Source organism: Henriciella mobilis (assembly GCF_003576315.1).
GTDB classification, from domain to species: Bacteria; Pseudomonadota; Alphaproteobacteria; order Caulobacterales; family Hyphomonadaceae; genus Henriciella; species Henriciella mobilis.
In genome coordinates this window covers 1-53,892 of record NZ_QWFZ01000017.1, presented here as the reverse complement: position 1 = coordinate 53,892, position 53,892 = coordinate 1, and the positions used below count along the sequence as shown (strand labels likewise).

Sequence of the window (53,892 nt, the reverse complement as noted above, 5' to 3'; positions counted from 1 at the left end):
CGACCTCGATGCCACCATCCGCAACACCGCCAAGCAGGGCTATCTCGACATCGAGATGCGCCCGGAAAAGCGCAACACGGTCTCGGTGCTGCTGCTGATGGATGTCGGCGGCTCGATGGACCCGCACGTCAAGGTCATGGAAGAGCTGTTCTCGGCCGCGCGTTCGGAGATCAAGAACCTCGAATATTTCTACTTCCACAACTGCCCGTATGAAGGCCTCTGGAAGGACAATCGCCGCCGCATGAACGAGCGCATCCCGACCTGGGACGTGCTGCACAAATACCCCTCGGACTACAAGGTCATCATTGTCGGCGACGCCACGATGAGCCCGTATGAGATCACCTATGCGGGCGGCTCGGTCGAGCACTGGAACGAGGAAGCCGGCGGTGTCTGGATCCAGCGCATCGTGCAGCAATTCCCGAACCTTGTCTGGCTGAACCCGGTCAAGTCCGGCGCCTGGGAGTACACCGGCTCGATCAAGCTCATCAACGAGCTGATCGGACCGGGACGCATGTTCGAGCTGACCATCAAGGGCCTCGAAGAGGCGATGAAAGAGCTGAGCCGGTAATAGGTAGATGACCCAAAAGCAAGCTCTGGAAACGCGCACAGAAAAAGCGCTGAAACAAAGCGCCAGTGATTTTTATAGAGCACGCCAAAGCTGGTCACTGTTCATTTCAAGCAATGGGCCTTTCGATAGCCCCAAAAGATCACTCCATGAAATCGTGAACAAAGCGAACCTTGGTTTCTCGTTCAACGCTATTCAAAATCTGTCAATTAGTGATTGCATTCTTTCTATATGTAGATTGACAGACAGTGTATCTGACGACCGGCTGAACATTTGCCTGTTGCGCCGGGACATGGAAAAGCATCGCAACCTTTTTCTGGAGAATGCCGAGGCATTCTTCGCTGATCCAGGCAATTTGATTCATGGTCGCTCGTGTCAAGTCGAGTTGCTGCGATATTGTGGCCAATTTATCTATACTTTGACACTTATTGATGAATTTATCGCATCACGTAGCCTGAAAACGATCAGAAGTCACCGAAACAAGGTGCTCGCTCATTCCCTCAAATCGAAAGCAGACGTACCGAAGGTCTCAGATGTTGAAGATGCTTTGACCGCAGCCGGCAAAGTAATCGCTGCATTGTATTTGGTGCTGCAACATTCCACGTTGGTCGTGGATGAGTTGGAGAGCCAATATCTACGGAAATTCGATAAATTCTGGGACGCCGTCGAATTGGGCGCTCAAGAGCAACCAAAGCGGCAGGCGCAGAAGTTTCAGGAAATGCTACAGAGAGCGCAAAAAACGTAATCCAATTCCGCGAACTGATCACATACATCGCTCGGCAAGTGAGCGAGTGTGGATCCGCCTAATCCAGAAATACGACTAACAAGGTCTCCGTCCGAACATAGCCTCACACTTGGAGCGCTTGAGCTTTGTGCTGACACGCCTAGTCTGTTGCACAAACAGGGAGAGACATATGCCGCGCATCGAAGCCAACGGAATCGAGATCGAATACGAGGAATACGGCAAGCCGGACGACCCGATGCTGCTGCTGGTTTCCGGCTTTTCCGGGCAGATGATCACCTGGCCGGACGCCTTCAAGCAAGGCCTTGCGGAGGCCGGGCGCCGCGTGGTGATCTTCGACAATCGCGACATCGGCCTGTCGACCGAGTTCACCAATGAGGTGCCGCCAGCCCCGCGCGACATCGTCAAGGGCGTCATGGCCGGCGAGCCAATGCATGAGAAGGTGCCCTACATCCTCAACGACATGGCCGCCGACGCGGCCGGACTGGTCCAGGCGCTCGGCGCCAACAAGGCAGATGTCATGGGCTTTTCCATGGGCGGCATGATTGTCCAGCTGATGGCGCTCAACCATCCAGAGCGCGTGCGCACCCTCATCCCCGTCATGACGACGTCAGGCGATCCGGCCCTTCCGCCAGCCACGCCCGAAGCACAGCAGGCGCTGACAGCCGTTCCGGAGGTGCGCAACGCCGACGCCATCGGCGATCTTGCCGCTCAGTCGCGCCGGGTCATCGGCTCGCATGAAACCGTCCGCAATTCCGATGAGGCCGTGAAAGCCATGGCCATCCGGGCGTTCGAGCGCTCCGACCGGCCGATGGGCGTTGCCCGGCAATATGCCGCCATCCTCGCCCAGCCGCGCTGGCACGAACGGCTGGCCGGCGTCTCGCACCCCACCCTCGTCCTGCACGGCGCGCAAGACCCCCTGATTCGTCCCGCCGCCGGCCAGGACATTGCCGAGCGCATCCCCGGCGCCGAGATCGAGATCATCGAGAAATGGGGCCATGACCTGCCGGAGAAGATGGTGCCTGTCCTGCTCAACCGGATCGTCCCCTTCCTCGGCAAGCATGTGCCGGAAGAGGCCCGCGCGGATGTGAACTGAGATGGCCGATACCGTCCTGACTGCGCGCGATGGCGACATCTTCACCGTTACCATAAACCGGCCGGCGGCCCGCAATGCGGTCGACCGCGACACGGCGCAGGCGCTCTATGACGCCTTCAACGCTTTCAATGACGACGGGGTGCTTTCGGTCGCCATCCTGACCGGCGCGGCGGGAAATTTCTGCGCCGGGGCGGACCTGAAAGCCGTCTCCGAGGGCAATGGCAACGTCACCACCGCGCGCGGCGATATGGGGCCGATGGGGCCGACGCGGTTAAGCCTCGGCAAGCCTGTCATTGCGGCGGTTGAGGGCTACGCCGTGGCAGGCGGACTGGAGCTGGCGCTCTGGTGCGACCTGCGGGTCATCTCCGAGACGGCGCGTTTCGGCGTCTTCTGCCGGCGCTTCGGTGTACCGCTGATCGATGGCGGAACCGTCCGCCTGCCGCGCCTCATCGGCCACTCGCATGCGATGGACATGATCCTGACCGGCCGGGAGGTCGCCCCCGACGAGGCGATGGCGATGGGCCTCGCCAACCGGCGGGCCGAGGCGGGCGGTGCGCTCAAGGCCGCAAAGGCACTGGCAAGCCAGATCGCCGGCTTCCCGCAGCTCTGCATGCGGGCCGACCGTCGTTCGGCGCTCGACCAGTGGAGCCTCGACGAGAAGACCGCCCTGATGGCCGAGATTTCCGGCGGCATGGACGTCATCCGCTCCGGCGAGACGGCCAAGGGCGCAACGGCCTTCTCATCCGGCAAGGGTCGGCACGGGGAATTCTGAGCGGCCCCACCCCGACCCTCCCCTGAGGGGAGGGGGCGCAAGCCTCGCCGTTCCAGAGCCCGCATGGTGAGCGAAGTCGAACCACGCGGGCGTATGCGCGAACGTCTCAAGGAGAACCATTCGGCTGCCCTGCCGCAGAGGCGCGTTTTTACCAGCCGCCCCCGCCGCCGCCGCCACCGCCGCCGCCGGAGAAGCCGCCACCGCCCGAGCCGGACGAGCTGGAGCTTTGCGGCATGGAGCTGGTGACCGCCGAACTCATCGTCGAGACCATCGACTTGTTCATGCTGGCAAAGGAACCGTGCCGGCCCATATGGCTCCAGCCCGGATTATAGGCCGCTGCCTCTTCCGGCAGGAGCTTTTCGAAATGCTTCGTCCATGGCTCTTCGACGCCGAGCGCGATCGCATAGGGCAGGAACTTCTCGTAGCGCTCCACCGTCATTGGCGGCTCCTGGCCTGAGCCGACCTCGAAGGCGTTGAGCTGCAGTTTCTCGGCCTTTTCCAGGTAGAGCTTGAAGCCCTCAATCTCCGTGCGGACATCCTGGCCCTTCGGGGTCGGCGCCGGCATCAGGTACATGAAAACACCGTTCAGGATGACCAGCGCCCCAACCAGCAGCGTCATCGCCAGCGTCCAGCCCGGCGCCTGGATGATCGCCCAGGCAATCGCCGCGCCCGACAGCAACACGGCGAAGATCGTGTAGCCGACATTCCATTTGAAATAGGCCGAGCCGAATCGGTCCGAAACACGCTTGCGGAACGCCATATAGGCGGTGGTGAACGTCTTGTTGTACTTGTCGCCAAGCGTCATCGTCCCGTGCGAGAGCAGCTTGCGGTCGAGCAGCCGCTCCTCGATGGGCAAGGTTTCGCCGTCGGCAGTCTTCGGCGTCAGCACCGTCTTCTTCTTGTCTTCGGCATCGATCTCGACAAAGCCCTTGATGCCGAGATTGACCAGCGTCGCGATCAGCGCGTCATGCTGGTGAAAGCCGCGATGATAGATGTGGTGCACGGCGGCCGGGGAATAGCCCATCGGCGGCTCGTAGCGGGCAAAGACCGGCCCCTTGGGCGGGTCGACACCAACCGTCTGCCAGGAGCGGTAGAGGAAGTAGAACACCCCGCACAGCGAGGTCAGCAGGATGACGACCGCGCCATAGCGTTGCCACCAGAGGGCGGTCTTGTCGGCCGCGCTCGGCGGGTCGATCACGCCCTTGTCCATCGTCAGGGAGATGGTCAGCCCCTCCCGGACCCGCAGCGGCTCGGTCGTCTCGAACATATAGGCGCGCCCGTCACGGCTGAACCGGTAGGCGCTGCCCGTGTCGCCCTGCCCGCCCGTATAACCATTCTGCTCGATCATCCGGGCGCCCTCGGGCAAGATGACCCGCGCGCTCGCGACAAGGATCGGGAAGTTCCAGTACGTGCCGGTGACGTTCCAGTAGATCTCGTCGAAGTCCTCGAAATAGCGGATCTGGTTCTTCACCCGGTAGCGGATGACGTAGACATGTTCGCCCCGGCTCAGGAAATGGTCCTCATCACCGATCCGGATGCGCCAGGCATTGCCCTCCGTGCTGGTTTCATAGGGCTCACGCTGGCCGTTGCGCTGAATGGACAGGACCTTGTAATCATAGCGCAGCCGGTCGCCGTCACTCTCGAAATAGCGCGGCAGATCGCGGAAGATGCCGCGGCGGATCTGGTTGCCCTCGGCCGTCACGGTGATCGTCTCGGTCAGGATGATGTCGCCATCGGTCTCGACCTCGATCCCGACATCGAACCGGTTGATGACCTCCTCGGCCAGGACCGGGAAAGCAACACACAGGCTGGCGAGGAGGACGAAGAGCAGCCGCGCCATCAGGCCTCGCCCCCGAAGTCGACGCCCGGCAGCGCCCGGTCAGAGGTTTCGATCTCGAAGAAGTCGGCCTGTCTGAAGCCGAAGGGCCCGGCCACGAGATTGGACGGGAAGCTCTCGATCAGCGTGTTCATCTCGCGTACTGCGCCATTATAGAAGCGCCGCGCCATCTCGATCTTGGTTTCGGTCTCTGACAGCTCATCCTGCAGCTGGCGGAAATTATCGCTCGCCTTGAGGTCGGGATAGGCTTCGGCGACCGCCATCAGCTTGCTGACAGGCTGCGACAGCGCGCTTTCGGCGGCGCCGCGCTCGCGCGTGTCATCACCGGCCTGCTGCGCCTTTGCGCGCTTCTCGGTGATCTCCTCGAAGAGCTGGCGCTCATGCTTGGCATAGCCTTTGACGGTCTCGACCAGGCTCGGAATGAGGTTGGCGCGGCGCTTCAGCTGCACGTCGATATCAGCCCAGCCATTACGCACCATCTGCCGCTTTCCGACCAGAAGGTTGTAAACGACGATCAGGCCGATCAGCGCGGCCACGGCAATCACGCCGATGATAAGAACACCCGTCATGGCTTTTCCCCTTATCCTGCAGACGCCACGGCGCGACTATCGGGCAAGTCGGCGGGCCTGTTAAGGGTTGAATCGACACGAGCTTGCCGCCTGGCCGCAATTGACTTGCCATGAGCAGCGCACACCCGCTCTGGCCACCCGCCGCAATCTGGGGCATCGCAGCGGGTGATGCCGACCACGCTTCGCCTCTTCCTTGTCACCGCGCTCGCCATGACGGCGTTCGCGGCGAATTCCGTCCTGGCGCGGCTTGCCATGGCGACCGGCGAGGCGGGACCGTGGACCTTCACGCTCATCCGCATTGTGTCCGGCGCCGTGGTGCTGGGCCTGATCGCATCGCCGGTGCGCGCGATCCGGTCTGGCAGCTGGGCGTCGGGAGCGGCGCTCTTTGTCTATGCCGCCGCCTTTTCGATCGCCTATCTGACACTCGCCACAGGGACGGGCGCGCTGATCCTGTTCGCGCTGGTCCAGATCACTATGATCGGCTGGGCGCTTGTCTCTGGCGAGCGGCTGTCGGCAGCGCGCTGGGCCGGGTTCATGCTGGCCATTACCGGCCTTGTCTGGCTGCTGCTGCCGGGCCTGGAAGCACCGCCGCTCGAAGGCGCAGCTCTGATGGCCGCTGCCGGCGTCGCCTGGGGCATCTACTCCCTGCGCGGGCGCGGCCAGGGCCAGCCAACCGCACAGACCGCCGGCAACTTCCTGCGGGCCGGTGTCATCGTGCTTGCGCTCAGCCTGCCTGCCTTCATGCTTGCCGGCGAGGCGACGCCAAGCTGGGCCGGCATTGGCTATGCGCTTGCCTCCGGTGCGATCACATCCGGTCTCGGCTATGCCATCTGGTACGCCGCCCTGCGCGAGCTGACCGCGAGCCTTGCCGGCATTGCCCAGCTCTCGGTTCCCGCCATTGCGGCCGCCGGAGGCATGGTCTTCCTCGCCGAGCCGCTGACGATCCGGTTTGCCATCGCCACCGCGCTCATCCTGGGCGGCGTCGGCATCGCCAGCCTGTCACGCCGCAAAGCGGCCTGAGGGCTCGTCTGCCTGTCGCGTCTCGATGCCGTGAAGGACTAAGTCCAGCACCTCGCGCCCAATCACCGATTGACGCGCCAACCGATCCCGGCCATGTCGCTTGCCCATGACCGAGGCACCCGCCATTCGAAAACATGGGAAGAATGCTTTCCTGTTCGTCATCGTCTGCGTGGCGATGGACATGATCGGGTTCGGCATCATCATTCCCGTCATGCCCTCCCTGCTCGAGGAGCTGACGGGCAATCCGGCCGAGGAAACCATCGTCATCGGCGGGTATCTGATGGCGACTTATGGCCTCCTGAATTTTGCGGCCATGCCGACCATCGGCAACCTGTCCGACCGGTTCGGGCGGCGTCCTGTCCTGCTTGTCTCGATTGCGACGCTGGGCATGGATTTCATCATCATGGGGCTGGCCGACAGTGTCTGGCTGCTCTTTGTCGGGCGTGCCCTGACGGGTATTTCATCTGCCACCTTCTCAACCGCCAATGCCTACATCGCCGACGTCACCGAACCGGAAGAGCGCGGCAAGGCATTCGGGATGATCGGGGCGGCGTTTGGCATCGGCTTCATCGTCGGCCCGGCGCTTGGTGGCTTTCTCGGCTCGATCGACACGCGCCTGCCCTTCTTCGGGGCGGCTGCGCTGTCGCTGATCAACTTCCTGTACGGCTATTTCGTCCTGCCGGAATCGCTTGCGCGTGAGGATCGACGGCCATTCCGGATCGCGCGCGCCAACCCCTTCGGCGCGGTGAAACACTTCTCGAAAATCCCGAAAGTCGCCTGGTTCATCGTGACCTTCGGCATCTTCCAGTTCGCCCATAGCGTCTTTCCGTCGACCTGGAACTTCTATGCCGACATCCGCTATGACTGGTCGGAAGCCCAGATCGGCCTGTCGCTGGCCGCGGTCGGGATCGGGTCTGCGGTGACGCAGGTCGTGCTGATTGGCCCGGCGATCAACACTTTCGGCCCCCTGAGGACCGCGCTCGGCGGCATACTGATCACGATTTTCGCGCTCGCCCTCTTCGCCTTCGCGGTGAATGGCTGGATGATCTATGCCATCATTCCGCTGAGCGCGCTCGGGGGCGTGTTCGGCCCGTCGTTGAACCAGATCATGTCCGGCCTCACGCCGCGCAATGCGCAGGGCGAGTTGCAGGGGGCCACGGCCAGCCTCAACGCGTTCTCGATCATCCTCGCGCCGCTGCTGATGACGCAGACGCTGCACGCCTTCTCGGCCCCCGGCGCGCCGGTCTATTTCCCGGGCGCCGCCTTCCTGCTGGCGTCGATCCTGACGGCCGTGGCGCTGGTCCCCTTCATGCTGGGCGTGCGCGCCAACCGGGACAAGGTCGCAGACCTCGCCCCGGCCGAGTAGACGCCCTGGCGCAGCTTCAGGATTTCGACTTCATCACCATGCCGGCGACCACGCCAAGGATGCCGCCGCCGACACCGCCTTCCAGCAGGTCCTGGATATGGCTCATGATGCCGCTGCCGAGCAGGTTTCCGATGCCGGCCGCATCGGCGCCGTAATGCGCGCCGATCCCGCCGATCACGCCGCCCAGCAGGCCGCCCGTGCCGGTTCCGCCGAGCAGTTTTGCGACGATCGGCCCGAGGGCCCCGCCGCCAACCGCACTCAGGATCAGGGGTATGAATTGTTCCATTTTGACTCCTCCCTTGCAGGGGACCGGTTATCTGGTCTGGTCTCCCTGAGTGTGCAGAAAACCCCAAATTGGCGGGTGACACCAGTGAAACTTTGGCATCTGGCCGGGCCCGCCGGAACCGTTTATGGACGTTGACCGATGACCAATCGACGCCCTGCCCTCTTCCTCGACCGCGACGGCGTGCTGAACGTCGACCGCGGCTATGTCAGCCGGATCGAGGATTTCGAGTGGATCGACGGCGCCATCGATTGCGTGAAGAATTTCAAGGCGCGCGGCTGGTTCGTTTTCGTTGTCACCAACCAGTCCGGCATCGCCCGCGGCCTCTATACCGAAGCCGATATGCGCACACTGCATGCCTTCATGGAAAAGGAACTCGCGGCACACGGCACCGCCATCGACCGGATCTATCATGCCCCCTGGCATGAGGAAGGCGAAGTTGCGCAGTACCGGCGCGCCAGCATCGACCGCAAGCCCGGCCCCGGCATGCTGCTACACGCCATGGCGGAATTCCCGGTCAATCGCGAGGCAAGCTTCCTGATCGGTGACAAGCAGACCGACATGGAGGCGGCCAAGGCGGCCGGTGTCGGCGCCTTCCTGTTTACCGGCGGGAACCTCGCCACGTTTGCAGAATGGGCGCTGGCGAGCTTCGAAGACGGGGTGCGCGGCTAGCGGCCGCTTCTCAGAGCGGCTTCAGCATCTTCCCGTCCAGCCCGCCCATGCGACAGACTTCCATCCATTCGTCTTCCTTCACCGGCTGGACCGAGAGGCGGAAGGATGTGACCAGCGCCATGTCGGCGAGCTTCTCGTTTGCCTTCACATCCTTCAGCGTCACCGGTTTGGGCATGTCGCAGACGGCGCGCAGGTCGACACAGTCCCAGCGCTCATCATCAGTCGTCTTGTCCTGCGCACTCTCGGCAGAAACCTCGACGATCCCGACAACTTCGAGACCCTTGTTGGAGTGGTAGAAGAAGCCCTTGTCGCCAACTTTCATGTCGCGCATGAAATTGCGCGCCTGGTAGTTGCGCACGCCAGTCCACTGGGTGCCCTTCTTGCCCGCCTTCTTCTGATCGTCCCAGCCCCATTTGAACGGTTCGGACTTGAACAGCCAGTATGCCATGAAACCTCCGTCGAATCGTCAGCCAAGCGTTTCACATAGCGTGGATCGCCCTGATTGCGACAGGGGTCAGCTGCCGGGCGGCAGGTCGGTGCCGTCGCTTTTGCCGAGCCGGCCGCGCGCCGACATCTTTCGGCCCTTTGCCGGTATGAGACGTCCCGCCTGGCCAAGACCGGCCACCGGCATGTTGTTGTAGACCGCCTCGAAATCTCCCGCCCTGACCAGATAGGTTTCATGCCAGATACCGACATCACCGTTGGATGCGACGGCACGGTTGAAGGCCCGCCAGGCCGGCAGGTGCGCATTGTCCGGACTGGTCGCATAGGCATGCAACTGTTCAAAGCTCCGCCAGTACTGGACGACCATCGTGTTGCGCAGGCCAAACTTGTTATAGGCGTGAAGCAGGCCGAGCTGCGGCTTCTTTTCGAGTTCGACCAGCATGCGCGGCATCGCCATGGCGACAGGCCACCACTTCCAGACTTTCCAGAGCTTGTTCACCCGCATGCCGATCAGGAAGACGACGAAGTCGCCTTCAAGCTCGACGGTCATCCGTTCGGCTATGATTTTTGCCATGGTCCGCCCCTCCGGAGGCGTCTTCTATGAAGCGCCGGCCGATTGCCGGCAGGCCTGGCGCACCAGCGGCTCCAGCTGGTCCCAGCCCTTATAGGCGCGGATTTCCGGCGCCGTGCCGATCCAGGCATCCTCGAAGGCCTCGCGCACATCCGGATCGGCGAGTATCGGCAGGAGCGGGTCCATGCAGACCCGGATCGTGAAGCAGATCGCCTCGGTCTCCGGCAGCTTGCGGATGGTCTGACGCTCGACGCGCAGGAAGAGCTGTTCGGGCGTGATCCCTTCTGCCGCGGGACGCTCGGGCGTGTGGCGGGTGCCTTCGGCCTGGACCGTCCAGTTGAAGCGTTCCAGCACCTTGCCGGGCTGGAGATTGTCGAAGACGCGGTTGATCCGGCGCGCGAGATGCGGATCGCCGCCCGGCACCGGATGGTGCAGGCCGAACAGCGAGCGGCCGATCTGCTCATCCGGCCACCAGTATGTCGGCGCGGCGACAACAGCGGCGGTCAGGATCCAGTCGCCCTCATCATCCTGTTCGAGCAGGCAGAGATCGTCGGAGACGAGCGAGGCAGCCGCTTCGAGGGCATTGTCCCAGCTGTGATGCGGGGAGTCGCCAAGCGCCTCGCCGATCAGCGATAGAAGCTCGCGCGCATGCTCGCCGTCAGTGTCGCCCAGCACGGTATCGTGCGGGCGCGTCGCCATGATGATCCGCTTGCCCGGCAGCCAGGCCTCTTCCTCGGTGTCCGGCAGCAGCCACTTGCTCTCCGGGATCGGCTTCAGCCCGACTGCGATGTCCGGCGGGCCGGTCAGGAAGGGCATGTAAGGCGGGCGTCGGGGCGGCGAACTCATCTGGGCTGGCTCATGAAATCCGCGCAGCGCCCCAGCTGACAAAGCCAGCGATCTTCGGCGTGTTCGGCAGGTACATCGTCTCCATGCCTTCAAGCGCAAAGCCTGCCTGCGCGAGCATCAGGCCGGTGTCGCGCGTCAGGTGGCAGCCGCCCGCAAGCGGCTTCCAGATGGGTTCGATGCGGCGCTGCCACTTGGCGACGCCTTCATCGGGTGCAAGGCCATGTTCGGAAAACAGGACCTGTCCGTCCGGTTTCAGCACGCGCCGCGCCTCCTTGAGGGCGCCCTCCCAGTCGGGAATGGTGCAGAGCACGAAGGTGATGACGACCGTATCGATGGAATTGTCGTCCAGTTCGACGGATTCGGCGCCGGTCTCCAGGAAATCGATCCGGTTGCCCCAGCCAAGCGTCAGCGCCTTCTTCTTGGCCCGCTTGATCATGCCTTTGGACGGTTCGAGCGCGTAGAGGCGTTCAATCTCATTATGAGCGTAGAAGTCGAAATTCGTCCCTGAGCCGCAACCGATCTCCAGCACATTGCCATAGGCCCGCGGGACCACCTTGGCGCGCTGCTTCATGATCGGCTTGGACGCACAGGCGCATGAGACCAGGGGCGGAACGACATATCTCTCCCAAAGCCCCATTTCAGTCCCTCCGATTGATCGCCTGCTGGGTCAGCGCGTTGCCGGGCTGCAGCGTCAGCGCATCCTGCGTCATGATTACATCATAGCTCAGCCCGTCGCCCATCGGGGCATAGACGGCCGAACCGAACTGCGTCCCGCTCATGCCGAAGCGTGAGCCCTCTTCCTTGGCCAGCGCATAGACGTCGAGACCGGGATTCTTCGACAGGGCCCGGCCATTGGTCGTCGCCTCGGTGACCGTGGCGGTATTGTAGCGCTTGGTGTTGCGCCCTTCCATGTATTCCAGCCGGTAGACGCTGTCATAGCCGAGCATGTTGGCCATCGGCTCGAAGGTAATGACGCGCGCGCCCATGGAGAACTCGTCGCCGCGCAGGATACAGTCTTCCTCGCTGCCATCGCTGACAAAGCAGGTCACCGTGCCGCCCTCGGCAAGGTTCACCTTCACCCGATAGGCATTCTCCTCGCCCGCCAGCGCATCGAAGCTGACCTGGGCGACCGCGCGCTCATAGGTCAGGCGCTTGTAGGTCTGCAGGTTGAGGCCGGCGAATGTGCCGATGCCGGCGGCGCCGAGAAAGCCGATGCCGAACAGGAAACGCATCCCGCCGGCCGCCAGGCGCAGCTTCATCAGACGCCCAAGCCCGGCAAAGGTCAGCATCAAGCCGATAACACCAGCCAGTCCAGGCAGGATCCACCAGATCAGTCCCATACAATCACCCTTGTCTTCCCGGCTCGCTGCAGGCCGTTTCCACAACTTGTAGCGCAGCGCCTGAATTTACCAAACACGACATTGGGGATGCTGGCAATTTCCGCCGATTCTGAGGCAGGACTGCACGCCAGCTGCAGTCAACAGTCCCGGCCGCCACAGGCGCACACGGGATGCGCACACCTCCGGCGGATGCGGCCCCTTCCGGCTTTATGCACCACCCGCAGCAAAATAAATTCTGGTTTAACCAATCTCGCAGAACGTCAAAGAGATCACTCAGAAAGAGACACGACCATGCAAGCTCCCGCCAACGCAGAAAACCGCGGTAAGGAAGCCGATTTCCGGCTGAACGAGTTGTTCTTTTCCCGCACCGATCCAGGCGGGATCATCAAGGCGGGCAACAGCATTTTCCAGCGCGTCAGCGAGTATGAAGCCCAGGACCTGTGGGACAAGCCGCACAAGCTGATCCGTCATCCCGACACCCCGCGCGGGGTGTTTTACAAGCTGTGGTCGACCATCAAGGCGGGCCAGCCGATCGGTGCCTATGTCAAGAATTCCTCCAAAAGCGGCAAGTATTACTGGGTCTATGCCGTGGTCGCCCCGGTCGATGGCGGCTACCTGTCGATCAGGCTGAAGCCGACCAGCAGCCTCTTCGACAAGGTCCGGGACCTCTACATCGTGCAGGCCGGGCGCGAACGCACCGAAGGGCTCGACCCGGCGCAAAGCGCCGACGAAATCGATCAGGCGCTCGGCAAACTGGGCTTTGAATCCTATGAAGCCTTCATGTCCCAGGCCCTGAAGCAGGAACTCGATGCACGCGACCGGGGGCTGGGGCGCAGCACCTCCACGCTGAGTTCGAACTTCGATCGCCTGCACAAAAGTGCAAACGTCCTGCTGGACGACATCAAGGCGATTTCCGCGTCGCTGGACTCGGTCAAGAACACGCCGTTCAACCTGCGGATCTTTGCCAGCCAGATGGGCGATGAAGGCGAGGGCCTGGCCGTTATCGCGGCCAATTACGTCACGCTCCTGGAAGAGCTGCGGGCCCTGCTCAGCGAGTTCGACAATACGGCGACCGACATTGCCAATTCGCTCGACGAAGCCCTGCTCCTCAACTTCATCGTGCAGTTGCAGCGCGAAATGATCGACTTTTTCCAGAGCGAGGAAGGCGCGACCGACGGCGTCGACAAGGAGGCCGAGACCGACCAGCTGGAACGGCTGAGCGGCACGTTCAACGAACGCGCCCAGCTGGCGCTCAACACGGTCCGCGCGCGCTGCATGAACCTGCCCGGCGCCTGCCAGGCCATGAAGCGCCAGGCCACGGCCCTTGATGTGATCCGGTTGATGGCGAAGGTCGAGATGTCGAACAATGACCAGAATAGCGGCATTATCCTGGAGCTCGAACAGCGCCTGGAAGCCTGCCAGGAAACCCTGCAGTCCGCGCTCAACAATATTGCCCGCGAAAGCATGCAGACGCTGAACGCCATCCGTGACATGGCGCGCCTCAATGAAATCGCCACCCGGGACGCTGGCACCAGCCAGGCACTGGCCAAGGCTAGTTAGGACAGAGCGCGGCCGGCCCGCGCGGCGCGATCTGTCGTTCCACCAGCACGCCTTGCCTCAAGCCAGCGCGCAGCACATGTTAGCCTGCAGACAGCCCAGTGGGCGGGTTCATACGTTACGACCCGTCCAGTCAGGACAAGGAAACAGGCCACTATATGACGACCACTGACGATCTCGACGCCCTCATCGCCGCCCTGCCCAAGGCCGAGCTGCACCTGCACCTGGAAGGCAGCCTTGAGCCGGAACAGCTGATGATGTTCGCCGAGCGCAATGGCGTGGACATCCCCTTCAAGACGCTGGAAGACGTGCGCGCGGCCTATGATTTCTCGAACCTGCAGGACTTCCTCGACATCTACTATCAGGGCATGTCGGTGCTGCAGACCGAGGCCGACTTCCACGACCTGACGGATGCCTATCTGAAACGCGTGGCGGCCGACAATGTCCGCCATGTCGAGGTCTTCTTCGACCCGCAGGGCCATACCGAACGCGGCCTGCCCTTCGACGTGCCGATCGGCGGCATCCTGAAGGCTCTTGACGCGGCGGAGGAAAAATACGGCATCACCTACCGGCTGATCATGTGCTTCCTGCGCCACCTGCCGGAAGAGGATGCCTTCGAGACATTGGCGCAGGCCGAACCCTGGCTCGACCGCATCCACGGCGTCGGGCTCGATTCTTCAGAGGTCGGCCATCCGCCCTCAAAGTTCGAGCGCGTCTTCGCCGCGGCGCGCGAGAAGGGGCTGAAGCTTGTCGCCCATGCCGGCGAGGAAGGCCCGCCGGACTACGTCTACGAGGCGCTGGACCTCCTGAAGATCGACCGGATCGACCATGGCAACCGCTCGCTCGAGGACGATGCCCTCACCGCCCGCATCCGCGAGGCCGGGCTGACGCTGACCGTCTGTCCGCTGTCGAACCTGTCGCTCTGCGTCGTCGATGACCTCAAGGATCATCCGATGAAGAAGATGCTCGCGCTCGGCCTGAAGGCGACGATCAATTCCGACGATCCGGCCTATTTCGGCGGCTATATGAACCAGAATTTCCGCGAGACGGCGAAGGCGGTCGGCCTGACGCGCGAGGAGATCATCCAGCTGGCGAAGAACAGTTTCACCGGCGCCTTCCTGCCGGAAGCCGAGCAGGCAAGACACCTGGCCGAAATCGACAAGGTCGCAGCTTCAATGGTCTAGGGTGGCTGCGCCTACGGCCCGGTCAGGCGTTTTTGCTCCGGCCGGGTCGGGTTGGTGCCGACTTTCTCGACCCAGCCCATCGCCTTGTAGGCGCGCATGGCAAAGTCGTTCTGCACGTCGACATCAAGGCTGAGCGGCGCGCGGGCGAGGTCGCGGGCCACCGCCAGCAAGCCGGACCCGACCCCGCAAAGGCGCCAGTCGGCATCGACAAAGAGGTGCGAAACATAGGCTTTCGGGCGCTCCAGGACGAGGAAGCCAACGAGGCCAGCCTGCTTTTCCTGCGCAATCAGACAGTCTGAAACGCTGAGCGCATGGCGAAGGCGGATGATTTCCTCGGTCTCCTGTCCGCGCCAGGTGAAGGCGGTCAGGCAATCACGAAACAGGTTCTCAATTCGGGAATTGTCCGATTTCAATCTCAAACGGATCGACCAGCCAGCGGCCCGATGCGACATCAAGTCCATATGGCAACTTTATGACGCAAACGGAGGATGGTCGATATGGCGGCTGCAGATTCAATCGTCAGGCGAATTCCGCGCCGCCCCGACAGGCAATTGCCAGCGCCGCGTCCAGCGTCAATACTCCCGTCACGGAGGACAGCACCCATGCTCAGACAAGCGATTGTGACCGTATCCCTGGCCGGGCTGGCTGCAACAGCCAGTGGCGAAATTGTCTCCGCCACACCGGACCATTACACGCTGCGCCATGAGGCCACCTCCCCCATCGCGCCGGACAAGCTCTGGGAACGGCTGCTGATGCCGGATAGCTGGTGGCATCCGGATCATACCTATTCCGGCAATGCCCACCATCTCTGGCTGAACCCGCAGGCAGGCGGTGTGTGGCTGGAAAGCTGGGAGGGCAATTCAGTTGAGCACGGGCGGGTCCTGGCGGTCATGGACGGCAGGATGCTGCGTCTCGATGCGCCTTTCGGCCCGCTGCAGGGCATGGGTGTGCAGGTCATCTGGACGATCACGCTGGAGCCGCTGGAGGACGGCGCGGGCACGCGGGTCGTCTTCGACGAGGTCGCCAATGGCTCTTTGGCCAGCGGCCTCGACCAGCTCGCGCCGGCCGTCGATGGCGTCAAGCGTGAAGCCATAGAAAGGCTGACCGATCCCAGCGTGAAGAACTGAAACCGGCCAGCCTGGAGCCGTGATGGTCGGCTCTAATCGATGGACGAGAGAAGCTCCGGCGCGGTCACCAGCTGGCGCACGCCGTGGGAGTGATCTTCCTCGAAGACATTGCCCATTTCGGCCCATTCATGGACCGTCGCGATGTCGACTTTTGCGCATTGCGGACGCACGCTCCAGGTCACCTTGGCCGGCGAGCATTGCGACTGGTTGTAGCTCGGGCCGGTGGTCGAGCCGAGATAGACGACCGGCGTGCCCGTATTGGACGGGATGACGCCCGGCTGGAAGTAGCCGCCGCCATGCTTGACGCTGACCATGTCCATGAAATCCAGCGCATAACGGTCATTCACGACAAGAAAGGTCTGCGCCTCGACGCGCAGGACCGGGTTCTCGCAACCCTCCGGCACGCAGGACCCGAGCCCCGGGCCAGGCTCTGCCGTGCAGGTCGTGTGCACCCAGTGGACCTCGATCGTATCGCCCGGCGCAACGCCATGAAACTCGCCCTCGAGCGGCTCGAGCTCGGCCTCGCTCAGCGACCCGGTCTCGTTGCAGGCATAGCCGCCATGCTCGCCATCACTGACGAAGACGCTGTAGCCCGGCCCCTTGTGCTCGGCATTGGTGTGCGTGTGGATATTACAAAGTTCCATTTCAGTACGCGGTGGCGCCAGACCGAATACAACCGGATTGATGCCGTCCACCTTTGAAATATCCCGCGGCGACTGCGGCCCGAAGGTGAGGCAAAGCGCGCCATCATCGTCTGCCACCGACTGGTGGGCCTTCTCCTCGGCCTGCGCCGGCCCTGCATAGGCGACGCATACGCCGATTGCTGCGGCGATGGACGCCGCACTGATCCGATTGTTCATCTGTTTCCCCTCAGTTCCCCTTGCCCATTTTTTTGTGGCAAGCGTGACAGAAAGACAGACGTTCTGATTACCAACCGATGAACAGCACTGCGCCGTCCCGGCCGGTCCGGTGGCCGGGAAGAACGATCAGGCAATTATCATTCACCGTCGGCGGCCTGATCGGTACGGGCGGCGATGTCGAAGGCCGCACAGGCTCCTTCTCCATGCATATCAAGGATGGTGCGGGCACCGGCGCCGGCCTCTGGCGCGAATAGGCCGGGCGCACTGCCTGCCGGGGGACAGGCAGCTGCTTGCCGGACGGGGAGGCGGCCTCAGGCGTTCGCAGCTGCCTTGGCCGCCTTCTTCCGCTCGTGCGGGTCGAGGTGGATCTTGCGCAGGCGGATCGATTTCGGCGTGACCTCGACCAGCTCATCGTCGGCGATGTAGGCGAGCGAGCGCTCCAGCGTCATCTGCAGCGGCGGGGTGAGGCGCACGGCCTCATCGGTGCCCGAAGCGCGCACGTTGGAGAGCTTCTTGCCCTTCAGCACGTTTACTTCCAGGTCGTTGTCGCGATTGTGCTCGCCGATGATCATGCCCTGATAGACCTTGTCGCCGGGGTGGATCATCATCGGCCCGCGGTCTTCCAGGTTCCACAGTGCGAACGCCACCGCCTCGCCCTGCTCCATGGAGACCAGCACGCCCGTATGACGGCCTTTGATCGGGCCCTTGTAAGGTGCGTATTCGAGGAAGACGCGGTTCATGATCGCGGTGCCGCGCGTGTCGGAGAGAAGCTCGCCCTGATAGCCGATCAGGCCGCGCGTCGGCGCGTGGAAGACCAGCCGCGTACGGCCGGCCCCTGACGGCTTCATCTCCATCATGTCGGCTTTGCGCTCATTGAGCTTCTGCACGATGATGCCGGTATGCTCGTCGTCGACATCGATGACGACTTCCTCGATCGGCTCCAGCTTTTCGCCCGAATCGGGGTCTTCCTTCATCACGACCTTCGGGCGCATCACGCCAAGCTCGAAGCCTTCGCGGCGCATCGTCTCGATCAGCACGGCGAGCTGAAGTTCGCCCCGGCCGGACACGGTGAAGGCTTCGGCCTCGGCCGAGCGCTCGACCTTCAGCGCGACATTGCCTTCGGCCTCTTTCACCAGCCGGTCCCAGATCATCCGCGAGGTGACCTTCGTGCCCTCGGTGCCGGCCAGCGGGCTGTCATTGACACGGAAGGTCATGGACAGGGTCGGCGGGTCGATGGGCTGGGCCTCGATCGGCTCGGAGACGGACGGGTCGACGAAGGTGTCGGCCACATTGGCCTTGGTGAGGCCGGAAATGGACACGATGTCGCCGGCGACGCCTTCGTCGATGGGTTCGCGGCCAAGGCCCCGGAAGGCGAGCACCTTGGAGACACGCCCCTGCTCGACCAGCTCGCCATCGCGCGAGAGCACCTTAACCGTTTGGTTCGGCTTCACCGTGCCGGACGTGATGCGGCCGGTGAGGATGCGGCCGAGGAAATTATCTGCCGAAATGGTGGTGGCCAGCATGCGGAACGGGCCGTCCTCGGTCTTCGGTTCGGGGACGTGCTTGATGACCAGGTCGAACAGCGCGGCCATGTCCGTTTCCGGCTTTTCATGGTCGAGGCTCATCCAGCCATTCTTGGCCGAACCGTATAGGATCGGGAAATCGAGCTGCTCGTCATCGGCGCCGAGGTCGGCGAAGAGGTCGAACACTTCGTTGATGACATAGTCGGGCCGGCTATCCGGCTTGTCGATCTTGTTGACGGCCACGATGGGGCGAAGACCCACTTTCAGCGCCTTGGACACCACGAACTTGGTCTGCGGCATCGGGCCTTCGGCGGCGTCGACCAGCACGATGGCGCCGTCCACCATGTTGAGGATCCGCTCCACCTCGCCGCCAAAGTCGGCGTGGCCGGGCGTGTCGACAATGTTGACGCGCGTATCGCCCCAGACGACAGAGGTCGTCTTGGCGAGGATGGTGATGCCCCGCTCGCGCTCCAGGTCATTGGAGTCCATCATCCGGTCTTCGGTCTGCTCGTTTTCGCGGAACGTGCCGGACTGCTTCAGCAGGCAATCGACCAGTGTCGTCTTGCCATGGTCAACGTGGGCGATGATCGCAATGTTGCGAAGCGCGGTGGGCTCAGTCATGGGAGGGAGTGCTTTCGGAAGGGCTTTGTATGGCGGGCCATGTACACGGAACTGCCCTTATTGGCGAGGCTTGTCTCGCATGTCATGGGAACGGGGTTAAGGTACGGGCCGTTCAATCCGGTGCTGCCAGCGAGGAGTCGAAGGTCATATGCGCTATATCGAAAAGAGCCTGTCGGAGAATGAGCAGGTCCTGCATTGGGGCAAGTTCCACTGGCTGTGGTATGCGCGGGCCTGGCTGGTGCTGATCGTCTTCGGCATCCTGATCATCGGCATCATCTGGTTCATCTATGAGATGCTGCGCCTCAATACGACGGAGTTCGCCGTCACCAACAGGCGCATCGTGATGAAGAAGGGCATCCTGTCGGCGCATGTCGACCAGCTCTCGCTCTCCTCCATCGAAGGGGCCGACCTCGACCAGGGGATCATCGGCCGGCTGTTCGGCTTTGGCACGCTGCTGATCGAAGGGCGCGGCGAGGGCGAAATCCAGTTTCCACCAATGGCGAAACCCGGCGCCTTCCTGAAGGCGGCCAACAAGGCGGCAGAGGATCACGAAATGGCTTCGGTCGACCGCCTCGCCGAGGATATCGAGCGCCACGAGCATCATTAGCGCTGCCGGCGAGCGCGCCTGCCGGGAACGCTTGCCGCCATGCCTCGTTAATCTCCTGATCCCGGCAGGGCCCGCCTGACAGCGCGCGATGCCGTCCCGCCCGCCTGCCCAGGAGACAGATCGTCATGACGGCGCCCCAGGACCCTTCCCCCGCAAAACAGTCTACCTCTGGAACGCGACCCCGCCCGCCTTCGTTGTTCAGGCAGATGGCGCATCGACTGATCGCCGCCATGATCCGCAAGAAACTCAGAAGGAGATTCAAATGACCCAGAGAGCTGAAGGACGAACCGTAGCCATCCTCGCCGCTGACGGCTTTGAGGAAGTCGAGCTGACATCGCCCAAGGAAGCCATCGAGAATGCCGGCGGTGTCGCGCTGGTCGTTTCGCCGGAAGACGGCGAGGTAAAAGCCAACCGCCACCGCGAACACGGCATCAAGGTGCCTGTCGACCAGAAGCTGGATGAGGCCAAGGCCGAGGATTTCGACGCCCTGCTCATCCCTGGCGGCCTGTTCAATCCCGATGCGCTTCGCGTCAACCAGAAGGCGCTGGATTTCGCCTCCGCCTTCTTCGCGCAGAAGAAGCCCGTCTTCTCCATCTGCCATGGCCCGCAGGTGCTGATTTCCGCCGGACTTGTGAATGGCCGCAAGATGACCGGCTTCAAGGCAATCCAGCAGGACCTCAAGAATGCCGGGGCCGTCGTCTCCGATGAGCCGGTGGTCGTGGACTCCGGTCTGGTGACCTCACGCAACCCGGACGACCTTCCCGCGTTTAACGACAAGATCGTGGAAGAACTCTGCGAGGGCAAACACCAGGCCCAGAAACAATCGGTCGTCGCTTAGCCTCATCCCCTCCTCGAACGACCGGTTGGAGCGTCTCCCAGAAAAGGAGGCGCTCTTTTTTGTGCGCATTTCATAATTAGCTTGACCGCTAATTACTATTCTTGCTAATTAGCAGGAATGGCAACTAGTGTCTTCAATGCGCTGGGCCATCCGCTGCGCCGCAAGGTCATGATGGTGTTGCGGAAGGGCCCGAAGACATCCGGCGACCTCGCCGGGATGTTCGATGCCAGCTGGCCGACGGTCAGCCGGCACCTCAACGTCCTGAAAGAGGCCGACCTGATCACCGCCGAGCGCAAGGGGACGAGCATTGTCTACCGCGCCAATACGAGCGTGCTGGAAGACGCAGCCGCCGCGATCCTGGCCCTGGTCGGCCGGGACGATGGCGATGACAGGGATGACGACATGAAGGAGGCAGCCGAATGATCCGCACAGGTCTCATCGCAACCGCGCTGGCCGTTGCCGCAATGGCGGGTGCCGTGGCCTGGGTCGCGAACATGATCGCGCCGGGCACCTATGTGCCGATCCACTGGAACGGCGAGTTCTTCATCAAGGGCGCCGACACACGTGAGCAGGCCCTGATCGTGATGAGCGTGTTCCCCCTTGCGGCCCTGCTCCTGTCCGGCCTGTTCAGCCTGCTGCCCGCGCTGGAGCCGTGGCGGGTGAACCTGTTCAGCAGCCGGAAACTGCTTCTCGGCACATGGATCGGCGTGATGGTGCTGCTGACGGGGATCTGTTTCGGGTTCGGCGTCGCCTTCGTGCGCAGCGTCGAGAACTATATGAATGACGTCTTCCCGATCATTCGCGCCATCATTGCCGGATCGGCGGCCCTGTTTGTCGTGATCGGCAATTACCTGCCGAAATCGCGGCGCAACTGGTTTGTCGGCATCCGCACGCCGTGGACCATGTCGAGCGACGACACATGGGAAAAGACGCACCGCCTGACGGGCCTGCTGCTCAGCGGCGCTGGCCTGGTCGGCATCGTCCTGGCCTTCGTGCTGAACGGGCTGGCCCTCGCCCTGATGCTGCCGGCCTTGATCCTGCCCGTCATACTGTTCGGCGCGGTGTATTCTTACTTCGTCTGGCGCAAGGCGAACGATCATGACCTCGACCCTGAACTGATCGTCTAGCCAGGGCGATGGCGCCAACACGCCGGTCCGCGTGCCGGCCGGGCAAAGAAGAACGAAGACAAGCAGAGTGAGATGAAGGAGGTCGCCAAATGATCCGTACAGGACTTATCTGGTCCGCAGGGGCCATCGCCGTCATGCTGGGCACACTCTACTGGGCGTTCGGCGCCTTGCCGGCCGGCGAACAGATACCGGTTCACTGGGGGCCTGACGGGACGGCTGACCGCTTCGCCGACAAGGATGGCGCGCTGCTTGTCCTCATGATCCTGCCGGGCGCTGCCCTCTTCGTGACGGGCGTGCTCGCGCTCGCGCCCTTCATCGATCCGTTCCGGGAGAATTTGCGCCGCTCGCGCAAGGCTTATGTCGCAATCTGGGCATCCACGATGGTTCTGCTTGCGGCCCTCACCGGCGGCATTGCGGTGATGATGGCGCGCGGCGGCGAAGCCTCCTCCTCGAATGAATTCGTCCGCTTCGTGATGGCGGGCTGCGGCCTGCTCTTCATCGTCATCGGCAACTACCTGCCGAAGACGCGCAAGACCTTCTTCCTCGGAATCCGCACGCCGTGGACGCTGACCAGCGACTATACGTGGGAGAAGACCCACCGCCTCGTCGGCCCGCTTTACATCCTTGCCGGCCTCGCCGGTATCGTGATCGCCTTCACCCTGAACGGCATCTGGATGGTCTTCACCTTTGTCGGCGCCGTGATGAGCGTGACCCTGTTCGGCGCGGCCTATTCCTGGTGGGTCTGGCGCCACGCATCGGACAGGAATGAAGGGGCCGACTACGTCGTCTAGGACGGCGCTGGCCGCAACATTTCCTGCACATGGCGCAGTTTCACACTTGCATCATGACAGATGTAACGCATAGAAGGTTGAATTATCGATATTCGACGAGAGCCTTATCTATGCAAAGACCCGTATCGGCAGCGTTGTGCCTGCTCGCCACGCTCGTAGCGGGGGCTGGCGCCGCCAGTGCCCAGACCAGTGCACAATGCTACTGGGACGACCTCGAATGCCGGACGGTCGAGGGCGGCCTTGCGGCCGCTTCGCCAGGCCAGATCGACACGGTCGCCGATGCAATCACCGGGACGCGGGCGCGGTTCGAGACCCATTTCGGGCGCCCGGCCCCGCAGGTCGCCGTCGTGGAAGGTACCGGCCGCCTGGACGCGCAGCGCGGCCAGCTGGAAACAGATGGCTACCCGGCTGCCCTGCCCTGGATCACCCGGGCCCAGAAGGAGGACCTCAAGACCGCAGCCATCCGCAAGCAGGTCGTGGACCAGCTGCCACCGGGCACGCCCGACGCGGTCATCAATGGCGCCGTGCAGCAGGCCCTGTCGAAGATCAGCAAGGTCTCAGGTGAGAGTGAAGACGAGATCGCCGCCGCGAAAGCCAGCGAAGCGAGCGCCCTAAACCACGAGATCGGGCATGTCCTCTTCATGGAAGCCTACTGGCCGGACCGCGAGAGCAGCGGCGGCAAGCATTATGGCGGGCCCGCGCCGGACTGGTTCGATGAAACCGCCGCCCTCCTAATGGAGGATGACAGCATGCAGCAAGGCCGTTGGGACCGGCTGCTGGACACCTATGCCGAGCCGGACGGCTTCATCCCGCTGGACCAGCTTTTCAGCATGCAGCATCCGCTGCTTGCCGCCGTGCAGGCCTATCGCGGCAAGGACGGCGCAACCGGCAGCCAGACCGGCGCGATCGTGATCACCGGCGAGGAAGCAGACCGCCTGCTCAGGGCCGCCGATATCCCCGATCCGGAACTCTTCTACCGCCAGGGCCTCGGCCTAGCCCGCTACATGATGGAGACGAGCGGCAACCCGGCCATTTTCGGCGCGATTGCCGAAGGGCTTGCCAGTGGCGAGACGATGGAAAGCTGGCTTGCCGCAGACGGCGCCGCAGCGGGCCTGCCGGGAACGGTGGAAGCGCTGGAGGCCGCCTTTCTCGACTGGCTCTCGACCAACGCGGCCGACCGGCCCTAGAGCGACTCCAGCAGGGCGGGCAGGCGTTCGATACTGCTGATCTTGCGGAAGCGCTCGGCGCCTTCCGGCGGCTCGGCCCGTTCCAGCTCCCAGGTCAGCCCGTGCGGGACATGCACGCCCCAGCTGCCGGCCTCAATGGCCGGGATGACGTCCGACTTCAGCGAATTGCCGACCATCATGGCTTTCGCGGGGCCGCCCTCGGTCGCCCCGAAGATGCGCTCATAGACGGCGGGTGTCTTGTCGGAGACGATCTCGACCCCGTCGAACCAGTCACCGAGGCCGGACTGGGCAAGCTTGCGTTCCTGGTCGAACAGGTCGCCCTTGGTGATCAGGATCAGCGAATAGTGCGGCGCGACCTCCTCCAGCGTGTCATGCACGCCGGGCAGCGTCTCGACCGGATGGGACAGCATCGCGCGGCCCGCCTCGAGGATTTCCTTGATGGTCGAGGCCGGCACCTTGCCGCTCGTCACCTCGATGGCCGTCTCGATCATCGACAGGGTGAACCCCTTCACCCCGAAGCCGTAGAGCCCGAGATTGCGCCGCTCGGCCTCCAGCAGCTTCTGCCCGATCGTGTCCGGATCGGCATGCTCGGACAGCATGTCGAAGATCTGTTCCTGGGTGAGCCGGAAGACGCTCTCATTATGCCAGAGCGTATCGTCGGCATCGAAACCGATCGTGGTGATGGGGCGCGTCATGGCATGTCCGATAAAGCCGCTCGCGGCGCGACGCAATTGCTTGTGCCGCGCCCCATTCCGGAGAATAGTCACACGGCAGGGGCAGGCCGGGGGGCGGTATCCGATGAGTTTGCAAGAAACAGAGACACCGGCCGAAACACCGGCCGCGCTGCCGCGCTGGACCTGGGACCGCACCAATCGCTGGCTGACCCTGGCCGCGAATATCGGCGTCCTGCTTGGTCTCATCGTGCTGATCGTTGAGGTCCGGCAGAACGCGGCGTTGACGCGGCTATCTCAGGAGACTGGGAAAGCGGCCATGTTCGCGCAGATCGAATTGAGCCTTGCGACACCGGCCGCATCCGCCGCGTGGATGAAGGCGATCCATACGCCGGAAGACCTTACCGACAGCGAGTTGCGGATGGCCGAAACCCAGCTGGTGGCGATCATGCAGCAATGGGACACGCTGATCAGCATGGAGCAGGAAGGGCTGGTCGATCGTGCGCGGGTCAAGATGCATATCCGGAACACCGCGCCGTTTTTCTTCGGCAGCCGTTTCGCCAAGCGCTGGTGGGAGCGCGAGGAGATCGGATGGACCGGCACCCCGATGTTCGAGGTCGCAGACCCAATCATCAAGGCCATCGACCCCAACTTTCTGGTTGAACACTATGCCTTCATCCGCGCGCCCTTCATCGAGAGCGAGGGCGATGACGCATCCAGAACCGTTCTGGAAAACGAAACGGGCATCAACGAGGCCACCCCATGATCCTCCAGCGCCTCGCCACGTCCATCCGCAAGCAGGACTGGTTCACCGTCCTGATCGAGACGCTGATCGTTGTGTTTGGTGTGTTTATCGGTCTTCAGGTCAACAACTGGAACGGCGCCCGGCAAGATAGGGCGGCCGGGCTCTATTATCTCTCAAGCATCGGAGAGGACATCGCCAGCGACGCGGTGCAACTTGAAGCGCATATTGATGGCCTCAGCCGGGAAGCCGAGCATGCAGAGATCATTGTGCGCTATCTGGAAGGGGAAGATGTCGGTCTCAGCGACTGGGCAATGTTCCAGCTGATCTACTTTCGAGCCGGCTGGACACCCTTCACGCCGAACAGCGTGACTTATGATGAATTGGTCAGTGCCGGTCAGTTCAAACTGTTGCCCGATGCTGCGCTTCGCCGGGAAATTGGCGACTATTATGCCGGTCTGGAAGATTTCTCGATCTTCTACGCGTTCCAGCCGCCCTTGCGAGAGATTATTCGTGGCAAGTACTCGCCCGAGACGCAGGCCTATATGTGGCAGACCTGTTTCACCAATGCCAATTACAGGCTCGGCTACGGCTCGATAACAGATTGCCCTGCGTTTGACGATCCGGACCAGATCGCGCGGACGCTTCAGATACTGAAGCAGACCGACGGGCTCGCCGACGCGGTGCGCTACACCCAGTCGATCCGGCTTATCGTGCTGAACGGAGCACCAACTGATCTGGAAGAGGCGCGTATGCTGTCTGCGAAAATTGCAGGAGTCGCCCCATGATCCTCCAGCGCCTCGCCACCTCTATCCGCAAGCAGGACTGGTTCACCGTCCTGATCGAGACGCTGATCGTCGTGCTGGGTGTCTTCCTCGGTATCCAGCTCGGCAATCTGAATCAGGCGCGGGTCGAGCGAAACAGCGAGCAGGTCCTGCTCTTGCGCCTGCAGGAGGAGACCCGCTCACTTCTGGACACACAGAAAGAAGAGCTGGCCGTACATGGCCCTCGCATTGAGCTGGCCACAGACGCGAATGCCGTCATGTTCTCGCTCACCCCGTCACGGCCACTGACCAATGATGAGTGCTGGGCTGTGCTCGTTTCACACTGGATTCCCTCGCCCACCGAAGCATTGTCGAGCCTTGATGAGCTCATTTCATCCGGCCGGTTTGACCTGATTTCCAACCCTTCCGTGAAGTCGGCCCTGCGCGACTATGCTGTTGTGCAGGAACGGTCCCGGGCTGCGCGGGCAGAAGCGGTCAACGAACTTTTCCGGCTTCACGTCCGATATCCGGACGCCATCTGGCTTGAAGTGGGGGGTGCGGAAGATGCAGGCTACGTTTCTCCAAGTGCGGGCCGTGACGACAAAGGCCTGGTGTGGCGATATAATTGTGACATCGACCAGATACGCGGGAACAAAGGCCTCCTCAGCGAGTACAGCGACAACATCGCGCGCCTGGAGTCATTCCTCGACCGGTACGAACACCGCATTGCGGTCCTGACCGTGCTGGATGCTGAACTGACGAAGGAACTGGGCACGTCCGGCTCGCGCCGCGAGAGCGATGCCGCGCCATGATCAACAAACCGACCCTTCGCGAAGCGGTTTCAGACGCAGACTATGCCGGTTTCGGAGACCTGATCAGCGAGTATGTGGTCTGGTGCCGGGAGCGCTACGCGGCTGATCCCTGGCTGGTCGACATGGCATTCAGTTACCAGTCGCTGGACAGGGAATTGGAGCAATTGCGCGTGTCCTACGGACCGCCAAACGGTCGAACACTCATCGCGCTGGACGCAAACCGCGTCATCGGCGGCGTCGCCTACCGCGTGATCGGGCCCGATACGTGCGAGATGAAGCGAATGTATGTGCGCACAAACGAGGCGGGCAGAGGGACCGGTCGGCTCTTGTGCGAGGCGCTGCTCGAACTCGCCGCAGCGAACGGCTTCGGCCGAATGGTGCTCGATACGAGCCGCGACATGACTGAGGCCATCGGTCTCTATCGGTCCTGCGGGTTCATCGATTGTGCGCCATATGTCGACTATCCTGAGCGCATGCAGCCGATGATGCTGTTCATGGAAAAAGCGCTGGAGGCGAAACAATGATCCTCCAGCGTCTCGCCACCTCCATTCGCAAGCAGGACTGGTTCACCGTCCTCATCGAAACGCTGATCGTCGTCCTCGGTGTCTTCCTCGGTCTCCAGCTCGGCAACTGGAACGAGGCGCGGGCGGACAGGGCGCGGGAAACCGAACTGCTCCAGGCGCTTCATCAGGAAATCGAATTCTCCATTCGCCTCACCGAGCAGAAAGCCGACGCCGTCCGACAGGTGGTCGCAGCCGGCAAACGCTCGCTCGACTTCCTTGAAGCGGGCGAAGACTGCGCAGACGAATGCTGGCCTGTCCTGGTTGATTTCTTCCACGCTTCCCAATGGCAATCGATCGAGGTCAACCGGTCAACTTATGACGAGATGCGCCGGCAGGGCTTTCCACGCTCGCGGGACGTCGTCGATGCCGTCGAAGGATACCTTGCCCAGAACGCGACCTTGTCGGTCACAAACGTCTTGCCCGGTTATCGCTCACGCGTGCGCCAGCTCATCCCGTTCGACGCTCAGGACTTCTATTGGGAACATTGTTATGTGCTGAACGATGGCGCGGAAACCTATGTCCTCGACTGCCCGAAGGGCATCAGCGACGAGGCCGCCGCACAAGCCATCACACGGATCGCCGATACGCCCGATATCGGGCTCCTGCTCACCGAATGGGCGGGCCTCAACAGCGCTACGCCCACCGATCTGGCAGAGCAGAACAAGGCGGCACAACGCGCACTCGCAGTGATCGAGGAAGAGCTGGCGCGCCGGCAATAAAAAGCCCCCGCTCGCTTCAGGGGGCGAGCGGGGGCCAGCTCAAGGTGACAAACGAGGAGCCGGGTCAGTCACCTTTTCGCTGTTTCACATCCTCTTCCTGGGCGACGGCGCGATCTTCCTCGTCGAATTCGATCTCCGCCTCCTCGCCCTTGCCATAGTCGCGGGACTTCTTGGCCAGGCGCGACATCGACTCCTGCATCGTGCCGGCGCCCATCGCCATGGTCTTGCTGGCCGAGACGCCAACGCCTTCGGCATCATCGAACTTGGCGAATTCGGCGCCGAGGAAAACCACTTCCCAGCCCTTCGCCTCGACGCGGTCGAGCGCGGCTTTCGCGCCTTCCTTGGTGATCTCCTTGGAGGAGTTTTCCAGCCCGTCGGTCATGATGACGATGACGGCCTTTTCCGGATTGTCGGCTTCCGCCGTCGCGACGATGCGGCCGATCGCGTCGAAGAGCGGGGTCATGCCGCGCGGGCTGACCTCGTCATTGGTGACCGTCTGCCACTGGCCAGGCTCCACGTCCTTGCGCAGCACGTCGTATTGCAGGCTTTCCTGGTAGTCGAAGACGGCGAGCGTCACGGACGTTTCCAGGTCGTCGGTCTCGCCTTCCTCGGCCTTGCCGACTTCGGAGGCATAGGCATTTACAGAGCCGAGCGCCTCGTCCCAGATGGACGACATCGACCCGGTGCGGTCGAGAAGAATGTATGAGTGCACTTCATTGCCCCCCGTCAGTGTAGCTGGTTGTGTCTCGTCCGGCGCCGGGGCCGGATTGGCCGCGCAGGCCCCGAAGCTTGCGGCGGCAGCGATGGTGGTGAGTATGGTTTTCTTGAACATTGGGTGTCTCCTCTCGTCTCCCTCGAAGCCCCACCCTTGCCAAGGAGCTTCCATGAAGGAGACGCTGCGCCCCGAATGCGGCGGCGAGGGGGCAGGTTTTAGGTGAAAGGTCGGTAATCTCTGGGCACGGCCGGTCTGGCCTGCCCTCCCGCAAAAGCCCATCCGCCGGAACCAATGACCCGCTCGCCGGTTCGTCTGAAACACATGCAAAGGGAGGGTCTCATGGATCCGGTAGGAATTCTTCTCTGGCTCGTCATTGGCGGCGTTGCCGGCTGGCTCGCAGGCAAGGTCATGCGCGGCGCAGGCTTCGGCATCGTCGGCAATATCATTGTCGGGATTGTCGGCGCCGTGCTCGGCGGCTTCGTTTTCGGCGCGATCGGCATCAGCTTTGCCGGGATCATCGGCAGCCTGATCGGCGCCTTCCTCGGCGCCTGCATCCTGCTCTTCCTGATCAGCCTCGTGAAACGGGCCTGACGCCAGCACCACCTGACACGACAAGCCCCGGCCCTACCGCCGGGGCTTTTTCATTTTCCCAGCGCGTAGAGAACGCCACTTGCCCCACACACACTTCTGAATATGGTGCGCGCCGAACACACCACCCCTGCCCGGAGCCCGCGCAAACCATGGCCACGCCCACCACCCCGCCGAAGAAAGTCGTCCTTGCCTATTCCGGGGGCCTCGACACCTCGATCATCCTGAAATGGCTGCAGACCGAGTTCGGCTGCGAGGTCGTCACCTTCACCGCCGATCTCGGCCAGGGCGAGGAGCTGGAGCCGGCGCGCGCAAAGGCGCTGAAGATGGGCATCAAGGAAGAGAACATCTTCATCGAGGACCTGCGCGAAGATTTCGTGCGCGACTATGTCTTCCCGATGTTCCGCGCCAATGCCGTCTATGAAGGCGTCTACCTGCTCGGCACCTCGATTGCCCGCCCGCTCATCGCCAAGCGCCAGATCGAGATCGCGCAGGCCGTCGGCGCCGATGCGGTCTGCCATGGCGCAACCGGCAAGGGCAATGACCAGGTCCGCTTCGAGCTTGGCTATTACGCCCTGCAGCCGGACATCCGCGTCATCGCCCCGTGGCGCGACTGGGACTTCAAGGGCCGCTCCGACCTCATCAAGTTCGCCGAGGAGCATGGCATTCCCGTTCCGGCCGACAAGCGCGGCGAGGCGCCCTTCTCGGTCGATGCGAACCTGCTGCACACCTCGTCCGAGGGCAAGGCGCTGGAGGACCCGGCCGTCGAGACGCCGGACTTTGTCTACCAGCGCACCGTCTCTCCGGAAGAGGCCCCGGATACGCCGGAATACATCACCATCCAGTTCGAGAAGGGCGACCCGGTCGCCATCAACAACGAAGCCATGTCGCCGGCCACCCTGCTCACAAAGCTCAACGAGTATGGCGGCAAGCACGGCATCGGCCGGCTGGACCTGCTGGAGAACCGCTTCGTCGGCATGAAGTCGCGCGGCATGTATGAGACGCCGGGCGGCACCATCCTGCTGACGGCGCATCGCGGCATCGAGCAGGCCGCCCTCGACAAGGGCGCGGCCCACCTCAAGGACGAGCTGATGCCGAAATATGCCGAGCTCATTTACAACGGCTTCTGGTGGAGCCCGGAGCGCGAAATGCTGCAGGCCGCCATCGATGCGAGCCAGCGCTATGTCACCGGCGAGGTCCGCCTGAAGCTCTACAAGGGCAACACGATCCTGGTCGGCCGCTCATCGCCCTACTCGCTCTATTCGGAAAAGATCGTCACCTTCGAAGACGACCGCGGCGCCTATGACCAGAAAGACGCCGAAGGCTTCATCAAGCTCAACGCGCTGCGGCTAAGGCTGCTCGCCGGGCGGGATAAGGAAGCGGGGCGGAATTAGGGATCCGCACAGCACAATTCCAAACTCTAAACCTGGCGCCTCCCCGTGGCTTGACCACGGGGTCCATCGCCCGTCCTTGCGTCTGAACGCTCCCTAACTTCAAGTCTGGATGGCGACCTCCTAACGCTCCAGAACGGACCTTCCGCCCATATCGTCCCCGTAGGAGATGGACCCCGCGATCAAGTCGCGGGGAGGCGCATCTGGGGAGCGTGCGGCAAACCGCAAACAGCCCACTCAATATGGGGTCAGTGACATCGTCAGGTCATCCCAATGCGGATTACTCTTCTCGATCAGTTCGATCTTCCAGCGCCGTTTCCACTCCTTCATCCGTCGTTCCGCTGCCAACGCCGGCGCCATCTCCGGAAAGCGCTCGAACCAGACCAGTCGTGTCACGGCGTACTTGCTTGTGAAGCGAGAACCCTGGCCGCTCTTGTGCTGCGCCATGCGGGCAATCAGATCCGAGGTCGAACCAACATATAGCGTACCGTTCTTCCGGTTGGCCAACAGATAGACCGCGATGAAATCGTATCTTGGCAAACGATCACCTCAAAATCGTACTGACAGACTTGCGCTTGAAACGCCGTAGTCAAGCCGGGCTTTCTTCAATCTTGACACCCCAACCCTGCCCCGCTATCTCCCCGCTCCATGACACTTATGACGCTCTATTATTGTTGCTGCTAGCAGTCTGACGCGCCCCATCGGGGACGCGACCTGAGCCATATTGTCTTCAACCCTTACAATCTGATCGCTGACGCCTGATCCGGGCGCGACCACCCTTCCCCTCTCCTTGGGGAGAGGGATTAGGGGTGCGGGGGCGTGCCAGTGCCGCCATGTGCGGAGCGCGCCGTGATGGCGTTTTCATCTCCGCAAACGCAGCGCAGGGCCGAGGCCCTGTTCCCCCTCTCCCCCGGCCCCTCTCCCGAGGGAGAGGGGGGAAGGAGCGATCACCAGGAACCATAACGGCCGCCGCCTCCATGCCGCGCTGCAAACGCGGTCCCTTCCCAAGGTGGAGTGGCAGGGCAATGGGGTTCGATTCCCCGGCGGCCGTCCAATACGCAATCCTACGGATTGCCCCCGCCATTGGATGAGCCGAGCCTCCGCCCCAAGGCTTCAAGAGGAGGCAGGGGAATGCAAATCGGGAATCTCACCATCGACCCGCTCGCCGTCGGCGCGCTGGTCGGCTTCGGTTCGCTGCTGGTCATCATGTTCATCCTGATCATCTGGATCTGGCGCAAGGCCGGCAAGGGCCCCGGCGAGATCTAGCACGGCGTCGCAGCCCGGTTGACGGATTGGCCTTTCTCGGCCACCTGCCCTGTCCATGCCAATCCGTCCTTTCCAGCCCGAAGACCTTGCCGCGCTCTATGCCATCAACCAGGCGTCCACGCCGGGTGTCGGGCATGAGGATGATGCCGCCGGACTCGGCGCCCTCTTCGACATGGGCACCTGCCTTGTCGCCACGGATGACGCCGATACCCCGCTCGGCTTCATCAACCTCGTCGAGCCGGGCACCATGGCCTATACGAGCGACAATCTGCGCTGGCTCGAACGCTGGATGGCCGAGCATGACACCACCATCCACTATGTCGACCGCATCGCGGTTGCCGAGGCCGCGCGCGGACAGCGCATCGGCCAGCAGCTCTACGAGGCCGCCTTCGCGCTGACCCGGTCGAAGGGGCGCCAGTGGCTGACCTGCGAGGTCAACACCGATCCCGACAATCCCGGCTCGCACCGTTTCCATGCCCGCCTCGGCTTTGTACGCATCGGCGAAGCCCGCTTCGCACCCGACTATGCCGTCGCCTTCTACGCCCGCGGGATAGACGGCTAGGTGTCCAATCCCCGCGCCAGGTCCATCTCGCGCCGGTCTCGAACAGGGCCGATCATGCCTCTGGCGGCAAGGGTGTGGGAGCGTTTCGGGAGCGATTTCGCAGGAGCCCTGTCCTGACGGGCCGGAGGGGCGGGAGAGGCCCGGGGACGCGGCGCAGCGAGCCCCCGGCCACCCTCAAATCAGACGGTTTTCGTACCGGAATCAGACTGGAATCATACGGAAATTGTACCGCTTCCAGACTCCCCGGGAGCGAGGAATTTTTCCAGGCCGCCAAACGCCGCGTCTTCGGAATTTCCTACGGATATTTTCAGTCGAGCAGCTGCACCATGGCATAGCGGTTGAGCGCCGCCTCATCGATGCCAAAGCCCGGATCCTTGAGCTGGCGGTGCTTGCCGTAATTCATCTGCGCCTCGAACGCAGCCTGCGGTACGCCCAGCGCAACCAGCGCCTTCTCGACCTCGGCGGCGCGCTGGCGGCAGGCCACTGCCAGCCCCTCCTGCGGCGTGCAGCCTGAGACGACGCGCAGATGGCCTGCGCGCTCATCCATCACATGCGGGCGCGCGACATAGGTCGCAAAGGCTTTGAGGTTGCTCAAGGCGCCCGCGTCCAGGCTGGCGGAGTCCGGCTCGAAGAAGACAAAAAGCGCCTCGTCGAGACGGTCGTATTCCGGTGCACCATCAACCGTCCGCGCCATGAACGCGGCGCGCCCGGCGGTCTGCATCACATCCTTGCGCCACGGCTTGATGAGGTCGGTGAGCAGCGTGTCGACGCCAAGCGCAGCCTTCACCTGGCCCTCGCTGAGTTGTTTCTGCTCGGGCTCCTTCATCGCCATCTGTTGTGGCGGCGGGCCTTGCGGCACCGAGTATTGCTCTGGCTCCTGACCCTTGGCGACGCCTTCGAAAACGCTGAGATCGGGCTCGGCCGGCGTATCCGAAACGCTCGTATCGCGCATCGAGACCTCCGTCACCTGAGGCGCCTCCAGCTGTTCGATCCGGGCCTCGACGAGGCTGCGATTGCGCGAGTCCGGGAAGGCCGCCAGGAAGCTCTCCAGCACACCCACACTGTTCGACGACAGCGACGCGGTGAGCGCGGCGGCCTCGGAGCGTTCCTCTTCGCTGGACTCGCAGCCGGCAAAGCAGAAGTCCGCGTTGCCGCGCAGGCCGCTTTCGACCCATGGCTGCTGGCGGTAACCGGTGCGCTGCTCGACGCGGGTGGCGACCCGGCGGAACAGGGTCTCGGCCGCGATACCCGGCGTCGAGATGAGCTCCGACAGGGCAAGCGTGAACTCGCTGTTTCCCTGCGTGCCATCCTCGGCGACAGCGCCCGGCGCGGTCGAATAGGCGATCAGCGTGCCGCGCACCCGGCCCGTCGCGGCCAGTCCGCCTGCCGTGCTGCGCACCGCCGCGGGCAGCGGGTTGTTGCGGCAGGCATCCAGCACGATGAAATTGGCCGCATTGCCAGCGTTTTCGAGATAGCGGAACAGCAGCTCCAGGCGCGGGGCATTGGCCCAGATATCCGCCTCATTATAGGCAACAAGGTCCGTCGGGATGAGGTAGTTCAGCCCCTCCGACTGCACGCCATGACCGGCAAAGAAAAAGAAACCCGTCGCCTCCGGCCCCGCCTCACGCAGGCGTGCGCCGAAGTCCGAGAAGGCCTGTTCCATCTGGTCTTCATCGGCGTTGAGGACGATGTCGACATCGAAGCCGAGCCCCTCCAGCGCGGCCTTCATGATCTGTGCGTCGCGCGCGGGATTTTCCAGTGACCATCCCGGTGTCTCATAGGCCGAATTGCCGATGACCAGCGCGACCCGCGGCTCATGGCCAGGCGCAGGCATCGCTGCCGGCATGGCGGCGGCTGCCACGGCGAAGACGCCAAAACAGATTGTAAGAAGCCAGGTGCGCATCGTCTCTCTCCCACCTCGTGACGGCAGGAGTTTAAGCGCTTTTCAGGCCGTGTGGAAAGTTTATCGGGAAATCCATCCCCCAAATGCGGACGAGGGGCGCCTGGCCTGGATTGGCCGGCGCCCTCTCGCTCCCCCGGGAGGCCGTCAGGCCTCCGCGATGCTGCCGACAGCGCTCTTGGCGCGGCGGTTTCCAAGACGGAAAACGGCCGGGCGTTCGTATAGCGCAATCAGCGGCGTACCCTTTATGAAACGGTGGAAAATCAGCGGTGCAGCGACCGCAAAGACCAGGACAGCGAGGCTGGCCGTACCGATATCCGGAATCAGGCCGGTCGAAGCCAAGGCCTTCTGCGCGACTTTCATCGGGATGAAGAAGGTCAGGTAGATGACGATGGAATGCTTGCCCGCATATCGAAGCATCCCGCCAACCTTGAAGCGCGCAAGCAGCGCGGCAACCGTCACGATGGCCATCGCACCGGCAAAGGCCATCACAAGGCTGACGCCCGGCATCTCGCTCCAGCCGAGGCTGACGAATTCGAAGTTCCAGAAACCCCAGGCAATCAGTGCGGCCACGGCCACTTCCCAGCTTTTTGCGACACGACTGGCCAGTGCGAAGACGAAAGGCGCGAAGGCGTAGCCGGCGAAGAAGAAGACGTACCAGTTGGCAAAACGGTTGGTGACCGACCAGCCGGTATCCACAGCGCCCGCATAAAAGGCGATGTGCAGCAGGCAGGCGCCCATGAACACGCCAATGACAGGCACGTCCTTGAGCAGCCGGGTGACCACGTAGAAGACCAGAAGCTGGTGGATAAACCACAGGCTGGAGGCCGGGAAGATCAGTTGCTTGGCGAAGATCGCGGCCACGGCGGCCGGATCGCTGAGCAGCAGGTCAGCCTCGAAGGCGAGCGTCTGCAGGCCAAGCCAGAGGATGTAGAAATAGGCGAAGTGGACGACCTTGCGGTCGATGTATTCCGGCAGCGCGCCATGGATGGAACGCGACAGGAAGAGGCCCGCGATGAGGAAGAAGTCCGGCATGCGGAACGGCTTTGCGAAGGCCACCACGTCATGCATCCAGCCGGTGCCGTGCACCATCTCGCCATAGTTCAGCGTGGAGTGCATCATCACGACAAGGATGATGCAGATGCCTTTGCCGTAATCGACCCAGTTGACGCGGTTCTCCGCCATGCCCCAGCTCCTCGGGAAACTATCCTGAGAGGCGAGACGCAAGAAACGTGCACACTTTTCAGGGGTCTGGTGTCCCCGAATGTGACAAGACGGGACAGTTCGCCCTTGAAATGTCTTGGTTTAAGCCAAGCCCTGCCACAGGATGACGGTTCAGTAATAAGATGCCAGGGGCTTCCGGTGCGGGCCAAACCATGTTTGAAACGCTACCGATTATCCGCCCCGGCGCGGAAGACGGGTTTGAAGGAGGCACAATGGCAACGCTGGCTCTGGTCGATGATGACGAGAACATTGTCGCATCGCTGAAAATGTTCTTCGAGGCGGAAGGCTACACGGTAAAGACCTATTATGACGGGCTTGCCGCCCTGTCGGGCCTGACTGAGACCCCGCCGGATCTCGCCATCCTCGATGTGAAGATGCCGAAAATGGACGGTATGGAGCTCTTGCGCCGGCTGCGCCAGACCTCCGAGCTTCCAGTCATCTTCCTGACCTCGAAGGATGAAGAGATCGACGAGGTGATCGGTTTCAATATCGGCGCCGACGATTTCGTCCGCAAACCATGCTCCAACCGCCTCCTGTCGGAACGGGTGAAAGCCGTGCTGCGCCGCTCGCGTGCCGGCGAACCGGGTTCGGAAGAAAACGACCAGAAGCCGATCGTGCGCGGCCGCCTGACCCTCGATCCCAACCGTCATGCCTGCTCCTGGGATGGCGAGCCGGTGCGCCTGACGGTCACCGAATTCCTGATCCTGCAGTCGCTTGCCCAGCGGCCCGGCTATGTGAAGTCGCGCGACCAGCTGATGGACGCGGCCTATGATGACCAGATCTATGTCGACGACCGCACCATCGACAGCCACATCAAGCGGCTGCGCAAGAAGTTCCGCGAAGTCGATGACGAGTTCGACGCGATCGAGACGCTCTACGGCGTTGGATACCGCTATAATGAGAGCTGAGCGGGGCCTGCGCAGAGTTTAGCGGATCACGAAGTCGAAATAGGTGTCGGGATAGGGCTCATCCACCAGGGTGAAATGCCACCATTCCTCCCGCAATCCCTTGAAACCATGCGCGGTCATGATGGCGTTGAGAAAGGCGCGGTTTGCCCGCTGCTGCTTGCTGGGGCGCGGATCCGACGGCCATGACAGAGGATCGAACAGATCAAAGGGCGAGCCCATGTCGATCGCTTCAAGGCTCGCCAGATCCACGATTGTAAGGTCCATGGTGCTGCCGCGCGAATGGCCGGACTTTTCGGCGATGTAGCCCAACTCGAACAGCTGCGACTTCTCCACATTGGGGTAGTAGACGGGCTTGGTTGACTGGTCATCGAGATCGCGGGCCCAGCGGGCAAAATGCGCGACAGCCCGCGCCGGGCGATAGCAGTCGAAGACCTTTAGCCCCAGGCCAAAACCCGCAAGCTCGGCCTGCACCTCGCCCAGCGCATCGGCAGCCTCACGTGTCAGCAGGCAGACCGGCGCTTCATAGCCGTCAATCGGCGCACCGACGAAATTGTCGGCGGTGTGATAGCGCACGTCCTCAATGAGGCCGGGCACATGCTCGGCCACCCTCACAAATCCGTCCGGCCTCACCGTTTCGCTCTCCCGTTCCTCGATGGATGCGCAAGCCACCAGGCTGAAGAGCGCGATCCACAGCAGCGCCTTCACCGGATTAATCGACATCCCTGCCTGTGGTCCCGACAGGCGGGATAGGCTGTGCGCGCAATTCGGGGATGGGCTCGGCAGCGATCTTGTCTTTCAGATAGGAAAGCGCCGTGCTGAGCTGATTGTCCGCGCCGCGATAGGTGGCGAGGGGCGGATTGGTCGCCTCGATATCGGGCGAGACACCGCGCCCTTCGAGCAGCCAGCGTCCGTCCATGCCGTACTGCGCATACTCGGCGACACGCGCCTGCCCACCATCCTGTAGCCGGTTGCGGTCCGACAGCCAGATGCCGGCCCCAGCCGTGCGCGTTCCGATCAGCGGCGCAAGGCCAAGCGCCTTGACCCCGGCAGAGAAAGTCTCGCCGTCGGAATAGGTCCCCTCGTCGATCAGGACAACGAGGTGGCCCCGGAAGGCCTGCTGCATGTTGGTGTAGGCGGGCCCGCCCTCCAAGCCCTGCCAGAAGGCCCAGGCCCGGCGCAGCAGCGTTGCCATGATCCAGCTGTCAATATTGCCGCCGCGATTGCCGCGCACATCGATGATCAGACCGTCCTTGTCGAAATGCTCGTAGAAATCACGGGCAAAACTCTCGATATCGCTCGCCCCCATGGCCCGCAGGTGCAGGTAGCCAATCGCGTTTCCGGATGCCTCTGCAACCGTCCGGCGGTTCATCTCCACCCAGTGCTGGTAGCGCAGCATCGCCTCATTCCAGCCGCCACCCGGCACAACGATCTCCTCGAAGGTCTCGCCGTCGCGGTCCAGTCCCAGCAGGACCTGTTGGCCAGCACGCTTGTCGAGCGCGCGGGCAAGATCGGCCATGGTACGGACAGGCTGGCCATCGACCCTTTGGACGACATCGCCAGCGCGCACATCGATGCCCGGCTTCAGTAGCGGGCCCAGCGTATCCGGCCGGTCACGCTCGCCTTGCCAGATCGTCTCGATGCGCAGGCCATTGCGGACCGGCATGAAATCGGCACCAAGGAAGGCCGGGTCGCCGGACTCACCATCACGGGGCACCTCGCCCTGCCGGATCTGGCTGTGCAGGATGCCAAGCTCCGACGACATCTGCGCCAGAAGGTCATTCAGCTCGGTGCGGTGACCGAGACGCTCGGCCATGGGCAGGTAATGATCGCCAACGGCCTGCCAGTCGACCCCGCGCAGATTGGGGTCGAAGGCGAAGTCTCGGTGCAGCCGCCAGGCATCCTCAGCCATCTGCTGCCACTCAGCATCCGGATCGATGCGAAGCGACCAGTCGCCAAGACGGACAGCCTCTTCGGACGGATTGGACGGGAAGTCCTTCTTGGCATCGGCAATGACATAGTTCGCATTGCGGCCGTCGCCGGTCTGGACGAACAGCTTGCTGGCATCCGCCGACAGGGCAAAGCGGCGCACGTCGGAGGCATAGGTCTCCAGTTTTGCACCTTCATCCTTGATCTCGGCCCGTTTCAGGACGGTGTCCTGACGGCCCGAATAGACGAGATCGCTGCCGCCGCCTTCCAGTACGAAGAGATGTCCCTCGCTCGCAGCGAGCTGGGCAAAGGCGCCGCTGCCGAGTGGCACTTCCCAGAGTCGGGAGGACACACCGTCAAAATCGATCGTAACGGTTTTGGACTCTTCATCCTCATCATCCGACTTCTTTTTCTCGCTGTCCTTCTTCTCGTCCTTTTCCTTCTTTTCTTCAGCCTTGCGTTTGGCGTCGAGCTCATCGTCGGGCTGGAAGGGGAAACTGGCCTCGGGGTCGAGCTGCAGGGCGTAGATCTTGCCGCGCGCCTGGAAGGCCGGCCCCATGTTCCGGTCGCCCCAGGGCGAGCTTGGGGTCGCATCGAACTGGCGGTTTGAGATGAAGTAAAGCCATTTGCCATCGCGCGCGAAGACGGGTGCGAACGACTCGTACTTGCCGGATGTCAGGACATGCTTCTTCTTGTCCTTGGTGTCGTAGACAGCGACCTGCGCGATATCGCGGCCATCATAGAAACTGTAGGCAATGTAGCGGCCATCCGAAGACCAGTTGAAGTCACCGAAGGCGAAGTCGGAGCTGCCGGCGGTTTCGTCGATCAGCGTGCTGCGGCCGGTGTCCGGATCGAGATGGAAGAGCCGCCCGCGCTTGTCTGAATAGAGCAGCGTCTCATCATGTGGCGATGGCCAGATCGCCCAGACATAGACCTTGGAGCCTGTGGTCAGCGCCTTGCCGGCGCCACTCCCGTCAGCTGGCATCTGCCAGATCTCGCCGCGCTCTCCACCGTCAAGGATCGCGTAGACCTTTTCGCCCGCATGACCGATGGCGGCGGATCGCGCGCGCGTTGTGTCCGGCAAGGCATATTCAACACGCCGGCGCGGCCCCTGGAACGCTGTCACAAATGCGCCGCGCGCCGTGAGCGTGACGCTCTCGCCATCCGGAGAAAACCGGGCGCTTTCGACATAATCGAGCGGGTGCTCGATCCACCGGTCACGCTGATAGTCTGCATCGCTGGCGAGCCAGATATCCAGTTTCGAGGTCGTATTCGCCACAATATTGTAGACATAGACGTCGGCGCCGCTCTGATAGGCAATCTTGCCATTGTCGAGGTAGGAGTCGTCCATCAGCCAGCGCTCGGACCGGGTGTGCTGGCGAAGGTCACCGCCTTGCGGATCCATCGACCAGATATTGTCCGCACCGGACTTGTCGGAGATGAAATAGACCCGGCCATTCCACCACATGGGATGGCGGATGGGCGCACCGAAATCCGCCGCCAGACGGACCGCCTCAGCGTCGCTGCCCATCGTATAGCGCCAGAGCTGCGCCATCCGGCCGCCGCGATACTGGACGGCATGGTCGTTGAACATGGACAGGCCAAAGCGTGTGAAGAACAGGGTTTCACCGTCATCCGACAGGGCCGCCTCATCCGCATCCGCGAGCGGGATGTCCGCCTCCGTGCCGCTCGTAATGTTGATGGTCCGCAGCAGGTAGGGGACGGTGCCCGGAATATTGCCGGTATTGTAGAGGACCGTATTGTCATCCAGCCAGCCGCGCACGGAGACGCGCCCGCCTTCAGCGGTCAGGCGGCGTGGCTCACCCCCCGTGACCGGCATGAGGTAGATCTCGGTCGGGCCGTCATAGCTGGCTTCAAACGCAATCCAGCGGCCATCGGGCGACAGTTTGGGTGCGCTTTCGACTTCCGGATGCGTTGTAAGGCGCTGCGCGGTGCCGCCATCCGGCGCCACCCAGAAAAGGTCCCCTTCGCTCTGGAAGACCATGACATTGTCGTTGAATGCCGGGGACTGGTAATACCCGACCGATTGCGCCGACGCTGCCTGCAACAGCGTTGCACCAAGACCCGCGACCAGGCCCGCCAGAACTCGCACCATTGTGCCCCCTTGATTTGCTGGGGGGAGATAAGCATCCGGTTTTCCAGCAGGCAAGAAGGCCGCTGAAGGTTCAGCCCTTGCCGGGCGTCAGGCCTTCAACTGCATCTGGCCCATATAGTCCCGCTTACCGAGCGGCACGCCCTGCATGCGCAGGATGTTGTAAGCTGTCGTCGCGTGGAAATAGGCATTCGGCTTGGAAAAGGACAAGAGGAATCCTTCCGCTGTGAATGGCATTTCGCGTGGACCGATCTTGAAAATCACATCCTTGCCCTGACAGGCATTCAGGGCGTCCGCATCGACAGACGCAAGATCCTGACTGGCTTTCTCCAGCGTTGCCTCGAAGCCGGCGAAGTCCAGTTCTGCCAGACCGGACGGTGGTGCAAACGTTCCAGTTTTCACGCCATTGATCGCACCGATGCTGTGGTGGGCCACCGAATGCAGCTGGAAGGTCAGGGGCAGCATGTCTTCGTGGATGCGCAGGCGGAGCAGGTCGTCCGGGCTGCGTCCGTCAGCCCTGTAGTGATCGGCCCCCTTTTTCAGGATGCCCTGAACGCTTCCGACAACCTGGCGGAATGGCGGGACAACGATGTCATAGAGTGACAGGCTCATGGGTGGCTCCTCCGGTTTCCTGCTTTTCCGATGCAGCTAACTCCCCTCCCACGCCGAAGCAAGCGAATGCGATGGGGGCTTTGCTCATGGCTCTGCCCGGCTTATGCCGGAACGAGACAATTCAATGGAGAAGCAACCCATGGCAGACCCCGAAAACACGATCCTCATGGAAACCACCCAAGGCCCGGTGAAAATCGAACTTCGTCCCGACCTTGCCCCCAACCATGTCGCCCGCATCAAGGAGCTGGCGCGCGAGGGCTTCTATGACGGCATCGTTTTCCACCGCGTGATTGATGGTTTCATGGCGCAGGTCGGCTGCCCGAACGGCACCGGCACGGGCGGATCCGACAAGCCGGACCTGAAGGCCGAGTTCAATGCCGAGCCGCACGTGCGCGGTATCTGCTCCATGGCCCGCACCAATCAGCCGCACTCGGCCAATTCGCAATTCTTCATCGTGTTCGACGATGCCCGCTTCCTGGACAAGCAGTACACCGTATGGGGCAAGGTCGTCGAAGGCATGGAAAATGTCGACAAGCTGAAACGCGGCGAGCCCGTGCGCGATCCCGATTCCATCGTGTCCATGAAAGTCGCCGCGGACGCCTGAGGCGGCTCTCGAGGGGACAGGCATAACGCATGGCCAGGCAGGACAAGTCAGACAAGCGGGGCATCCAGGAACGCGGCAAGCAGGTCTTCGGATCACGCATTGCCCGGCTGATCTTCGCGTCCAACCTGGCCGGGCTCGCCATCCTGATCGTCGGTGCCATGGTGCTGAACGAGATGCGGGCGAGCTTCGTCGTTGCCAAGAAACAGGACCTGGTCGGCCAGGCACAGGTCTTCTCGAACCTGCTGGCCGAAGGGGCGACCTTCGGCCAGCCACAGCCCGTCATGGACGAAGACCTCGCCCGCGCTACGCTGGCCGATCTGTCCCTGCCGGTCTCGGTACGCGGCAAGGTCTATTCCGCCGACGGCGAGCTGATCGGTGACAGCTATTTCCTGTCTGACCGGGTCATTGTCTCGGCGCTGCCGCCCATCCAGGAGCCGAGCCAGCTTTCAAAAATCGGCCGGTCACTGTCTGAATGGGCGGTCTCGACCTTCGGGGCCCTGATCCCCAATCGCGGCGGCGATGCGGTGCGAACGCAGACCTTCCAGCAGGAATTTACCGTCGCTCTCGGTGGCGGCGAGGCGGCGAGCCAGCGTTTCAATGATCGCGGCCAGCGGATTATTTCCGTCTCGGTTCCGGTCCAGCACGTCTCGGCCGTGGTTGGCGTGCTGACACTGGAATCGAACGATATCGACGACATCATACGGGCCGAACGCGCCGCGCTGATCCCGTTCATCGGGGTGGCGGTCCTTGTCGCGATGATCACCTCGGGGCTGTTGACCGTCGGCATTGCCAGCCCGCTGCGCCGCCTGGCGCGCGCGGCTGACGATGTCGGATCGGGCACCACCCAGACCCTCGACCTGCCAAAGGTCACGCGCCGGCGCGACGAGATCGGTGCCCTCGCCAATTCCATGCAGCAGATGACCGAGGCGCTGTTCGAACGAATTACCTCAAATGAACGCTTCGCGGCAGACGTTGCCCATGAGCTGAAGAACCCTCTGACTTCGATCCGCTCCGCTGTCGAAACAGCCGAGCGCGTCAAGGACAATCCCGAGGCGATGCAGAAGCTCCACAAGGTGATCGCCCAGGATGTCGGCCGGCTCGACAGGCTGATTACCGACATTTCCAACGCATCGCGCCTTGAAGCGGAGATCACCCGTGTCCCGACCGAGACGCTGAACATCTCCCGTTTTGTCGAAGATATCGTCTCGACCTATGAACACCTCGCCCTGGACGGCGGTCGGGCGACTGTAGCCTTCCGCGATGAAACGATGGGCGCTGGCCTTCGCGTGCGCGGCCGTGAAGGCCCGCTCGGTCAGGTCATCCGCAACCTGATCGACAATGCCCTGTCCTTCTCGCCGGAAACGGGAACCGTCACTGTCAGGCTCGAACAGGGACGTGTCGGCCCGCAGACGACGGCCCTCATTTCCGTTGAAGATGAAGGACCGGGCATTCCGGAAGACAAGCTGGAGAAGATCTTTGACCGGTTCTACACTGACCGGCCAAAAGGCTCTGCTTTTGGCAAGAATTCGGGGCTGGGCCTGTCGATCGTCCAGCAGATTGCCACGACACATATGGGGCGGGTATGGGCCGAGAACCGCTCTGAAGGCGGTGCCCGCTTCGTTGTCGAGCTGCCCGCGATATAATCCGGTCACAGCCGATTCCGCTTGACCTGTGAAAAACCCGTGTCAGCATCATGGGTTTGGGGCCGGTTGGTAAGAGTGAATGATTGGTATTGTAGTCGTCAGCCATGGCAAGCTGGCACGCGAATTGGTCCGGGCGACCGAGCATGTTGTCGGCGAGCAGGAATACTTCCGGTCGATATCGATCGAGGCGGAAGACGATATCGATGCGAGGCGCGAACAGATCCGTGAAACCGTAGCGGCCTGCAATACCGGCAAAGGCGTCATCATCGTCACCGACATGTTTGGCGGCACGCCATCCAACCTGGCCATTTCCGTCATGCCGGACGCCCGGATTGATGTCATCGCAGGGGTCAACCTGCCGATGCTGATCAAGCTGATCGAGGTTCGTGACCAGGTGAAGTTCGAAGAGGCCGTCCGCGTGGGGCGCGATGCCGGCCAGAAATACATTCGCGTTGCCTCGGAAGTCATGGACCGGACAGCGTGAACCAGGCGGATACCGAAATCGAACAGACCGTCCGGATCGTGAACCGGAAAGGCTTGCATGCGCGCGCGTCGGCCAAGCTCGCCAAACTGGCGGTCACGCTGCCGGCGCAGGTCTTCGTCATGCGCGAAGGCGAAGTCGCCAACGCTCATTCGATCATGGACTTACTGATGCTGGCCGCCCACCAGGGCAGCGAAGTCACCGTCAAGGCGAGCGGCAAGGATGCCGGGCCGTCCGTCGAGGCGGTCGTCGACCTGATTGCCGACGGCTTTGGCGAACGCGACGAAGACGACTGAACTCCCGCACAGGACTACAGGACCAGCGGCGCGATCCAGTAGCCGATGGCCGCAATGATGACGATGCCTGCAAGGTTGATCCGGAGGCCGCGTTTCATCATCTGCGCCATGCTGACTTCGCCGCTGGCATAGACAATGGCATTGGGCGCTGTCGCGACCGGCAGCATGAACGCACATGATGCCGCCACTGCCGCCGGGCCGAGCAGGCTTTCAGGCGCGACACCGACGCCAACCGCCAGTGCACCGAGGATCGGCGCGAGCGTTGTCATCGTCGCGACATTGGATGTCAGCTCCGTCAGGAAGATGACGAGGGTCACCACCGCTGCGATGAAGAAAAGGGGCGGCAAGCTATGCAGCACGCCGAGCTGTTCACCGATCCACGTCGAAAGGCCCGTGCGCGAGACCGCATTGCCAAGTGCGATACCGCCCCCGAACAGGATCAGCACACCCCATGGCAGCCGCTCCGCCTCCTGCCAGTTGAGAAGAGCGCGCTTCTCTCCGGCGCCTGCCGGAACAAGGAACATCAGGACCGCGCCAAATATCGCAATCATCATGTCGACCTGGGCGCCGCTATAGGTCGACAGCAGAGACCAGCCCGCCGCGTCGAGCCAGCCGACAATCAGGAGCCGCAGGACCCAGAGCGTCGCCACCACGCCGAAAACAGCCGCGGCGCGCATCTCTGGCGTTGTCGTCCGGCCAAGCGCATCGAGCTGGCGATAGATATCGCCGCGCATGGCCTCACCACCCGCCAGTTTCGGCAGACCGCGCGTAACGCTCCACCAGGCCACGGGGATGAGCAGGACGGCCGCCGGGATGCCGAACGCCATCCATTGCGGAAATCCGATCGTGGCGCCGGCTTCGGCCTGCAGCCAGTTGATGGCGATGAGATTGGTTGGCGTACCGATGGGCGTCGCCACCCCGCCGATGGAGGCTGCATAGCAGATGCCCAGCAGCAAGGCGGCCGTCAGCTTGTGCGAATCCCCACCGAGAGCCGCCGCTGCCGATAGGGCGATAGGCATCATCATCAGCGTCGTCGCCGTGTTGGAGATCCACATCGACAACAGCGCTGTCGCGATCATGAAACCGAGAATGAGGGCTTTCGGGGCCGTTCCGACCCGGGCGACGACATTGAGCGCAATCCGCTTGTGCAGGTCCCAGCGCTCAATCCCCATAGCAACGACAAAGCCGCCAAGCAGCAGGACGACGATATGGTTCATGTAATCGGCGCCCACCGTCTTGGGGCTGCCGGCATCGATCAGCGGCAGGACAACCAGTGGCAGCAGCGAAGTCGCCGGAATGGGTATCGCCTCGGTTGCCCACCAGATCGCCATCCAGACAAGCAGGCAGGCGGTGCCCCATGCCGCGAAACTCAAGCCTTCGGGTGTCCCAGCCAGAAGCATGGTGAGCGCCACGGCCGGGCCAAGAACGCGGCCAACTGATTTTGCTGTTATCTTGCTGTCTCCCATCGCCGCGCAATGGGCCAGCCAGCGGCTGCAAGGTCAAGCAAATTCAAAGCGTTTCAGCGTTCCAGAACGAGGTCATCCCTGTGAATGACGGCCGGGCGGCCCCTATAGCCGAGGCGGGCTTCGATATCGTCGCTGTGAGCACCTGCCAGCCGCTGGATGTCGGCAGCCTCGTACGCGGTGACCCCTTTGGCGACAACTTCGCCCGTCGGCGCCTTGATAGCCACTGCAGCGCCCTTCTCGAACCGGCCTTCGACACCAGTGACGCCGACCGCCAGCAGGCTGGAACCATTGATTAGCGCTTTAACCGCCCCTGCATCGATCAGGACAGCCCCTTCTGGCGTGAGATGACCTTTCAGCCAGGTTTGTCTCGCGGTTGCCGGTGAAACCGGCGGGATGATCCAGGTGGCCCGCTCGCCAGCCTGCAAAGCGCCGATCGGGCTGGCGCGCTCACCGAGCGTGATTGCCGTGGCACACCCTGCCCCAAAGGCAATGCGCGCTGCCGACAGCTTGGTCGCCATGCCGCCCGATCCAACGCCGGCCTCGGCATTGGCCGCGCCGGCCATGGCTTCATGCTCATCGGTGAGCTCACGCAGCTCGGGGATATGGCTTGCCGAAGGCTCCTTGCGTGGATCGGCGGTGTAAAGACCATCGATATCGGATAGCAGGACCAGAGCGTCTGCGCTCAGCATCTGCGCGACGCGGGCTGCGAGGCGATCATTGTCGCCATACCGGATTTCCTCGGTCGCCACCGTATCGTTCTCATTGATGATCGGGACGGCGCCAGCCGCAAGCAGGGTATCGAGCGTCGCACGAGCGTTCAGCCAGCGCCGGCGACGTTCGGTATCTTCAAGGGTCAGCAGGGCTTGGGCGGCCTTGACGCCGTGCGGCGCGAACGCCTCGGCAATCGCCGACATGAGCAACGGCTGGCCGAGGGCGGCGGCGGCCTGCTTCTCTTCGAGCTTCTTGTGGGCGCCCTTCCCAAGATGTGGACGGCCAAGCGCGACAGCCCCCGATGAGACCCAGACGACTTCACGGCCCTCGGCCTTCAGCGCCGCGATATCGCCAGCCAGCCCTGCCAGCCATTCACGGCGCGGCGCGCCTTTTGCGGCGATCAGCGATGAACCGGTCTTGATGACGATCCGGCGGGCAGTATCGAGCGGCGAAGGCATCAGGGCCGCCAGCCCTCATCGGGGCCGTCATCCTCATGCTCCAGCTCATCAAGGTGGCCGAGTTCCCTGGCGATCAGGCCAAGCGCCTTGCGAACGCCGGTCCCCGCGACGGACGAAATCCGCAGCGGCTCCTGCCCGCAAACGGCTTTCAGCGCAGCAGCCTGCTCATCCACCATATCCTCGGTCAGCGCATCGACCTTGGTCAGCGCGACGATTTCGGGCTTGTCGGCCATGGCCGGATCGTACTCTTCCAGCTCATGGCGGATGGTCTGCCAGGCGCCGGCGACGTCGTCTTGTGTGCAATCGACCAGATGCAGCAGGACCTTGCAGCGCTCGACATGGCCGAGAAAGCGGTGTCCGAGACCGGCGCCTTCCGCTGCGCCTTCGATCAGGCCGGGAATATCGGCCAGAACGAAGCGTGTGCCGGGTCCCAGATCGACCACGCCAAGCCCCGGATGGAGCGTGGTGAAAGGATAGTCCGCCACTTTCGGCTTTGCGGCTGTCGCCGCCCTGATGAAGGTCGACTTGCCGGCATTCGGCAGGCCGAGAAGACCGGCATCGGCGATGAGTTTCAGGCGCAGCCAGACCGTACGCTCCTCGCCCTCCTCGCCCGGATTGGCGCGGCGCGGTGCCCGATTGGTCGAGGATTTGAAGTGCAGGTTTCCCCAGCCGCCATTGCCGCCGCGCGCCAGCAAAACACGCTGTCCGACCTCTGTAAGGTCCGCAATGAGGGTTTCCTGGTCTTCCTCGAAGATCTGCGTGCCGACCGGCAGCTTGATGATCTTGTCCTCGCCGCCCTTGCCGTGGCGCTGCTTGCCCATGCCATGCCCACCGCGGCCAGCCTTGTGGTGCTGCTGGTAGCGGTAGTCGATGAGCGTATTGAGCCCCTCGACCGCTTCAGCGTAGACGTGGCCGCCACGCCCGCCATCGCCGCCGTCCGGGCCACCGAACTCGACATAGGCTTCGCGGCGGAAGGAGGATGAGCCCCGTCCGCCGTCGCCGGCCTTGATATAGATCTTGCACTGATCGAGGAATTTCATGCCCGCGTCTTTAACGCGTTCTTCGGCTGCGCGCTATGGCGGGTTACGTCAGGCGGTGCGTTCGGCGGTTTTCTTTCCCGGCATCGGAATCGCAACCGACTGTTCCTGGTTGAGGAACCATTTGCGCGACAGCTTCTGTAGCCAGATTTCGGGGCCGGTCATGATCGCCCAGGCGGATGCCAGGATGATCGACATCACAGCAACAAGTAGCAGCACCTCGTTCTGGATGTAGCCCGCAAGCCACGGCGTCAGGCACATGCCGAAGGTGAAGTGGTTGAGGTAGAGCGGATAGGTCATCAGACCCGCTTTCTTCACCCACTCGGCACCGATGGCCTTGGCGACGACCTCGCTGCGGAAAACGCTGAAGAGCATGACCGCCATCGCTGCCAGCCAGATGCCGATCGCCATGGTGATGCGATAGGTTTCGCTGGCAAATCCGCCGGCGCCGGCCAGCACATTGTTGGCAATCTCAAACAGGCAGAAGACAGTGAAGACCGCAGCAAAGCCGTATTCCATGCCGGACAGCCGGTCCCGCGCCGCCTTGTAGATCAGCATGCCGAGCGCGAAGAAGACCCCGTGCCACAGCAGGGCGACCTTGAACGGGAAGCGCAACAGCGTTTCCGTGATGCCAAGCCCCATGGCGTCCGCGGCGATGTAGGCCGTGATGAACAGTACGCTGACCGAGCCGAGCAGCAGGCCGCCAAGATCGAGCAGGTTCCGGCCAAGCCGGGCACCGATCAGGATCAGCCCCGCAATGTAGACGTAGAACACCGCCTCCAGGACCAGCGTCCAGACGACGCCATCAATATAAGGGCCCTGAGGCGAGAGGATGATGCTGCGCAGGAAGGCGCCCAGCGCCTCGGCCGGCGCCATGCCCCAAGCCAGTGTTACGCCGAGTGCGATAATGGAACAGACCCACAGCGCCGGGAAAACACGAATGGCCCGCTTGATAAGGAAGGTCAGCGCGGTCGCATTGCGCGCACTTGCCGCGATGACGAAGCCGGAAATGACGAAAAACACCTCGACACCAACCCAGCCGCTCGTGCCCACCCAGCCAAGCCAGTCAAATGGCCGCTCATCCGGCGTTGTGACATGCGAAGGCGCGATTGAGCTGAACGTGCTGAGGTGAAACAGCAGAACAATGAAGGCCGAGCCGAACCGGACAAGGTCCAGTCCGTAGAGATGTTGTTTCTTCACCCGCTTTCGTCCCCTTTGAGGTTCGGCTGCACCTGGCTGAACGGCAAGGCGTCCAGCTGGGCACAGCCAACGGTTCCTTTTGGGAAGACGAGGGAAGCAAGACCTATACCAGCGCCTGGCCGGTCCGTTTCATGAAGACGTGATCAATCTCGCGGCCACGCCCGAGGCAGTAAACAGGCCCGGTTTCGGTGACCTCGAAACCAAGCTTCTCGAGCACGCGGCCGGATGCGGGATTGTCGGCGAAGTGGCCAGATACAAGCGTGCCCGCCTGACCGCGCGCATCGAGCCAGCCGATCAGGGCGCGGGCAGCCTCTGTCGCGACGCCACGTCCCCAGGCGTGTGGTGCGATCCAGTAGCCGATCTCGAACGGCTCGCTTGTGGCTGGCCGGTGCGCTCCGACCGTGCCAATCACTTCGCCTGTCTCGACTATGAGAAAGACGTGGTCGGTGCCCAGCTCATTTCCCCGCTGGCCGTTCAGGATCCATTTGCCGGTTTGTTCAACGCTCTGTCCGGGCGGGATACGGGCGACCTTCTCATAAATGCGAGGGTCGCGCACAAGCTCCGTAATCCGCTCCGCATCCGCCAGTGCAGGCGGGCGCAAGAGAAAGCACTGCGTCCTGATCTCCCCTGTGACCATGCTATTCCCCAATACCGCTCAAACGAAAAGGGGAGACAGTTTCCTGTCTCCCCTTCGAAACGTCCAGCGTGCAAGCCTGCCTGGGCCTACTCCGCAGCATCCGCAACCGGAGACACCGACACATATTGCCGATTGCCACGCGACCGCTTGAACTCGACGCGGCCCTCTTCGAGCGCGTAGAGCGTGTGATCCTTGCCCATGCCGACACCCTTGCCCGGATAGGTCTTGGTGCCGCGCTGGCGGATGATGATGTTGCCAGGAACAACATGCTGGCCGCCGAACTTCTTCACGCCGAGGTATTTCGGGTTTGAGTCGCGGCCGTTACGGGATGAACCGCCTGATTTCTTGTGTGCCATCGTGGCGCTCCTTCAAATCGTCTTGAAGCCTGTACCAGACTTCAGGCGTCCTTTGCCAGTTGCTTGGCCTGCTTGACCCACTCGTCGCGCTCGATGCGACCGCCGAGACCGGCTTCCTCGTCGAGTTCGGCAATCTGGGCCTTCTTCAGGTCAGCGATCTGCCAGAAGTGGAATACACCGGCAGCATTAAGTTTCTTTTCCATGGCCGGGCCGACACCGGAAATCTGCTTGAGATCATCCTTCTTGCCGACAGCCTTTTCGAGGCGGCCGCGCTCATCGGTCTGCGGCTTGGCGTCTGCCTTGGCCTCAGCCTTCTTGGGCGCAGCTTCCTTCTTGGCGGCCGGGGCAGCTTCCTTCTTCGGAGCGGCCTCTTTCTTCGGCGCAGCTTCAGCCTTCTTCGGCTCGGCCTTGGCTTCCGGCTTGGGCGCCTCTTCCTTCTTCGGCGCAGCAGCCTTCTTCGCCGGGGCTTTCTTGCCGTCGGTCAGGATCGAGGTGATCGTGACGACGCTTTCCAGCTGGCGGTGGCCGGCCTTGCGGCGATAGGTGTTGCGCGGGCGCTTCTTCATGATGGTGACCTTGTCGCCCTTACGCTGGGCAGCAATCTCACCAACAACACTTGCACCATCGACGAGCGGTGCGCCGACCTTAACATTCTTCCCGTCGCCCAGCATCAGCACGTCAAAGGTGACGTCCGCGCCGGCGTCGGCCGCGAGTTTCTCGACAACAATCTGGTCGCCTTCGGCAACCTTATACTGTTTGCCACCAGTCTTGATGACCGCGAACATGGCCTCGTCCTTCCGGCAGGGTAAATTCATAAACCTTGGGTCCGCACGCGCATGGCGCCGGACATGAAGGCGCGGATAAACACTATCAGCCTTCTCATGTCAAACCCTGACATGCATGAAATCCGGGGCTTGCACGCATTCCCTACGCACGCTATCTCCCCGCCCCACGGAGAGGTGCTAGAGTGGTTGAATAGGACGGTCTCGAAAACCGTTGAGCGCGCAAGCGTTCCGAGGGTTCGAATCCCTCTCTCTCCGCCACGCAGACCAGAATTCAGAGCCCAGATCTGGGATTCCCGCAAAATGCCCTCCACTGGTGGGCTTTTTCTTGGGCTGCGGTCTCTACCCGCCGGATTTTCCCTGCTCTTCCCCGCAATTTAGCCAAGCGTCTCTAGCGACCACTTTCACCAGATCTCTTAGGCCCATTTTGCCTGATCTTGCCCGATTTACAGGGAATTTCGCACAATTAGCAGGGATCAGCCTGAAACACGCGCCCCATAATCACAGTAATTACAGGGTGTTACAGGGTGATTTCCCTAAAGGTCGGAACAGGGAAATTATTTTGAAGAACAGGGAATTGGATTTCAGGAACAGGGTAAGCGTCCAATAGTGACACGCTTGTGCGCGGTAGCGGGCATTCGATCTCTTTCGGCTGGTGTTCAAAAGCTGAAAGGAGATACCGATGCCGAAACTCAAGACGAAGAAACGTGCCGCGCTGGAAGCGTTCTGGCGGGCCCATCATGAGGCCTGGAAACGCAGTGACTTGAATCAACGCGAATATTGCGAAGTGAACGGCTTGCCGCTGAAGCGGTTCGGCAACTGGCGCGCCCAGTTCAAGCGGGAGCCGCGGCCTGAGCCAGTGGACCTGCTTTACCGGCGCGGAGGCCTAAGTCATAGCTTTAGTCATAGGCTTAGTCATACCCTTAGTCATAAGCTAAGTCATAGGCTTAGTCCTAAGTTGGACTACCAGGCTGAGATCCGGCCGACGCCAAATCGCGATCCGATTCTCCAGCCTCTTCAGGAAGGACGCCGGCGCAAGTTCAGCGCCTCAGACAAGAACGCGATCGTCAGGGCGGCCTGCCGACCGGGGGCTGTCATTTCAGATGTTGCTCGCCACTATGGCGTTGCCCCGCGGGTTCTGTTCCGTTGGAAATCGGAGCTGGCTGTTGCTGACACGGGCGTGCGGTTCCTCACGGTCGAGGTGGCATCATGACCTTGCTTCCAGAAGGTGTGCGGGTGCACCTGGCGGTCGGCTATACCGACATGCGCAAGGGGATCGATGGACTGTCGATGATGGTCCAGGAGGTGCTGAAGCGCGATCCGTTCACCGGGCATCTCTTCGTGTTCCGCGGCCGCAAGGCCAATCTGATCAAGATCGTCTACTGGGACGGGACCGGGCTCTGCCTGTTCACAAAGCGGCTCGAGCATGGCGTTTTCCCCTGGCCGTCAGAAAACGAGCCTGGCAAATCCATCGTCCTGACCTCTGAGAAGTTATCGATGCTGATCGACGGGATCGACTGGCGATCACCGGACGAGCGCTGGCGTCCTGATCGGGCGGGCTGAAACGCAGATGCGACCGATTGAATCAGGCCGCAGAAAGCTGTGCGAAGCGAGCTGATTCCAGCGTAATCTCCATGCCATGGAGCTTGATCTCACCGCCCTGCCTGAAGACGTGGATGTGCTGCATGGCATGATCCGCGAGCTGGCCGCGGCGCGCGAAAGCGAGCGCGCTGAGACACGGGCGGAGATCGAGCGACTGCGCCAGATGGTGAAGACGCTGCAGCGCAGCCAGTTCGGCCGCCGGGCCGAAGGCCTCGATCCCGGTCAGCTCCAGCTCAGCCTGGAGGATCTCGATGGTGATGTCGCCCGGCTCGAAGCGGCTTTTCCCGACTTGGCAGCTGAAACTGCAGCGCGCCTATCCCGTACCCGCGCGTTCAGCCTGCCGGACCACCTTCCGCGCGAGGATGTCGCGATCGAGACCGAGACCAGCGCCTGTCTATGCTGCGGCGGCGCGCTGCACTTCATCGGCGAGACGGTCAGCGAGATGCTGGATCATGTGCCGGCGCGGTTGCGGGTCCTGCGGATCAAGCGCCCGCGCTATGGCTGCAGAGGCTGCGGGAAGATCCACCAGGCGCCGGCCCCGGAGCGCCCGATCGCGAAGGGGCTCGCCACGCCCGGCCTGCTCGCGCATGTCATCGTCAGCAAATATTGCGATCACCTGCCACTCTATCGCCAGTCGCAGATCTTTGCCCGCCAGGGCGTGAAGCTGAACCGGTCGACGCTCGCCAACTGGGTCGGCGGTGCAAGCTGGTGGCTGGAAGCGCTGCATGAGCGTCTGGCGAAACATGTCTTCGCGTCGACCATGCTGTTCGCCGATGACACGCCGCTGCCCGTGCTCGATCCCGGCCGGGGCCGCACGCGCACCGGCCGGCTCTGGGTCTATGCCCGTGATGATCGGCCCTGGAATGGGCCCGGTCCGCCGGCCGCGGTCTACATGTACAGCCCGGACCGGCGCGCCGAACGACCGGAAGACCATCTGAAAGACTTCAACGGTGTGCTGCAGGTCGATGGCTATGCCGGGTTCGAGCGGCTGACTGCTGGCGGGGACATCGCGCTCGCTGCCTGCTGGGCCCATACCCGGCGCAAGTTCTACGAGGTCCACCAGGCGACGGGCTCGCCGATCGCAGCCGAAGCGTTGCAGCGGATCACAGAGCTTTATGCCATCGATGCGGCTATCCGGGGCCAGAGTGCGGACAAGCGCCGGATCGTGCGGGCCCGGAAATCCCGCCCGCTCGTCAGGGCCATGAAGGTCTGGCTGGAAACCGAACTCCAGCGTATCCCACCGCGCAGCGGGCTCGGCGATGCGATCCGCTATGCGCTGACCCGCTGGGCTGAGCTCAGCCGGTTCCTGGATGATGGCCGGATCGAACTTGACACAAACACGGTTGAGCGTGCCATCCGCCCGGTCGCACTGGGCCGAAAGAACCACCTGTTCGCCGGCTCCGAAGGCGGCGCTCAAAGATGGGCCGTCATCGCCTCGCTGCTGACCACGGCAAAGCTCAATGATGTCGAGCCGCATGCCTATCTCAGTGATGTCCTCGACCGTCTCAGCCAGGGCCATCCGATGAACCGGGTCGATGATCTGCTGCCTTGGAACTGGGCGGGCTCACACAAGGACGTGTGAGAACTGGACGCTTACG

The 53,892-nt window shown here is 62.6% G+C and carries 60 protein-coding genes and 1 tRNA gene (1 of these 61 only partly in view); 35 read left to right on the top strand and 26 right to left on the bottom strand.

Annotated elements, in window-relative coordinates; genetic code table 11:
• The 4 genes from D1227_RS09360 to D1227_RS09345 form a co-directional block, all read left to right on the top strand.
• Positions 1-568 carry the 3' end of a vWA domain-containing protein gene (locus tag D1227_RS09360; protein WP_119377659.1) on the top strand. The gene continues 614 nt to the left of window position 1, outside the view, so only the last 568 of its 1,182 coding nucleotides appear in the window; its start codon lies beyond the left edge, outside the window; it ends in the stop codon at positions 566-568.
• A 7-nt stretch (positions 569-575) separates the two neighbouring features.
• Positions 576-1,310: an AbiU2 domain-containing protein gene (locus D1227_RS09355; protein ID WP_119377660.1), complete on the top strand. Its 735-nt coding sequence runs from the start codon at positions 576-578 to the stop codon at positions 1,308-1,310.
• Between the two features lie 169 nt (positions 1,311-1,479).
• The gene (locus D1227_RS09350; RefSeq protein ID WP_119377661.1) at positions 1,480-2,403 is read left to right on the top strand and encodes an alpha/beta fold hydrolase; all 924 of its coding nucleotides are present in this window, start codon (positions 1,480-1,482) and stop codon (positions 2,401-2,403) included.
• A 1-nt stretch (position 2,404) separates the two neighbouring features.
• Positions 2,405-3,175, top strand: coding sequence for a crotonase/enoyl-CoA hydratase family protein (locus tag D1227_RS09345; RefSeq protein ID WP_119377662.1), 771 nt, complete (start codon positions 2,405-2,407; stop codon positions 3,173-3,175).
• A gap of 148 nt (positions 3,176-3,323) precedes the next feature.
• Here the strand turns inward: D1227_RS09345 and D1227_RS09340 are convergent, their stop codons facing one another.
• Positions 3,324-5,015, bottom strand: coding sequence for a DUF2207 domain-containing protein (locus D1227_RS09340; protein WP_119377663.1), 1,692 nt, complete (start codon positions 5,013-5,015; stop codon positions 3,324-3,326).
• On the bottom strand, positions 5,015-5,581 hold the full coding sequence (locus tag D1227_RS09335) for a LemA family protein (RefSeq protein WP_119377664.1): 567 nt from the start codon (positions 5,579-5,581) through the stop codon (positions 5,015-5,017). Before D1227_RS09335 ends, D1227_RS09340 begins: the two co-directional genes overlap by 1 nt.
• Before the next feature lie 168 nt (positions 5,582-5,749).
• Between D1227_RS09335 and D1227_RS09330 the strand changes: the two genes are divergently transcribed.
• Positions 5,750-6,601, top strand: coding sequence for a DMT family transporter (locus D1227_RS09330; protein ID WP_119377665.1), 852 nt, complete (start codon positions 5,750-5,752; stop codon positions 6,599-6,601).
• Between the two features lie 106 nt (positions 6,602-6,707).
• Positions 6,708-7,967, top strand: coding sequence for a TCR/Tet family MFS transporter (locus tag D1227_RS09325; RefSeq protein WP_119404573.1), 1,260 nt, complete (start codon positions 6,708-6,710; stop codon positions 7,965-7,967).
• A gap of 16 nt (positions 7,968-7,983) precedes the next feature.
• On the opposite strand, the gene D1227_RS09320 is transcribed toward D1227_RS09325, so the two are convergent.
• A complete protein-coding gene (locus D1227_RS09320; protein WP_119377667.1) occupies positions 7,984-8,253 on the bottom strand; it encodes a hypothetical protein in 270 nt (89 codons plus the stop codon).
• Between the two features lie 138 nt (positions 8,254-8,391).
• On the opposite strand from D1227_RS09320, the gene D1227_RS09315 reads away from it, so the two are divergent.
• Positions 8,392-8,922, top strand: a complete 531-nt coding sequence (locus D1227_RS09315) for a D-glycero-alpha-D-manno-heptose-1,7-bisphosphate 7-phosphatase (protein ID WP_119377668.1) — start codon at positions 8,392-8,394, stop codon at positions 8,920-8,922.
• A 10-nt stretch (positions 8,923-8,932) separates the two neighbouring features.
• On the opposite strand, the gene D1227_RS09310 is transcribed toward D1227_RS09315, so the two are convergent.
• The 5 genes from D1227_RS09310 to D1227_RS09290 all read right to left on the bottom strand — a co-directional run bounded on the left by D1227_RS09310 (position 8,933) and on the right by D1227_RS09290 (position 12,123).
• Positions 8,933-9,370 (bottom strand): EVE domain-containing protein, encoded by a 438-nt coding sequence (locus D1227_RS09310; RefSeq protein ID WP_119377669.1) that lies wholly within the window; start codon positions 9,368-9,370, stop codon positions 8,933-8,935.
• A gap of 66 nt (positions 9,371-9,436) precedes the next feature.
• Positions 9,437-9,940: a DUF4188 domain-containing protein gene (locus D1227_RS09305; RefSeq protein WP_119377670.1), complete on the bottom strand. Its 504-nt coding sequence runs from the start codon at positions 9,938-9,940 to the stop codon at positions 9,437-9,439.
• 24 nt (positions 9,941-9,964) lie between these two features.
• Positions 9,965-10,783 (bottom strand): heme-dependent oxidative N-demethylase family protein, encoded by an 819-nt coding sequence (locus tag D1227_RS09300; RefSeq protein WP_119377671.1) that lies wholly within the window; start codon positions 10,781-10,783, stop codon positions 9,965-9,967.
• 10 nt (positions 10,784-10,793) lie between these two features.
• Positions 10,794-11,420 carry a class I SAM-dependent methyltransferase gene (locus D1227_RS09295; RefSeq protein WP_119377672.1) on the bottom strand — a complete coding sequence of 209 codons (627 nt, stop codon included), beginning with the start codon at positions 11,418-11,420 and terminating at the stop codon, positions 10,794-10,796.
• 1 nt (position 11,421) lies between these two features.
• Positions 11,422-12,123 (bottom strand): hypothetical protein, encoded by a 702-nt coding sequence (locus D1227_RS09290; RefSeq protein WP_119377673.1) that lies wholly within the window; start codon positions 12,121-12,123, stop codon positions 11,422-11,424.
• Positions 12,124-12,414: 291 nt separating this feature from the next.
• Between D1227_RS09290 and D1227_RS09285 the strand changes: the two genes are divergently transcribed.
• Positions 12,415-13,683, top strand: a complete 1,269-nt coding sequence (locus D1227_RS09285; protein WP_158586615.1) for a PAS domain-containing protein — start codon at positions 12,415-12,417, stop codon at positions 13,681-13,683.
• A gap of 155 nt (positions 13,684-13,838) precedes the next feature.
• Positions 13,839-14,864, top strand: coding sequence for an adenosine deaminase (locus D1227_RS09280; protein ID WP_119377675.1), 1,026 nt, complete (start codon positions 13,839-13,841; stop codon positions 14,862-14,864).
• 11 nt (positions 14,865-14,875) lie between these two features.
• Here D1227_RS09280 and D1227_RS09275 read toward each other — a convergent pair whose 3' ends face one another.
• Entirely contained in the window at positions 14,876-15,316 is a 441-nt protein-coding gene (locus D1227_RS09275; RefSeq protein WP_158586614.1) for a GNAT family N-acetyltransferase, read from the bottom strand.
• 150 nt (positions 15,317-15,466) lie between these two features.
• On the opposite strand from D1227_RS09275, the gene D1227_RS09270 reads away from it, so the two are divergent.
• Positions 15,467-15,991 (top strand): SRPBCC family protein, encoded by a 525-nt coding sequence (locus D1227_RS09270; protein WP_119377677.1) that lies wholly within the window; start codon positions 15,467-15,469, stop codon positions 15,989-15,991.
• 32 nt (positions 15,992-16,023) lie between these two features.
• On the opposite strand, the gene D1227_RS09265 is transcribed toward D1227_RS09270, so the two are convergent.
• A complete protein-coding gene (locus D1227_RS09265) occupies positions 16,024-16,851 on the bottom strand; it encodes a delta-class carbonic anhydrase (RefSeq protein WP_119404572.1) in 828 nt (275 codons plus the stop codon).
• 77 nt (positions 16,852-16,928) lie between these two features.
• On the opposite strand from D1227_RS09265, the gene D1227_RS19925 reads away from it, so the two are divergent.
• Positions 16,929-17,105 (top strand): hypothetical protein, encoded by a 177-nt coding sequence (locus tag D1227_RS19925; RefSeq protein WP_158586613.1) that lies wholly within the window; start codon positions 16,929-16,931, stop codon positions 17,103-17,105.
• A gap of 57 nt (positions 17,106-17,162) precedes the next feature.
• On the opposite strand, the gene typA is transcribed toward D1227_RS19925, so the two are convergent.
• Complete coding sequence (gene typA, locus D1227_RS09260) at positions 17,163-18,995, bottom strand: translational GTPase TypA (protein WP_119377679.1); 1,833 nt, start codon at positions 18,993-18,995, stop codon at positions 17,163-17,165.
• A gap of 148 nt (positions 18,996-19,143) precedes the next feature.
• Here typA and D1227_RS09255 point away from each other — a divergent pair, with 148 nt between their 5' ends.
• From D1227_RS09255 to D1227_RS09230, 6 genes are all read left to right on the top strand, one after another.
• Complete coding sequence (locus D1227_RS09255) at positions 19,144-19,602, top strand: PH domain-containing protein (RefSeq protein WP_119377680.1); 459 nt, start codon at positions 19,144-19,146, stop codon at positions 19,600-19,602.
• Between the two features lie 262 nt (positions 19,603-19,864).
• Positions 19,865-20,440 (top strand): type 1 glutamine amidotransferase domain-containing protein, encoded by a 576-nt coding sequence (locus D1227_RS09250; protein WP_119377878.1) that lies wholly within the window; start codon positions 19,865-19,867, stop codon positions 20,438-20,440.
• A gap of 117 nt (positions 20,441-20,557) precedes the next feature.
• On the top strand, positions 20,558-20,863 hold the full coding sequence (locus tag D1227_RS09245; RefSeq protein ID WP_119377681.1) for a metalloregulator ArsR/SmtB family transcription factor: 306 nt from the start codon (positions 20,558-20,560) through the stop codon (positions 20,861-20,863).
• Positions 20,860-21,567 (top strand): SdpI family protein, encoded by a 708-nt coding sequence (locus D1227_RS09240; protein WP_119377682.1) that lies wholly within the window; start codon positions 20,860-20,862, stop codon positions 21,565-21,567. The genes D1227_RS09245 and D1227_RS09240 overlap by 4 nt, the downstream gene beginning before the upstream one ends.
• 89 nt (positions 21,568-21,656) lie before the next feature.
• Positions 21,657-22,358, top strand: coding sequence for an SdpI family protein (locus D1227_RS09235; protein ID WP_119377683.1), 702 nt, complete (start codon positions 21,657-21,659; stop codon positions 22,356-22,358).
• A gap of 110 nt (positions 22,359-22,468) precedes the next feature.
• Positions 22,469-23,545: a hypothetical protein gene (locus D1227_RS09230; RefSeq protein ID WP_147372897.1), complete on the top strand. Its 1,077-nt coding sequence runs from the start codon at positions 22,469-22,471 to the stop codon at positions 23,543-23,545.
• Here the strand turns inward: D1227_RS09230 and D1227_RS09225 are convergent.
• Positions 23,542-24,240 (bottom strand): HAD family hydrolase, encoded by a 699-nt coding sequence (locus D1227_RS09225; protein WP_119377879.1) that lies wholly within the window; start codon positions 24,238-24,240, stop codon positions 23,542-23,544. The two genes, D1227_RS09230 and D1227_RS09225, sit on opposite strands and share 4 nt — an antisense overlap.
• 103 nt (positions 24,241-24,343) lie before the next feature.
• On the opposite strand from D1227_RS09225, the gene D1227_RS09220 reads away from it, so the two are divergent.
• From D1227_RS09220 to D1227_RS09200, 5 genes are read left to right on the top strand one after another with little or no spacing between them, the layout of a single operon-like run.
• A complete protein-coding gene (locus tag D1227_RS09220) occupies positions 24,344-24,982 on the top strand; it encodes a hypothetical protein (RefSeq protein WP_119377685.1) in 639 nt (212 codons plus the stop codon).
• Positions 24,979-25,746, top strand: a complete 768-nt coding sequence (locus D1227_RS09215; RefSeq protein ID WP_119377686.1) for a DUF6090 family protein — start codon at positions 24,979-24,981, stop codon at positions 25,744-25,746. Before D1227_RS09220 ends, D1227_RS09215 begins: the two co-directional genes overlap by 4 nt.
• Positions 25,743-26,534, top strand: a complete 792-nt coding sequence (locus D1227_RS09210; RefSeq protein ID WP_119377687.1) for a hypothetical protein — start codon at positions 25,743-25,745, stop codon at positions 26,532-26,534. The genes D1227_RS09215 and D1227_RS09210 overlap by 4 nt, the downstream gene beginning before the upstream one ends.
• The gene (locus D1227_RS09205) at positions 26,531-27,058 is read left to right on the top strand and encodes a GNAT family N-acetyltransferase (RefSeq protein ID WP_119377688.1); all 528 of its coding nucleotides are present in this window, start codon (positions 26,531-26,533) and stop codon (positions 27,056-27,058) included. Before D1227_RS09210 ends, D1227_RS09205 begins: the two co-directional genes overlap by 4 nt.
• Entirely contained in the window at positions 27,055-27,816 is a 762-nt protein-coding gene (locus D1227_RS09200; protein WP_119377689.1) for a hypothetical protein, read from the top strand. Before D1227_RS09205 ends, D1227_RS09200 begins: the two co-directional genes overlap by 4 nt.
• Before the next feature lie 64 nt (positions 27,817-27,880).
• Here the strand turns inward: D1227_RS09200 and D1227_RS09195 are convergent, their stop codons facing one another.
• Positions 27,881-28,648, bottom strand: a complete 768-nt coding sequence (locus D1227_RS09195) for a vWA domain-containing protein (RefSeq protein WP_119377690.1) — start codon at positions 28,646-28,648, stop codon at positions 27,881-27,883.
• A 222-nt stretch (positions 28,649-28,870) separates the two neighbouring features.
• Between D1227_RS09195 and D1227_RS09190 the strand changes: the two genes are divergently transcribed.
• Both D1227_RS09190 and D1227_RS09185 read left to right on the top strand, forming a co-directional pair.
• Positions 28,871-29,122, top strand: a complete 252-nt coding sequence (locus tag D1227_RS09190) for a GlsB/YeaQ/YmgE family stress response membrane protein (RefSeq protein WP_119377691.1) — start codon at positions 28,871-28,873, stop codon at positions 29,120-29,122.
• 149 nt (positions 29,123-29,271) lie between these two features.
• Entirely contained in the window at positions 29,272-30,513 is a 1,242-nt protein-coding gene (locus tag D1227_RS09185) for an argininosuccinate synthase (RefSeq protein ID WP_119377692.1), read from the top strand.
• A 234-nt stretch (positions 30,514-30,747) separates the two neighbouring features.
• On the opposite strand, the gene D1227_RS09180 is transcribed toward D1227_RS09185, so the two are convergent.
• A complete protein-coding gene (locus D1227_RS09180) occupies positions 30,748-31,050 on the bottom strand; it encodes a GIY-YIG nuclease family protein (protein WP_233350007.1) in 303 nt (100 codons plus the stop codon).
• Positions 31,051-31,641: 591 nt separating this feature from the next.
• On the opposite strand from D1227_RS09180, the gene D1227_RS20340 reads away from it, so the two are divergent.
• Both D1227_RS20340 and D1227_RS09175 read left to right on the top strand, forming a co-directional pair.
• Positions 31,642-31,776, top strand: a complete 135-nt coding sequence (locus D1227_RS20340) for a hypothetical protein (RefSeq protein WP_267896326.1) — start codon at positions 31,642-31,644, stop codon at positions 31,774-31,776.
• 55 nt (positions 31,777-31,831) lie between these two features.
• Positions 31,832-32,338: a GNAT family N-acetyltransferase gene (locus D1227_RS09175; protein ID WP_119377693.1), complete on the top strand. Its 507-nt coding sequence runs from the start codon at positions 31,832-31,834 to the stop codon at positions 32,336-32,338.
• Between the two features lie 307 nt (positions 32,339-32,645).
• Here the strand turns inward: D1227_RS09175 and D1227_RS09170 are convergent, their stop codons facing one another.
• Positions 32,646-34,241, bottom strand: coding sequence for a caspase family protein (locus D1227_RS09170; protein ID WP_119377694.1), 1,596 nt, complete (start codon positions 34,239-34,241; stop codon positions 32,646-32,648).
• 144 nt (positions 34,242-34,385) lie between these two features.
• Positions 34,386-35,423: an acyltransferase family protein gene (locus D1227_RS09165; RefSeq protein WP_119377695.1), complete on the bottom strand. Its 1,038-nt coding sequence runs from the start codon at positions 35,421-35,423 to the stop codon at positions 34,386-34,388.
• A gap of 251 nt (positions 35,424-35,674) precedes the next feature.
• Here D1227_RS09165 and D1227_RS09160 point away from each other — a divergent pair, with 251 nt between their 5' ends.
• Positions 35,675-36,370 (top strand): response regulator transcription factor, encoded by a 696-nt coding sequence (locus D1227_RS09160; protein WP_119377881.1) that lies wholly within the window; start codon positions 35,675-35,677, stop codon positions 36,368-36,370.
• Positions 36,371-36,388: 18 nt separating this feature from the next.
• On the opposite strand, the gene D1227_RS09155 is transcribed toward D1227_RS09160, so the two are convergent.
• The 3 genes from D1227_RS09155 to D1227_RS09145 form a co-directional block, all read right to left on the bottom strand.
• Entirely contained in the window at positions 36,389-37,090 is a 702-nt protein-coding gene (locus D1227_RS09155) for a M15 family metallopeptidase (protein WP_119377696.1), read from the bottom strand.
• Positions 37,080-40,412, bottom strand: coding sequence for a S41 family peptidase (locus tag D1227_RS09150; RefSeq protein ID WP_119377697.1), 3,333 nt, complete (start codon positions 40,410-40,412; stop codon positions 37,080-37,082). Before D1227_RS09150 ends, D1227_RS09155 begins: the two co-directional genes overlap by 11 nt.
• 87 nt (positions 40,413-40,499) lie before the next feature.
• Positions 40,500-41,021 (bottom strand): DUF1993 domain-containing protein, encoded by a 522-nt coding sequence (locus D1227_RS09145; protein ID WP_119377698.1) that lies wholly within the window; start codon positions 41,019-41,021, stop codon positions 40,500-40,502.
• A gap of 139 nt (positions 41,022-41,160) precedes the next feature.
• Between D1227_RS09145 and D1227_RS09140 the strand changes: the two genes are divergently transcribed.
• The 4 genes from D1227_RS09140 to D1227_RS09125 all read left to right on the top strand — a co-directional run bounded on the left by D1227_RS09140 (position 41,161) and on the right by D1227_RS09125 (position 44,045).
• Positions 41,161-41,625, top strand: a complete 465-nt coding sequence (locus tag D1227_RS09140; RefSeq protein WP_119377699.1) for a peptidylprolyl isomerase — start codon at positions 41,161-41,163, stop codon at positions 41,623-41,625.
• A 29-nt stretch (positions 41,626-41,654) separates the two neighbouring features.
• Entirely contained in the window at positions 41,655-43,268 is a 1,614-nt protein-coding gene (locus tag D1227_RS09135; protein WP_119377700.1) for a stimulus-sensing domain-containing protein, read from the top strand.
• A gap of 79 nt (positions 43,269-43,347) precedes the next feature.
• On the top strand, positions 43,348-43,752 hold the full coding sequence (locus D1227_RS09130; protein WP_119377701.1) for a PTS sugar transporter subunit IIA: 405 nt from the start codon (positions 43,348-43,350) through the stop codon (positions 43,750-43,752).
• The gene (locus D1227_RS09125) at positions 43,749-44,045 is read left to right on the top strand and encodes an HPr family phosphocarrier protein (RefSeq protein ID WP_199288231.1); all 297 of its coding nucleotides are present in this window, start codon (positions 43,749-43,751) and stop codon (positions 44,043-44,045) included. The genes D1227_RS09130 and D1227_RS09125 overlap by 4 nt, the downstream gene beginning before the upstream one ends.
• A gap of 14 nt (positions 44,046-44,059) precedes the next feature.
• On the opposite strand, the gene D1227_RS09120 is transcribed toward D1227_RS09125, so the two are convergent.
• The 7 genes from D1227_RS09120 to rplU form a co-directional block, all read right to left on the bottom strand.
• Positions 44,060-45,511, bottom strand: a complete 1,452-nt coding sequence (locus tag D1227_RS09120) for an SLC13 family permease (RefSeq protein ID WP_119377702.1) — start codon at positions 45,509-45,511, stop codon at positions 44,060-44,062.
• 53 nt (positions 45,512-45,564) lie between these two features.
• Positions 45,565-46,680 carry a glutamate 5-kinase gene (proB, locus tag D1227_RS09115; RefSeq protein WP_119377703.1) on the bottom strand — a complete coding sequence of 372 codons (1,116 nt, stop codon included), beginning with the start codon at positions 46,678-46,680 and terminating at the stop codon, positions 45,565-45,567.
• The gene (gene obgE / locus D1227_RS09110; RefSeq protein ID WP_119377704.1) at positions 46,680-47,720 is read right to left on the bottom strand and encodes a GTPase ObgE; all 1,041 of its coding nucleotides are present in this window, start codon (positions 47,718-47,720) and stop codon (positions 46,680-46,682) included. The genes proB and obgE overlap by 1 nt, the downstream gene beginning before the upstream one ends.
• 48 nt (positions 47,721-47,768) lie before the next feature.
• Positions 47,769-48,917 (bottom strand): acyltransferase family protein, encoded by a 1,149-nt coding sequence (locus D1227_RS09105; RefSeq protein ID WP_158586612.1) that lies wholly within the window; start codon positions 48,915-48,917, stop codon positions 47,769-47,771.
• A gap of 103 nt (positions 48,918-49,020) precedes the next feature.
• Positions 49,021-49,554: a GNAT family N-acetyltransferase gene (locus D1227_RS09100; protein WP_119377706.1), complete on the bottom strand. Its 534-nt coding sequence runs from the start codon at positions 49,552-49,554 to the stop codon at positions 49,021-49,023.
• An 86-nt stretch (positions 49,555-49,640) separates the two neighbouring features.
• A complete protein-coding gene (rpmA, locus tag D1227_RS09095) occupies positions 49,641-49,910 on the bottom strand; it encodes a 50S ribosomal protein L27 (RefSeq protein WP_119377707.1) in 270 nt (89 codons plus the stop codon).
• A gap of 41 nt (positions 49,911-49,951) precedes the next feature.
• Complete coding sequence (gene rplU / locus D1227_RS20335; protein ID WP_119377708.1) at positions 49,952-50,695, bottom strand: 50S ribosomal protein L21; 744 nt, start codon at positions 50,693-50,695, stop codon at positions 49,952-49,954.
• A gap of 168 nt (positions 50,696-50,863) precedes the next feature.
• Here rplU and D1227_RS09085 point away from each other — a divergent pair.
• The 4 genes from D1227_RS09085 to tnpC all read left to right on the top strand — a co-directional run bounded on the left by D1227_RS09085 (position 50,864) and on the right by tnpC (position 53,876).
• Positions 50,864-50,953: transfer RNA gene (locus D1227_RS09085), tRNA-Ser, on the top strand.
• Between the two features lie 421 nt (positions 50,954-51,374).
• Positions 51,375-51,905 carry an IS66 family insertion sequence element accessory protein TnpA gene (gene tnpA / locus D1227_RS09080; RefSeq protein WP_119404465.1) on the top strand — a complete coding sequence of 177 codons (531 nt, stop codon included), beginning with the start codon at positions 51,375-51,377 and terminating at the stop codon, positions 51,903-51,905.
• Positions 51,902-52,255: an IS66 family insertion sequence element accessory protein TnpB gene (tnpB, locus tag D1227_RS09075; RefSeq protein ID WP_119404466.1), complete on the top strand. Its 354-nt coding sequence runs from the start codon at positions 51,902-51,904 to the stop codon at positions 52,253-52,255. The genes tnpA and tnpB overlap by 4 nt, the downstream gene beginning before the upstream one ends.
• A gap of 76 nt (positions 52,256-52,331) precedes the next feature.
• Positions 52,332-53,876, top strand: a complete 1,545-nt coding sequence (gene tnpC, locus D1227_RS09070; RefSeq protein ID WP_119404467.1) for an IS66 family transposase — start codon at positions 52,332-52,334, stop codon at positions 53,874-53,876.
• Positions 53,877-53,892: the final 16 nt, after the last annotated feature.

Bases quoted from the DNA above. Each gene is read 5' to 3' on its own strand.
- D1227_RS09295 (WP_119377672.1), bottom strand. From the start codon at position 11,420: ATGGGGCTTTGGGAGAGATATGTCGTTCCGCCCCTGGTCTCATGCGCC.
- D1227_RS09320 (WP_119377667.1), bottom strand. From the start codon at position 8,253: ATGGAACAATTCATACCCCTGATCCTGAGTGCGGTTGGCGGCGGGGCC.
- D1227_RS09200 (WP_119377689.1), top strand. From the start codon at position 27,055: ATGATCCTCCAGCGTCTCGCCACCTCCATTCGCAAGCAGGACTGGTTC.
- D1227_RS09315 (WP_119377668.1), top strand. From the start codon at position 8,392: ATGACCAATCGACGCCCTGCCCTCTTCCTCGACCGCGACGGCGTGCTG.
- D1227_RS09270 (WP_119377677.1), top strand. From the start codon at position 15,467: ATGCTCAGACAAGCGATTGTGACCGTATCCCTGGCCGGGCTGGCTGCA.
- D1227_RS09195 (WP_119377690.1), bottom strand. From the start codon at position 28,648: ATGTTCAAGAAAACCATACTCACCACCATCGCTGCCGCCGCAAGCTTC.
- D1227_RS09350 (WP_119377661.1), top strand. From the start codon at position 1,480: ATGCCGCGCATCGAAGCCAACGGAATCGAGATCGAATACGAGGAATAC.
- D1227_RS09210 (WP_119377687.1), top strand. From the start codon at position 25,743: ATGATCCTCCAGCGCCTCGCCACCTCTATCCGCAAGCAGGACTGGTTC.
- D1227_RS09290 (WP_119377673.1), bottom strand. From the start codon at position 12,123: ATGGGACTGATCTGGTGGATCCTGCCTGGACTGGCTGGTGTTATCGGC.
- rpmA (WP_119377707.1), bottom strand. From the start codon at position 49,910: ATGGCACACAAGAAATCAGGCGGTTCATCCCGTAACGGCCGCGACTCA.
- tnpB (WP_119404466.1), top strand. From the start codon at position 51,902: ATGACCTTGCTTCCAGAAGGTGTGCGGGTGCACCTGGCGGTCGGCTAT.
- tnpC (WP_119404467.1), top strand. From the start codon at position 52,332: ATGGAGCTTGATCTCACCGCCCTGCCTGAAGACGTGGATGTGCTGCAT.
- D1227_RS09130 (WP_119377701.1), top strand. From the start codon at position 43,348: ATGATTGGTATTGTAGTCGTCAGCCATGGCAAGCTGGCACGCGAATTG.
- D1227_RS09305 (WP_119377670.1), bottom strand. From the start codon at position 9,940: ATGGCAAAAATCATAGCCGAACGGATGACCGTCGAGCTTGAAGGCGAC.
- D1227_RS09190 (WP_119377691.1), top strand. From the start codon at position 28,871: ATGGATCCGGTAGGAATTCTTCTCTGGCTCGTCATTGGCGGCGTTGCC.
- D1227_RS09150 (WP_119377697.1), bottom strand. From the start codon at position 40,412: ATGGTGCGAGTTCTGGCGGGCCTGGTCGCGGGTCTTGGTGCAACGCTG.
- tnpA (WP_119404465.1), top strand. From the start codon at position 51,375: ATGCCGAAACTCAAGACGAAGAAACGTGCCGCGCTGGAAGCGTTCTGG.
- D1227_RS09185 (WP_119377692.1), top strand. From the start codon at position 29,272: ATGGCCACGCCCACCACCCCGCCGAAGAAAGTCGTCCTTGCCTATTCC.
- D1227_RS09215 (WP_119377686.1), top strand. From the start codon at position 24,979: ATGATCCTCCAGCGCCTCGCCACGTCCATCCGCAAGCAGGACTGGTTC.
- D1227_RS09335 (WP_119377664.1), bottom strand. From the start codon at position 5,581: ATGACGGGTGTTCTTATCATCGGCGTGATTGCCGTGGCCGCGCTGATC.
- D1227_RS09265 (WP_119404572.1), bottom strand. From the start codon at position 16,851: ATGAACAATCGGATCAGTGCGGCGTCCATCGCCGCAGCAATCGGCGTA.
- rplU (WP_119377708.1), bottom strand. From the start codon at position 50,695: ATGTTCGCGGTCATCAAGACTGGTGGCAAACAGTATAAGGTTGCCGAA.
- D1227_RS09100 (WP_119377706.1), bottom strand. From the start codon at position 49,554: ATGGTCACAGGGGAGATCAGGACGCAGTGCTTTCTCTTGCGCCCGCCT.
- D1227_RS09355 (WP_119377660.1), top strand. From the start codon at position 576: ATGACCCAAAAGCAAGCTCTGGAAACGCGCACAGAAAAAGCGCTGAAA.
- D1227_RS09240 (WP_119377682.1), top strand. From the start codon at position 20,860: ATGATCCGCACAGGTCTCATCGCAACCGCGCTGGCCGTTGCCGCAATG.
- D1227_RS09280 (WP_119377675.1), top strand. From the start codon at position 13,839: ATGACGACCACTGACGATCTCGACGCCCTCATCGCCGCCCTGCCCAAG.
- D1227_RS09250 (WP_119377878.1), top strand. From the start codon at position 19,865: ATGACCCAGAGAGCTGAAGGACGAACCGTAGCCATCCTCGCCGCTGAC.
- D1227_RS09140 (WP_119377699.1), top strand. From the start codon at position 41,161: ATGGCAGACCCCGAAAACACGATCCTCATGGAAACCACCCAAGGCCCG.
- obgE (WP_119377704.1), bottom strand. From the start codon at position 47,720: ATGAAATTCCTCGATCAGTGCAAGATCTATATCAAGGCCGGCGACGGC.
- D1227_RS09145 (WP_119377698.1), bottom strand. From the start codon at position 41,021: ATGAGCCTGTCACTCTATGACATCGTTGTCCCGCCATTCCGCCAGGTT.
- D1227_RS09175 (WP_119377693.1), top strand. From the start codon at position 31,832: ATGCCAATCCGTCCTTTCCAGCCCGAAGACCTTGCCGCGCTCTATGCC.
- D1227_RS09120 (WP_119377702.1), bottom strand. From the start codon at position 45,511: ATGGGAGACAGCAAGATAACAGCAAAATCAGTTGGCCGCGTTCTTGGC.
- proB (WP_119377703.1), bottom strand. From the start codon at position 46,680: ATGCCTTCGCCGCTCGATACTGCCCGCCGGATCGTCATCAAGACCGGT.
- typA (WP_119377679.1), bottom strand. From the start codon at position 18,995: ATGACTGAGCCCACCGCGCTTCGCAACATTGCGATCATCGCCCACGTT.
- D1227_RS09310 (WP_119377669.1), bottom strand. From the start codon at position 9,370: ATGGCATACTGGCTGTTCAAGTCCGAACCGTTCAAATGGGGCTGGGAC.
- D1227_RS09205 (WP_119377688.1), top strand. From the start codon at position 26,531: ATGATCAACAAACCGACCCTTCGCGAAGCGGTTTCAGACGCAGACTAT.
- D1227_RS09160 (WP_119377881.1), top strand. From the start codon at position 35,675: ATGGCAACGCTGGCTCTGGTCGATGATGACGAGAACATTGTCGCATCG.
- D1227_RS09220 (WP_119377685.1), top strand. From the start codon at position 24,344: ATGAGTTTGCAAGAAACAGAGACACCGGCCGAAACACCGGCCGCGCTG.
- D1227_RS09170 (WP_119377694.1), bottom strand. From the start codon at position 34,241: ATGCGCACCTGGCTTCTTACAATCTGTTTTGGCGTCTTCGCCGTGGCA.
- D1227_RS09155 (WP_119377696.1), bottom strand. From the start codon at position 37,090: ATGTCGATTAATCCGGTGAAGGCGCTGCTGTGGATCGCGCTCTTCAGC.
- D1227_RS09275 (WP_158586614.1), bottom strand. From the start codon at position 15,316: ATGTCGCATCGGGCCGCTGGCTGGTCGATCCGTTTGAGATTGAAATCG.
- D1227_RS09245 (WP_119377681.1), top strand. From the start codon at position 20,558: ATGGCAACTAGTGTCTTCAATGCGCTGGGCCATCCGCTGCGCCGCAAG.
- D1227_RS09135 (WP_119377700.1), top strand. From the start codon at position 41,655: ATGGCCAGGCAGGACAAGTCAGACAAGCGGGGCATCCAGGAACGCGGC.
- D1227_RS09230 (WP_147372897.1), top strand. From the start codon at position 22,469: ATGCAAAGACCCGTATCGGCAGCGTTGTGCCTGCTCGCCACGCTCGTA.
- D1227_RS09345 (WP_119377662.1), top strand. From the start codon at position 2,405: ATGGCCGATACCGTCCTGACTGCGCGCGATGGCGACATCTTCACCGTT.
- D1227_RS09255 (WP_119377680.1), top strand. From the start codon at position 19,144: ATGCGCTATATCGAAAAGAGCCTGTCGGAGAATGAGCAGGTCCTGCAT.
- D1227_RS09330 (WP_119377665.1), top strand. From the start codon at position 5,750: ATGCCGACCACGCTTCGCCTCTTCCTTGTCACCGCGCTCGCCATGACG.
- D1227_RS09225 (WP_119377879.1), bottom strand. From the start codon at position 24,240: ATGACGCGCCCCATCACCACGATCGGTTTCGATGCCGACGATACGCTC.
- D1227_RS19925 (WP_158586613.1), top strand. From the start codon at position 16,929: ATGAACAGCACTGCGCCGTCCCGGCCGGTCCGGTGGCCGGGAAGAACG.
- D1227_RS09235 (WP_119377683.1), top strand. From the start codon at position 21,657: ATGATCCGTACAGGACTTATCTGGTCCGCAGGGGCCATCGCCGTCATG.
- D1227_RS20340 (WP_267896326.1), top strand. From the start codon at position 31,642: ATGCAAATCGGGAATCTCACCATCGACCCGCTCGCCGTCGGCGCGCTG.
- D1227_RS09300 (WP_119377671.1), bottom strand. From the start codon at position 10,783: ATGAGTTCGCCGCCCCGACGCCCGCCTTACATGCCCTTCCTGACCGGC.
- D1227_RS09325 (WP_119404573.1), top strand. From the start codon at position 6,708: ATGACCGAGGCACCCGCCATTCGAAAACATGGGAAGAATGCTTTCCTG.
- D1227_RS09340 (WP_119377663.1), bottom strand. From the start codon at position 5,015: ATGGCGCGGCTGCTCTTCGTCCTCCTCGCCAGCCTGTGTGTTGCTTTC.
- D1227_RS09285 (WP_158586615.1), top strand. From the start codon at position 12,415: ATGCAAGCTCCCGCCAACGCAGAAAACCGCGGTAAGGAAGCCGATTTC.
- D1227_RS09165 (WP_119377695.1), bottom strand. From the start codon at position 35,423: ATGGCGGAGAACCGCGTCAACTGGGTCGATTACGGCAAAGGCATCTGC.